Origin of the sequence: Gemmobacter sp. LW-1 (assembly GCF_001303875.1) — a bacterium.
Classification (GTDB): domain Bacteria; phylum Pseudomonadota; class Alphaproteobacteria; order Rhodobacterales; family Rhodobacteraceae; genus Gemmobacter; species Gemmobacter caeni.
Window position 1 is genome coordinate 55,677 of record NZ_LJSC01000060.1, and the last position, 54,260, is coordinate 109,936.

The 54,260-nt window shown below is 65.2% G+C and carries 54 protein-coding genes (1 of these 54 only partly in view); 21 read left to right on the plus strand and 33 right to left on the minus strand.

What is annotated here, in order from left to right; genetic code table 11:
* Positions 1–603, plus strand: partial view of a class II fructose-bisphosphate aldolase gene (gene fba, locus AO684_RS19035; protein WP_054304313.1) — the 3' portion only. Its footprint begins 432 nt before the window's first position; only the last 603 of its 1,035 coding nucleotides appear in the window; its start codon lies beyond the left edge, outside the window; the stop codon is at positions 601–603.
* Here fba and AO684_RS19040 read toward each other — a convergent pair.
* The 8 genes from AO684_RS19040 to AO684_RS19075 all read right to left on the minus strand — a co-directional run bounded on the left by AO684_RS19040 (position 597) and on the right by AO684_RS19075 (position 9,466).
* Complete coding sequence (locus AO684_RS19040) at positions 597–2,213, minus strand: AMP-binding protein (protein ID WP_054304314.1); 1,617 nt, start codon at positions 2,211–2,213, stop codon at positions 597–599. The two genes, fba and AO684_RS19040, sit on opposite strands and share 7 nt — an antisense overlap.
* Positions 2,210–3,301, minus strand: a complete 1,092-nt coding sequence (locus AO684_RS19045; protein WP_054304315.1) for an LLM class flavin-dependent oxidoreductase — start codon at positions 3,299–3,301, stop codon at positions 2,210–2,212. The genes AO684_RS19040 and AO684_RS19045 overlap by 4 nt, the downstream gene beginning before the upstream one ends.
* Positions 3,302–3,427: 126 nt before the next feature.
* Complete coding sequence (locus AO684_RS19050) at positions 3,428–4,216, minus strand: aspartate/glutamate racemase family protein (RefSeq protein ID WP_054304316.1); 789 nt, start codon at positions 4,214–4,216, stop codon at positions 3,428–3,430.
* On the minus strand, positions 4,217–4,996 hold the full coding sequence (locus tag AO684_RS19055; RefSeq protein ID WP_054304317.1) for a cyclase family protein: 780 nt from the start codon (positions 4,994–4,996) through the stop codon (positions 4,217–4,219).
* Between the two features lie 10 nt (positions 4,997–5,006).
* Entirely contained in the window at positions 5,007–6,242 is a 1,236-nt protein-coding gene (locus AO684_RS19060) for an SDR family NAD(P)-dependent oxidoreductase (RefSeq protein WP_054304318.1), read from the minus strand.
* Complete coding sequence (locus tag AO684_RS19065; protein ID WP_054304319.1) at positions 6,242–7,411, minus strand: thiolase family protein; 1,170 nt, start codon at positions 7,409–7,411, stop codon at positions 6,242–6,244. Before AO684_RS19065 ends, AO684_RS19060 begins: the two co-directional genes overlap by 1 nt.
* A gap of 4 nt (positions 7,412–7,415) precedes the next feature.
* The gene (locus AO684_RS19070) at positions 7,416–7,841 is read right to left on the minus strand and encodes an organic hydroperoxide resistance protein (RefSeq protein ID WP_054304320.1); all 426 of its coding nucleotides are present in this window, start codon (positions 7,839–7,841) and stop codon (positions 7,416–7,418) included.
* 17 nt (positions 7,842–7,858) lie between these two features.
* Entirely contained in the window at positions 7,859–9,466 is a 1,608-nt protein-coding gene (locus AO684_RS19075; protein WP_054304321.1) for an AMP-binding protein, read from the minus strand.
* 96 nt (positions 9,467–9,562) lie between these two features.
* On the opposite strand from AO684_RS19075, the gene AO684_RS19080 reads away from it, so the two are divergent.
* The 3 genes from AO684_RS19080 to AO684_RS19090 are packed head-to-tail and all read left to right on the plus strand — an operon-like array spanning position 9,563 to position 12,198.
* Complete coding sequence (locus AO684_RS19080; RefSeq protein WP_054304322.1) at positions 9,563–10,480, plus strand: LysR family transcriptional regulator; 918 nt, start codon at positions 9,563–9,565, stop codon at positions 10,478–10,480.
* Between the two features lie 33 nt (positions 10,481–10,513).
* Positions 10,514–11,272: an HpcH/HpaI aldolase/citrate lyase family protein gene (locus AO684_RS19085; protein ID WP_054304323.1), complete on the plus strand. Its 759-nt coding sequence runs from the start codon at positions 10,514–10,516 to the stop codon at positions 11,270–11,272.
* Positions 11,272–12,198, plus strand: coding sequence for an NADP-dependent oxidoreductase (locus AO684_RS19090; protein WP_054304324.1), 927 nt, complete (start codon positions 11,272–11,274; stop codon positions 12,196–12,198). Before AO684_RS19085 ends, AO684_RS19090 begins: the two co-directional genes overlap by 1 nt.
* A 3-nt stretch (positions 12,199–12,201) precedes the next feature.
* Here the strand turns inward: AO684_RS19090 and AO684_RS19095 are convergent, their stop codons facing one another.
* From AO684_RS19095 to AO684_RS19125, 7 genes are all read right to left on the minus strand, one after another.
* On the minus strand, positions 12,202–12,888 hold the full coding sequence (locus tag AO684_RS19095; protein WP_054304325.1) for a hypothetical protein: 687 nt from the start codon (positions 12,886–12,888) through the stop codon (positions 12,202–12,204).
* Positions 12,889–12,899: 11 nt separating this feature from the next.
* Complete coding sequence (locus tag AO684_RS19100; protein ID WP_054304326.1) at positions 12,900–14,210, minus strand: TRAP transporter large permease subunit; 1,311 nt, start codon at positions 14,208–14,210, stop codon at positions 12,900–12,902.
* Entirely contained in the window at positions 14,210–14,722 is a 513-nt protein-coding gene (locus tag AO684_RS19105) for a TRAP transporter small permease (RefSeq protein WP_054304327.1), read from the minus strand. The genes AO684_RS19100 and AO684_RS19105 overlap by 1 nt, the downstream gene beginning before the upstream one ends.
* A 142-nt stretch (positions 14,723–14,864) precedes the next feature.
* Complete coding sequence (dctP, locus tag AO684_RS19110; protein ID WP_082401123.1) at positions 14,865–15,839, minus strand: TRAP transporter substrate-binding protein DctP; 975 nt, start codon at positions 15,837–15,839, stop codon at positions 14,865–14,867.
* A gap of 322 nt (positions 15,840–16,161) precedes the next feature.
* The gene (locus AO684_RS19115) at positions 16,162–17,550 is read right to left on the minus strand and encodes an FAD-binding oxidoreductase (RefSeq protein WP_082401131.1); all 1,389 of its coding nucleotides are present in this window, start codon (positions 17,548–17,550) and stop codon (positions 16,162–16,164) included.
* 63 nt (positions 17,551–17,613) lie between these two features.
* A complete protein-coding gene (locus AO684_RS19120) occupies positions 17,614–18,249 on the minus strand; it encodes an NrsF family protein (RefSeq protein WP_054304330.1) in 636 nt (211 codons plus the stop codon).
* Complete coding sequence (locus AO684_RS19125) at positions 18,246–18,818, minus strand: sigma-70 family RNA polymerase sigma factor (RefSeq protein ID WP_200907837.1); 573 nt, start codon at positions 18,816–18,818, stop codon at positions 18,246–18,248. The genes AO684_RS19120 and AO684_RS19125 overlap by 4 nt, the downstream gene beginning before the upstream one ends.
* A 174-nt stretch (positions 18,819–18,992) precedes the next feature.
* Between AO684_RS19125 and AO684_RS19130 the strand changes: the two genes are divergently transcribed.
* The 4 genes from AO684_RS19130 to AO684_RS19145 all read left to right on the plus strand — a co-directional run bounded on the left by AO684_RS19130 (position 18,993) and on the right by AO684_RS19145 (position 21,420).
* Entirely contained in the window at positions 18,993–19,268 is a 276-nt protein-coding gene (locus AO684_RS19130; RefSeq protein ID WP_199750690.1) for a DUF2282 domain-containing protein, read from the plus strand.
* 85 nt (positions 19,269–19,353) lie between these two features.
* Entirely contained in the window at positions 19,354–20,211 is an 858-nt protein-coding gene (locus tag AO684_RS19135) for a DUF692 domain-containing protein (protein ID WP_054304332.1), read from the plus strand.
* On the plus strand, positions 20,195–20,968 hold the full coding sequence (locus tag AO684_RS19140) for a DUF2063 domain-containing protein (RefSeq protein ID WP_054304333.1): 774 nt from the start codon (positions 20,195–20,197) through the stop codon (positions 20,966–20,968). The genes AO684_RS19135 and AO684_RS19140 overlap by 17 nt, the downstream gene beginning before the upstream one ends.
* Entirely contained in the window at positions 20,965–21,420 is a 456-nt protein-coding gene (locus tag AO684_RS19145) for a DoxX family protein (protein ID WP_054304334.1), read from the plus strand. The genes AO684_RS19140 and AO684_RS19145 overlap by 4 nt, the downstream gene beginning before the upstream one ends.
* A 15-nt stretch (positions 21,421–21,435) precedes the next feature.
* On the opposite strand, the gene AO684_RS19150 is transcribed toward AO684_RS19145, so the two are convergent.
* From AO684_RS19150 to AO684_RS19190, 9 genes are all read right to left on the minus strand, one after another.
* Entirely contained in the window at positions 21,436–23,058 is a 1,623-nt protein-coding gene (locus tag AO684_RS19150) for an AMP-binding protein (RefSeq protein ID WP_200907838.1), read from the minus strand.
* Between the two features lie 70 nt (positions 23,059–23,128).
* The gene (locus tag AO684_RS19155; protein ID WP_054304336.1) at positions 23,129–23,530 is read right to left on the minus strand and encodes a RidA family protein; all 402 of its coding nucleotides are present in this window, start codon (positions 23,528–23,530) and stop codon (positions 23,129–23,131) included.
* A complete protein-coding gene (locus tag AO684_RS19160; RefSeq protein WP_054304337.1) occupies positions 23,527–23,937 on the minus strand; it encodes a thioesterase family protein in 411 nt (136 codons plus the stop codon). The genes AO684_RS19155 and AO684_RS19160 overlap by 4 nt, the downstream gene beginning before the upstream one ends.
* Positions 23,937–24,389 carry a cupin domain-containing protein gene (locus AO684_RS19165; protein WP_054304338.1) on the minus strand — a complete coding sequence of 151 codons (453 nt, stop codon included), beginning with the start codon at positions 24,387–24,389 and terminating at the stop codon, positions 23,937–23,939. The genes AO684_RS19160 and AO684_RS19165 overlap by 1 nt, the downstream gene beginning before the upstream one ends.
* A 14-nt stretch (positions 24,390–24,403) precedes the next feature.
* Positions 24,404–25,540 (minus strand): acyl-CoA dehydrogenase family protein, encoded by a 1,137-nt coding sequence (locus AO684_RS19170; protein ID WP_054304339.1) that lies wholly within the window; start codon positions 25,538–25,540, stop codon positions 24,404–24,406.
* Between the two features lie 56 nt (positions 25,541–25,596).
* The gene (locus tag AO684_RS19175) at positions 25,597–26,415 is read right to left on the minus strand and encodes an enoyl-CoA hydratase family protein (protein WP_054304340.1); all 819 of its coding nucleotides are present in this window, start codon (positions 26,413–26,415) and stop codon (positions 25,597–25,599) included.
* Positions 26,412–26,873, minus strand: a complete 462-nt coding sequence (locus AO684_RS19180) for a MarR family winged helix-turn-helix transcriptional regulator (protein ID WP_054304341.1) — start codon at positions 26,871–26,873, stop codon at positions 26,412–26,414. The genes AO684_RS19175 and AO684_RS19180 overlap by 4 nt, the downstream gene beginning before the upstream one ends.
* A complete protein-coding gene (locus AO684_RS19185; protein WP_054304342.1) occupies positions 26,870–27,607 on the minus strand; it encodes an SDR family NAD(P)-dependent oxidoreductase in 738 nt (245 codons plus the stop codon). Before AO684_RS19185 ends, AO684_RS19180 begins: the two co-directional genes overlap by 4 nt.
* 10 nt (positions 27,608–27,617) lie before the next feature.
* Entirely contained in the window at positions 27,618–29,903 is a 2,286-nt protein-coding gene (locus tag AO684_RS19190) for a bifunctional salicylyl-CoA 5-hydroxylase/oxidoreductase (protein WP_054304343.1), read from the minus strand.
* Positions 29,904–30,036: 133 nt separating this feature from the next.
* On the opposite strand from AO684_RS19190, the gene AO684_RS19195 reads away from it, so the two are divergent.
* The 9 genes from AO684_RS19195 (at position 30,037) to AO684_RS19235 (ending at position 40,638) form a co-directional block, all read left to right on the plus strand.
* Entirely contained in the window at positions 30,037–31,149 is a 1,113-nt protein-coding gene (locus AO684_RS19195; protein WP_054304344.1) for a 3-hydroxyacyl-CoA dehydrogenase NAD-binding domain-containing protein, read from the plus strand.
* Positions 31,146–32,321, plus strand: a complete 1,176-nt coding sequence (locus AO684_RS19200) for an acetyl-CoA C-acyltransferase (protein ID WP_054304345.1) — start codon at positions 31,146–31,148, stop codon at positions 32,319–32,321. Before AO684_RS19195 ends, AO684_RS19200 begins: the two co-directional genes overlap by 4 nt.
* An 88-nt stretch (positions 32,322–32,409) precedes the next feature.
* Positions 32,410–33,222: a flagellar motor protein MotB gene (locus tag AO684_RS19205; RefSeq protein WP_054304346.1), complete on the plus strand. Its 813-nt coding sequence runs from the start codon at positions 32,410–32,412 to the stop codon at positions 33,220–33,222.
* Positions 33,223–33,316: 94 nt separating this feature from the next.
* The gene (locus AO684_RS19210; protein ID WP_054304347.1) at positions 33,317–34,618 is read left to right on the plus strand and encodes a flagellar hook protein FlgE; all 1,302 of its coding nucleotides are present in this window, start codon (positions 33,317–33,319) and stop codon (positions 34,616–34,618) included.
* 6 nt (positions 34,619–34,624) lie between these two features.
* Positions 34,625–36,052 carry a flagellar hook-associated protein FlgK gene (flgK, locus tag AO684_RS19215; protein WP_054304348.1) on the plus strand — a complete coding sequence of 476 codons (1,428 nt, stop codon included), beginning with the start codon at positions 34,625–34,627 and terminating at the stop codon, positions 36,050–36,052.
* On the plus strand, positions 36,053–37,057 hold the full coding sequence (locus tag AO684_RS19220) for a flagellin (RefSeq protein ID WP_082401125.1): 1,005 nt from the start codon (positions 36,053–36,055) through the stop codon (positions 37,055–37,057). It begins immediately after the preceding gene.
* The gene (locus tag AO684_RS19225; RefSeq protein WP_082401127.1) at positions 37,054–38,148 is read left to right on the plus strand and encodes a flagellar basal body P-ring protein FlgI; all 1,095 of its coding nucleotides are present in this window, start codon (positions 37,054–37,056) and stop codon (positions 38,146–38,148) included. Before AO684_RS19220 ends, AO684_RS19225 begins: the two co-directional genes overlap by 4 nt.
* Before the next feature lie 128 nt (positions 38,149–38,276).
* Positions 38,277–40,229: an FAD-dependent oxidoreductase gene (locus AO684_RS19230; RefSeq protein ID WP_152968475.1), complete on the plus strand. Its 1,953-nt coding sequence runs from the start codon at positions 38,277–38,279 to the stop codon at positions 40,227–40,229.
* A 100-nt stretch (positions 40,230–40,329) separates the two neighbouring features.
* Positions 40,330–40,638, plus strand: coding sequence for an antibiotic ABC transporter (locus tag AO684_RS19235; RefSeq protein ID WP_152968476.1), 309 nt, complete (start codon positions 40,330–40,332; stop codon positions 40,636–40,638).
* Between the two features lie 3 nt (positions 40,639–40,641).
* Here the strand turns inward: AO684_RS19235 and msrA are convergent, their stop codons facing one another.
* A complete protein-coding gene (gene msrA, locus AO684_RS19240; RefSeq protein WP_082401129.1) occupies positions 40,642–41,283 on the minus strand; it encodes a peptide-methionine (S)-S-oxide reductase MsrA in 642 nt (213 codons plus the stop codon).
* Between the two features lie 131 nt (positions 41,284–41,414).
* Between msrA and AO684_RS19245 the strand changes: the two genes are divergently transcribed.
* Both AO684_RS19245 and AO684_RS19250 read left to right on the plus strand, forming a co-directional pair.
* Complete coding sequence (locus AO684_RS19245) at positions 41,415–42,314, plus strand: D-amino acid aminotransferase (RefSeq protein ID WP_054304352.1); 900 nt, start codon at positions 41,415–41,417, stop codon at positions 42,312–42,314.
* An 11-nt stretch (positions 42,315–42,325) separates the two neighbouring features.
* Positions 42,326–43,048, plus strand: coding sequence for an HAD family hydrolase (locus AO684_RS19250; RefSeq protein WP_235451322.1), 723 nt, complete (start codon positions 42,326–42,328; stop codon positions 43,046–43,048).
* Here AO684_RS19250 and urtE read toward each other — a convergent pair whose 3' ends face one another.
* The 5 genes from urtE to urtA form a co-directional block, all read right to left on the minus strand.
* On the minus strand, positions 43,049–43,744 hold the full coding sequence (gene urtE, locus AO684_RS19255) for an urea ABC transporter ATP-binding subunit UrtE (RefSeq protein WP_054304353.1): 696 nt from the start codon (positions 43,742–43,744) through the stop codon (positions 43,049–43,051).
* A 2-nt stretch (positions 43,745–43,746) separates the two neighbouring features.
* Positions 43,747–44,511, minus strand: a complete 765-nt coding sequence (gene urtD, locus AO684_RS19260; protein WP_054304354.1) for an urea ABC transporter ATP-binding protein UrtD — start codon at positions 44,509–44,511, stop codon at positions 43,747–43,749.
* Positions 44,508–45,731: an urea ABC transporter permease subunit UrtC gene (gene urtC / locus AO684_RS19265; protein WP_054304355.1), complete on the minus strand. Its 1,224-nt coding sequence runs from the start codon at positions 45,729–45,731 to the stop codon at positions 44,508–44,510. The genes urtD and urtC overlap by 4 nt, the downstream gene beginning before the upstream one ends.
* Before the next feature lie 102 nt (positions 45,732–45,833).
* Positions 45,834–47,771: an urea ABC transporter permease subunit UrtB gene (gene urtB, locus AO684_RS19270; RefSeq protein ID WP_054304356.1), complete on the minus strand. Its 1,938-nt coding sequence runs from the start codon at positions 47,769–47,771 to the stop codon at positions 45,834–45,836.
* A 52-nt stretch (positions 47,772–47,823) separates the two neighbouring features.
* Positions 47,824–49,122, minus strand: coding sequence for an urea ABC transporter substrate-binding protein (gene urtA / locus AO684_RS19275; RefSeq protein WP_054304369.1), 1,299 nt, complete (start codon positions 49,120–49,122; stop codon positions 47,824–47,826).
* A 408-nt stretch (positions 49,123–49,530) separates the two neighbouring features.
* Between urtA and AO684_RS19280 the strand changes: the two genes are divergently transcribed.
* Complete coding sequence (locus AO684_RS19280; RefSeq protein WP_054304357.1) at positions 49,531–49,965, plus strand: MarR family winged helix-turn-helix transcriptional regulator; 435 nt, start codon at positions 49,531–49,533, stop codon at positions 49,963–49,965.
* Positions 49,966–49,986: 21 nt separating this feature from the next.
* On the opposite strand, the gene AO684_RS19285 is transcribed toward AO684_RS19280, so the two are convergent.
* The 3 genes from AO684_RS19285 to hmgA are packed head-to-tail and all read right to left on the minus strand — an operon-like array spanning position 49,987 to position 53,537.
* Positions 49,987–50,937 (minus strand): MBL fold metallo-hydrolase, encoded by a 951-nt coding sequence (locus tag AO684_RS19285; RefSeq protein ID WP_054304358.1) that lies wholly within the window; start codon positions 50,935–50,937, stop codon positions 49,987–49,989.
* A 3-nt stretch (positions 50,938–50,940) separates the two neighbouring features.
* Positions 50,941–52,176 carry a fumarylacetoacetase gene (gene fahA / locus AO684_RS19290; protein ID WP_054301969.1) on the minus strand — a complete coding sequence of 412 codons (1,236 nt, stop codon included), beginning with the start codon at positions 52,174–52,176 and terminating at the stop codon, positions 50,941–50,943.
* Positions 52,173–53,537, minus strand: coding sequence for a homogentisate 1,2-dioxygenase (gene hmgA, locus AO684_RS19295; RefSeq protein WP_054301983.1), 1,365 nt, complete (start codon positions 53,535–53,537; stop codon positions 52,173–52,175). The genes fahA and hmgA overlap by 4 nt, the downstream gene beginning before the upstream one ends.
* Before the next feature lie 160 nt (positions 53,538–53,697).
* Between hmgA and maiA the strand changes: the two genes are divergently transcribed.
* Positions 53,698–54,260 (plus strand): maleylacetoacetate isomerase (gene maiA, locus AO684_RS19300; protein WP_054302023.1); only part of this gene is annotated, 563 nt, incomplete at its 3' end.

A 54,260-nucleotide genomic window follows, 5' to 3' on the forward strand; every position in this document is an offset into this window, starting at 1 on the left:
GTTCTGGGCAGCCTTGAAACCGGTATGGGCGATCAGGAAGACGGCCATGGCGCGACCGAGAAGCTGAGCCATGACCAGCTTCTGACCGACCCGGCGGAGGCCGAGAAATTCGTGGCGGAAACCGGCGTCGACGCGCTGGCCATCGCCATGGGCACCTCGCATGGCGCTTACAAGTTCACCCGCAAGCCCGATGGTGACATCCTCGCCATGCATGTCATCGAGGAAATCCACCGCCGCCTGCCGAACACCCATCTGGTGATGCACGGTTCCTCCTCGGTGCCTGAGGATCTGCAAAAGATCATCAACGCCTATGGCGGCGACATCAAGCCGACCTGGGGCGTGCCGGTCGAGGAAATCCAGCGCGGCATCAAGTCGGGCGTGCGCAAGATCAATATCGACACCGACAACCGCCTTGCCGCGACCGCCGCGATCCGCAAATCTTTTGCGGAAGATCCGGCAGAGTTCGACCCGCGCAAATACCTGAAAGCCGCGATGGGCATGATGACCGAAGTCTGCAAACAGCGGTTCGAGGCTTTCGGCACCGCTGGCAACGCCGACAAGATCCGCGTCATGCCGGTCGAGGCGATGGCGAAACGCTACTGATCAGACCGGGCGCGCAGGCCCTGCTTGCGCGCCCGCAGGTCATGACTGCGGGGCGCCGCCAAGGGCGCCTCGGCCAGCGCGCCCAGATCCGCGCGCCGCAGCTTCTGGGTCGAGGTCGTGGGCAGGCTGTCCACGAACACGACTACCCCCGGCACCTTGAAGTAGCTGAGTTGCGTCGCGCAACGGTCGAACACCGCCTGCGCCAGCGCGGCTTCGTCCTGCCCCGCCTTCGGCACGATGACGGCCAGAACCTCCTCGCCGCGCAGCGGTTCGGGCATGGCGACCACGGCAACCTGTGCGACACCGGCGCAGGAGGCCACCGCGCCTTCAACCTCGATGGCAGCGATATTCTCGCCCGAGCGGCGGATGATGTTCTTCTTGCGGTCGTTGAAGTAAAGCCGCCCCGCCGCGTCGCGGATTACCACATCGCCGGTATGGAACCAGCCGCCCGCCCAGGCCTCGGCCGTGGCTTCCGGGTTCTTCAGATAACCCGAGAACAGCCCCCGGCGCGGATCGTCCCCCGACGCCCGCACCCAAAGTTCGCCCGGCGTTCCGTCGGGCACATCGGCGCCCGTGTCATCGACCACGCGCGCCTCCATCGCCGGGCCGGGGCGCGCGGGGTTGCCGATGCAACGGCTGCCCAACACGCGTGGCTCCTCCCATGCGCACAGCACACAGGCACCGCCGGTTTCCGTCATGGCCCAGCCTTCCAGCAGCGGCACACCATAGCGCGCCTCGAACACCGCATGGTGATCAGGATGCACGCCACCGCCCAGACCGAACCGCATGCCATGCGCGCGATCCTCGGGGCCTTCCGGCAGTTCCAGCAAGATGGCGGGCATGACACCAAGATAATGGAAGCAGGTTGCCCCCGTCTCTGCCGCCTCGTGCCACCAGTTGCGGGGGTGGAAGCGATCCACAATGATCTGCGCCCCGCCAGTCGTCAGCATCCCCATGAAGGAATGGCCCGAGGCATTGACGTGAAACGCGGGCAGCGGCGTCATCAGCCGCTCAGCCCAGGGACGCAGCGAGATCGCGCTGCCCTGCGCGGCATACCAGCGCCCCCAGTTCAGGAAGTAGAGGTTCGACAGGATGCACCCCTTGGGCTTGCCCGTCGTGCCGGAAGTATAGACCAGCGCCGCCTCCGCCTCTTCGCCCGCAGCGCCACCCGGCGCGGGTGGGGCTGGCGGGGGGGCCTCACCCGGTCCGATGACCGGCAGGCCCAGCGAGGCAGCGGCACTGCGGACATGGGCCGCACGCGCTTCCAGCGCAATCGCCAGAACCGCGCCGCTATGGCCCAGCACATAGCCGAACTCCTCGGCGCTGCCATCTGGGTTCAGCGGCACCGCGCTGATGCCCAGGCTGTTCAATGCCAGCCAGTGCAGGAAATGCTCGGGCCGGTTCTCCAGCAGCAGCGCCACCCGGTGCCCCGGCCCATAGCCAGCCGCTGCGAAATCAGACGCCAGCCGCGCCACTTCGGCCTGAACCTCGCCATAGCTCCATTGCGCCTTCGCGCCCCACATCGCCTGAACCGAGGCAGGCAGCAGGAACAGCGGCGCATCGGGGCGTTCGGCAGCTTTATCCGCCAGCAGCGCGGCAATCGTCGTCATGTGCGCAGGCCCGCCTTTTGCAGAAGCGGCAGAACCCTGTCGCAGAAATAAGGAAGTTCATACAGGTAGTTGGCGAAAGACAGCGCGATCCCGGCATAACCCTGCTCGGAAATCGCCTTCATCTCTTCGACAATCTTTTCCGGTGTGCCGACCAGCGGATAGCTGCCCGCCCCACCGGCAAAACGCTTGCGATAACGGTCATAGGCATCGGCGTCATGGGAATGCGAGAATTCCTTCTTGCCCGCCATATGCTGATCGACGGCTTCTTTATCCGCCAGTGTCACGGCATAGCGTTCGTAATACTCTTCCGCCTCGGCCTGCGTTTCGCGGCAGACCACATGGCAGACGGTATAACAGCCGACATCGCGACCCACCTTTTCGGCGCGGCCACGAATATCCGCGACATGTTTGCCTGCCTCGGCAATCTCGGTGAATGTTGTGAACAGATATTCACAATGCGCCGCCGCGAAGTCACGGCCAGGGCCACCGAAAGCCGCGTTCATCGTCACCGGACGCGGGGTTTGCAGGCTGGCCGGGCGGCTGACCGCCTGTTTCAGCTGGTAGAAATCGCCGTTGAGATCAATCGGCCCCTCGGCGGCATAGACCTGCTCGATGATCCGCAGCCATTCCGACGCCTGATCATAGCCCTTTTCCACCAGCGGGATGTTGAACATCCCGAATTCCTTCGGGTTCCAGCCGCAGACGATGTTCAGCCCGGCCCGCCCGCCCGAAATATGATCCACCGTCGCCAGCGCCTTGGCCGCGTAAAGCGGATGCACGATCGGCACATGCACGGTCATGAACAACCCGATGCGCTGCGTCGCCGCCGCAAGCCCCGCCGCCCAGGTGAAGGTCTCGTAAGACCATTCGCGCACCTTGTTCTTGCCGCCGAACCCGGCCCAGCGGGCGATGGGCAGGAAAAAGTCGATCCCCGCGCGGTCGGCGATCTGCGCCGCCGACAAATTGTCGTTCCACAGCGCGCGCCAGCGTTCAGGCACATCGGTAATGGCCAGCCCACCGTCGGCATTTGCCGCAAAGATACCAAGCTTCAGCTTGTTCGGGCCTTTCAGGGGATGCAGTCGCGTCATCGGAGCCTCGTGAAAAAGGCGGCTGACCTGTGGTCAGTCGGTCAGGGGAAAGGAGGCGCGCGTCGGGATCAGACTAGAGGCTGCGGTCAATATTTCAAGCATGAAATACATGACCGCAGCGGATTCTCAGCCGCGCCGGAAGCCCTGTGTCGCAAGCTGGCGGAAATCGCCCATCGCCTGTTCCGGCGCGCGGCAGCAATGCGGCCCGCGGTTCGGCTCCAACCCGTTCAGCCGGTGCAGCCGCACCTGCATTTCCGCCTGCATCAGCGCGACGGCAGCGCAGTTCACCACCGGCGCAGCGCCGATCTTCAGCCCGTATTCGCCGCCGATCAGCAGCCCCGGCAATACACCCGCCGGCACGATGACATCGGCGCCGTCCGCGACCATCGGTTCGGCCACCTTGCGGAAGCCGTCAATCATCCGCACCTTCGCGGCCTCGTCCCCGGCAAAGGCCGCCGAGAAATCAGAAGGCAGAATGTTCAGCCCGGCGATATGGCTGATCCGGTGGCCAAGGCCGTAAAGATCGGCCTGTTCGCGGTGCATGTTGCGGTAAACGTCATCCAGCGAGATCAGCGCGATCATCCGCCCCAGTTGCGCCGCCAGATGCAGCGTCGCTTCGCCGGTGCCCACGACAGGGATGCCCACCGCCGATTTCAGCTCATAAAGCCCAGGGTCCTGAAAGTGCCCCATGACGATGGCGTCATAACCATCCGCCTCGGCCTGAATCCCCTGATCCACCGCCTGCACGGCACAACGGAATTCTGACAACCGGCCGAAACCGCGGTCGGGGGGCGAGATGCCATGCACCTCGACCGTGGTGCCGGGGCTGGCGATCTCGTTCAGATAGGACGAGAGCTTCGCCAGATAGGCCGCGCTGGCGGTCGCGTCGATGAAACTTTGCCAGTAGATGCGCATTCATCCCTCCTTCGGGATCAGGGCCAGCACCCGCAGCGGGCTGCCCGAGCCTTCATGAACCTTCAGCGGCGCGGCCAGGATCACCGCCCCGGTCGGCGGCAGGCGATCCAGCGCCGCAAGGCATTGCAGCCCGTAGCGCCCGGCACCATGCAGATAGTGGTGCGCAGGATAGGGCGGTGTCAGATGCCCGCCCTGCCCCGCATCGGTGCCGATGGTTTCGGTGCCAAAGCCAAGGATGCCCCGTTCGTCGACCAGCCAGCGCATCACAGCCGCATCAGGGCCGGGGGTATGGGCGCCATCGTCGCGCAGGTTGGCATAAGCCGCGCCTTGCCGTTTCGACCAGTCAGTTCGCATCAGCACCCAGGACCGCGCCGGGATGCGACCGTGTTTCGCCTCCCACGCCTCGACATGGGCGATGGTCAGCAGGAAATCCGGGTCGGCGCTTTCCGCCGAGCAGTCGATCACACAGGCCGGGGCGATCATATCCGCCACCGGCAGCGTATCGACCGTGTTCAGCGGCAGGTCGCGCCCGGTGAACCAATGCACCGGCGCGTCGAAATGCGTGCCGGTATGTTCGCCGAAACTGAGGTTGTTCCAATACCACGCCGGGCCATTGGCATCATATCGCGAGATGCGTTCGATCCGCACCGGGGCCGAGGCGCCAAATTCCGGCGGCAGCACGATGGTGGGGCTGTCCTCGCGCAGGGTCTGCGTCAGGTCCACCACCTCCACCGCCCCGGAGCCGAGTGCCGAAACAAGCAGGGTCAACGGGTTGGTCATGCGATGCTCCTCATCCCTGCCGCATTTCGCGTTCGACCGCCTTGGGGTTGGCGGCCAGCCGGGCCTGAATATCCTTGGCGACATCGCCCACGAACATTTCCTCCAGCCCGCGTTTCAGCCCGGATACCGCAGCGGTGGCGACGGCAGAGCCTCCAACCCTCGGCTGGGGCCAGGTCTGGAACCAGTCGCTGTCCGTCGGACCACAGAACAGGTTCAGAAGCTTCACACCCCCCTGCGCCAGGTCCGCCCGCAGGCTGTGCGACCAGGCCAGCGCCGCCGCCTGCGCCGCCGACCAACCGGCAAGCGCAGGCGAAGGCGCCAGCGCATGTACCGACAGCAGGTTGACCCAGGCCGCCGCGCCGGTCGGCCCGTCGGCACCGCGCCCGATCATCGCGGGGGCCAGCGCCTGAGCCAGTCGCATCGGGCCAAAGACCACCGCCTCCATCGCGTCGCGGGTGGCGGTTATACTGCCACCCAGCGCGCCACCGGGGCGCATGTGGTCGGCGGTATTGATCACGATTTCGGTTTTGCCACCGTAATCGCGCGCGTGATCGGCGACAGACCGTTCCGAGCCCAGATCCAGCGGCACCACGCTCACCCCCGGCAGGGCGGTCAGCTTCTCCGCCGCAAAGGGCTTCCACGCCTCTGGCAGGCCCAACCGCACCTCGCGCGCGCCCGCCTCCACCAGCGCCTTCACCAGCGCCGGAGCCACGAAGCTACGCGCATCGGTAATCAGAACCCGGCGATGCAGCGGATCGGCGGTCATCTCACGCCATTGCGGATCGGTCATCGGATCGGCCCCCTTCTGTTCCGGCCCCGCATAAAGCACCGCCTGCCCGGCGCGGTCCAGCATCAGCACAAGCCGCACCCGCGACCCGGCGATACCTTCGGGATGCAGATGCACCAGCGCGGTCGGCCCGGCATCCATCTTCACCAGCCCCACCCGCCACGGTGCGCGCTCGCGGAAGTAATTGTCGGCGGGCACTTCGGCGGTGGTCTGCGACAGGACGGTGGCACCCTCCGGCGCCTCGACCATCTCGATCCGCGCCGACAGGCAGTCGGGGCAGGCCTCGCGCACCGGGAAGTGGAAGGTGCCACAAGCGGCACAGCGCGGCAGGGCAAAGCGCCCCTCGGCGGCGGCAGCGGTCAGGTGATGCGCCGCGCGGCTGCGCTGGCCCGGCGGCAACAGCGGCAGCCGCGTGCGTTTCAGCGGATCTTTGCGACGCGGTGGTTGAAGCGGAGCCATCACGCGCCCTCCCCGCCAAGGATCACCGCGCCCGAGCCAAGCCCCCGGTCGAAGTTGATCATGCCAAAGCCCGAGGCCAGACCGCGTTTCGCGCCCGAAACCTGCGTCGGCCCGGCTTGCCCGGTGACCTGCCGCAGCACCTCGACAATGCCCATGTGCCCGCCACCGCAACCCGCCTGCCCGGCCGACAACTGCCCCCCACAGGTGTTATGCGGAAAGTCCCCGGCGATGGTGAAATCATGCGCCTGCACGAAATCGGACGCCTCGCCCTTCTTGCAGAAGCCCAGATCCTCGAACTGCATCATGCAGACAAAGGGGTAATCGTCATAAGTGTTCACGACGTCGATCCCTGCGGGCGTGGTGCCCGACATGGCGTAAAGCTCCGGCATGTCCTTCGCCCAGCCGCCGCGCATCTGCACCGGGTCTTCGGCAAAGGCATTGTGCCGTTCAATACTGCCCAGCAGATGCGCATAGGGCAGGCCCTGCGCCTTGGCAGTTTCCTCGCGCATCACCAGAAACGCCTCGGCCCCGGCGCAGGGCATGACGCAATCGAACAGGTGGATCGGCGGCGCGATGGCGCGGGCACCCAGATATTGCGCCAGCGTCAGCGGCTTCTTCATCAGCGCATTGGGGTTCTTCAACGCATTGTCGCGCATGGCGACGCAGAGCTTGCCGAAATCCTCGCGCGTTGCGCCGGTCTGGGCCATGTAGTTCTGGCAGATCAGCGCGAAAGACACATTCGGCCCGCCGGCCCCGTAAGGATAAACGGCATCCTGTGAAAAGCGGCTGAAATTCTCCAACCCGTAGCGGAAGGTATGCACGCCGTTGGTTTCGGCGGCGACGCAGGCCACCACATCGGCGTCGCCCATCTGCACCGCCCGCGCAGCGCGGCGGAGGCTGACGACCCCCGCCACCCCGCCCAGCGGCACGAAATCCAGAAAGCGCGGCGACAGGCCGAAATGCTGGGTCAGGCCGATGGCACTGTCCGGCGCGGCGGAAAAGCTGGCGAAGGAAAAGCCGTCGAAGTCCCGATGGCTCATCCCCGCGCCCGCCGCCAGCGCAGCCAGCGCCCGCCCGGCCCACCAGGCGGTGCTTTCGACCGAATAGCGCTGATAGGGCACCGTCACCGGCACCGTCAGCACGACATCCTCATACCCGCGCCGCGCCATCCGGTCAGACCAGCGTCAGCGTCACGTCGATATTGCCGCGCGTCGCATTGGAATAGGGGCAACGCTGATGTGCGCCCTCCACGATTTCCTGCGCCAGCGCCGGCTCGACACCCGGCAGGTGGATGATCAGTTCCACCGTCAGGCCATAGCCGGTGGGCACCGGCCCCATGCCGACCTTCGCGGTGACCTTCAGGTCATCCGGCAGGCTGACTTTCTTCTGCCGCCCCACCAGCTTCAGCGCGCCGATGAAACAGGCCGAATAGCCCGCCGCGAACAGCTCTTCGGGGTTGGTGCCTTCGCCGCCCGGACCGCCCAGTTCCTTCGGAATGGTCAGCGCCAGCGGGAAGCTGCCGTCAGGGCGGCTGGACGTGCCCTGACGTCCGGAGGTCGAGGTCATTTCAGCCGTATAGAGGATTTTCTCGGGGGTCATTCGCGTGTCCTTTCCTGTCATGCCTTCTTGCGCAGCGCGGTCTTTTCCGACCTCAGATCGAAGGCGCGGCCCGATGCCACCGCCTCGGCCGCATCAGATTTCAGCACGCCGCGCAAAAGCTTGTTGGTCGAGCTGACCGGCAGAGCCTTGGTATAGGCAAGCCAGCCGGGCAGCTTGTGGTAACTCAGCTTCGCCGCCAGACGTTCCAGCAGCGCATTTGCAGCGGCAGCGTCGGCGGCAGCTTCCGTCACCACGAAAGCAAACACCTCTTCGCCGCGCGTGTCATCGGTAACCGGCGTGACGGCGGCGGTTCTCACCGCCGGATCGGCGATCAGTGCCATCTCCACCTCCAGCGCCGAGATATTCTCACCCGACCGCCGCACGATGCTTTTCTTGCGATCAACAAAATAGAACCGGCCTTCGGCATCGACGCTCATCACATCGCCGGTATGGAACCAGCCGCCCTCCCAGGCTTCCGCTGTAGCCTTTTCATCGCCCAGATAGCCGGTGAAGAACCCCTTGCGCGGGTCGTCGCCCTTGGCGCGCACCCACAATTCGCCGGCGGTGCCGGGGGGCACATCGCGGCCCTCGTCATCCACAAGCCGCCAGTCCATTCCGCTGCGCGCCACACCAATGCAGCGCTGGCCGGGCGGACAATCGACGCCGAAGGTGCAGGTGACGCCGGTGCCGCCCGTCTCGGTCATCGCCCAGCCTTCAAGGGTCGGCAGGCCATAGCGCCGCTCGAATTCGATCTTGTGCGCGGCATCAACGCCGGGGCTGAAGGCAAAGCGCGCCTTGTGCGCAGTTTCAGCCGGGTGGGACGGCAGTTGCAGCAGGATCGCCGGAATGACGCCCAGCGCATGCACAATGGTCGCGCCGCTGTCGGCCACGGTCTGCCACCAGCGCGAGGCATGGAAGCGATCCAGCGCCACGATGCAGCCACCGACGACCATCATCCCCACAGCCGTGCAGCCCAGCGCATTCATGTGGAAGAACGGCAGCGGCGTCAGCGAAACTTCGCAATCCTCCGCCAACCCGCCCATGCCTTCGGTCGAAATATACCAGTCCGCGACATTCATGAAGTAGTAATTCGACAGGATGCAGGCTTTCGGCATCCCGGTGCTGCCCGAGGTGAACAGCAGCGCGCATTCGTCGCCCGGCTGGCCTTCGGCGGCGGGGCGGGGGGCCTTCGCGGGCGGGATCGCGTCGCCGGGGTGGCAGCGCGGCATATCCCCGGGGCAGCCCGCCGCCACCAGCGCATCGAATTCAGGCAGCGCCACCATCAACTCGGCCTGCGATTTCTCCATCTGATAGCGCAGCTCGTCGGGGCGCATATCGGCATTCACCGGCACGATGGAAGCGCCAAGCGCATTCAGCGCCAGCCAGTGAAACAGGAACTCCGGCCGGTTCTGCAAGATCAGCGCGACGCGCGACCCATGGCCGTAACCTGCCGCCGCATAGCCCACGCGCAGGGCGGCAATCTGTTCCGCCGCCGCACCGTAAGTGTAGCTGAATCCTTCCGGCGCATACGGCAGGCCCGCGCTGGCCGGAGCCATGACAAAGGGTAGATCTGGGCGGGTTTGCGCCTTGCGGTCGAAGGCATGGAAGGGCGTCGGCAGCAGCATGGGCACCTCTGTTCTTTCGGTCAGCTTAGGGGCCGCTGTCCCATCGTTCCAATTCAATTGCCTTGTCGGATTGATAGCAACTTACTATCAAAACACATGGAACTGAGACAGCTTCACTATTTTATTGCCATTGCCGAGACCGAACACTTCGGTCGCGCCTCGACCAGTCTGCGCATCGCGCAACCGGCGCTGAGCCGTCAGATGCAGCTTCTGGAGGCGGAACTGGGGATCGACCTGTTCGAGCGGTTGCCGCGCGGGGTGCGGCTGACCCCGGCAGGTCGGGTGTTTCTGGACCAGACGCGCGAGGTGAAGGCACAGCTTGCCCGCGCCGTGGCGGCGGCGCGTTCGGCAGCGGCTGGCACTGGCGGGCGGCTGCGACTGGGGCTGATCGAGGTGGCGGCCTGGCAGGGCCTGTTGCCCGAAACCATCCGCCGCTTCCGCGCCGAATTTCCGCAGGTCGAACTCGCGCTCAGCGCCATGTCCTCCCCCGCGCAGCTTGCAGCGATTCAGGGCGGCACGCTGGATGCCGGGTTCCTGTATAACCCGCCCGACGATCCGGCGCTGGGGCAGTTGGCGCTTGGCTTTCACCGGATGATCCTCGCCGTGCCCTCGGGCGCCCCCTTCGCGGCGCGGACCGGGGTGCGGCTGGCCGATCTGGAGGGACAAGACATGATCGGCTTTCGTCGCGGTGCCAGCCCACGCCTGTCGGATGATCTGACCGCCGCACTGCGCGGTGCCGGGGTTACCCCGCGCCGCATCGCCGAGACGGAAAGCGAGGCCGACATCCTCGCACTCGTGAATGCCGGGCTGGGCATGGCCTTCGTGAATGAGAACCAGCGGCACCGCCCCCCGCCCGGCGTGCGCTTCCTGCCAGTCACCGACATGGAGGTGCGGCTGCATCTGGCGCTGGTCTGGCATCGCGGCACGCCGTCGCCCGCGCGCGACCGGCTGGCGGAGCTCACGCAGGCCATGGCGCGCGAGGGGGCTTGCGGCGCGGACGGGGAAATACTTTAATCCTGAAATATCATTCCTGCGCGCGAGGCCCAGATGACCGATTTCCGCAGCCGCTGTATCGCCCCCGAGCCGCTGGCCGGGTTGTTCTGCGCCATCCCGCATCCGACGGCGGTGGAAATCTGCGCGGCCACCGCGCCGGATTTCCTGTGTCTTGACGGCGAACACGCCCCCATCGGCCGCGAGCGCGCGGAAGAGATGATCCGCGCCGCGCAACTGCATGGCGTGCCGGTCATCATGCGCGTGCCGGGGCATCTGCCCGACAGCATCGCGGGCGTGCTGGACAGCGGCGCCGACGGGGTGCTGGTGCCCCGCGTCTCCACCGCCGACGAGGCCCGCGCCGCCGTCGCCGCCACGCGCTATCCGCCGGTCGGAGTGCGCGGGGTCGGGCCAGGGCGCGCGGCGGGGTTCGGCTATCGCATCCCCGATTATCTGGCGACGGCGAACAGTCGCATCCTGCTGGCCATTCAGGCCGAAACCCCCGGCGCGCTGGAGAATATCGAGGACATCGCGGCCGTGGAGGGTGTGGATGTCATCTTCATCGGCCCCGGCGATCTGGGGGTGACGCTGGGCGCGCTGGGGCCGGAGGGGCGACCAAGGCTGATGGCGGCGATCAAGCGCATCACCAAGGTCTCGCGCGCGGCGGGCAAGGCGGTGGGCATGTTCTGCGCTTCGCCTGACGAGGTGCCGGGCTGGTGCGAACTGGGCATCACCTTCTTCCTGATCGGCAATGATGCGCGCCATCTGGCCGATGCTGCGGGCGCCGCCGTGGCGCGCGCGCGGGAGGGGTTCTGATGCGGGCTATCTTTTATCGCGGCTATGGCGGCCCGGAAGTGCTGGAACATGGCACCCTGCCCGACCCGGAGCCCGGCCCCGGTCAGGTTCTGGTCGCGCTGGAGGCCGCCAGCGTCGCGCCGCTGGACTGGAAACTGCGCGCCGGGATGCTGGCTGCGCATTTCACGCCCGAATTTCCCAAGATCCCCGGCCGGGATGGCACGGGCCGCGTGCTCGCCTGCGGGTCGGGCGTCGCCGGCTTTACGCCCGGACAGCGCGTCGCCGTCATGGCGCCGCCCGCGCGCGGAGCAGGGTGCTATGCCAGCATGATCGCCGCCGATGCGGCCCTGACCGTGCCGCTACCCGATGCGCTGGGAATGGAAGAAGGCGCCGCGCTGGTGAACTCCGGCCTTTCCGCGCTGATCGCCTGCCGCACGGCGGGAGTGACAGCGGGGCAGCGCGTGCTGGTGCATTCCGGCGCGGGTGCGGTGGGCGGGCTGCTGGTGCAGCTTTGCGCCCATCTGGGGGCCGAGGTCAGCGCCACCTGCCACAGCCGCAACGCCGATTATGTGGGCGGTCTGGGGGCCACGCGGATCATCGCTTATGACCGCGATGCCATGACCGAGCTGCCGCCGCAGGATGTGGTGTTCGACCTGATGGGCGGCGCGGTCCATGCTGCCAGCTATGCCGTTCTGAAACGCGGCGGACATCTGGTCTGGCTGACCGCCGCCCCGTTCGAGGATCGCGGCGCGGAACACGGCGTCCGCGTCACCCGCGCGATGATCACGGACGATGCCAGCGTGGTGGCCGAGGTGCTGAACCTTGCGGCGCAGGGCGTGCTGAAAGCGCAGATCGCGGACCGCCTGCCGCTGGACCAGGCGGCGGAGGCGCAGCGGCGGCTTGCGGCGGGCGAGATCAGCCGCGGACGGCTGATCCTGCTGCCATAAGGCTCAGACCACCTCGGTTGACATCGGGAAATGATAATTCCCACCCTCGAAGGGCGGGAAGGTATGGAAATCCGCCCGCATCTCGTGGCGCACCGGCGAATGCAGCGCGGCAGTCAGCGCCGCCGGGCTGTCGAACAGCACACGGTTGCGCTGCATGTGACCGGCACGGGCGAAAGGCAGCGCTGAAATCCAGTCGCAGCGCGTCAGGATCTCGATGCCACGAATGCCGGGAAAGCGGCGCATGATCGGCGGATGTCCGGCGATGTAATGCGTCATCCAGGCATTATAATCCTGTGCCGGGCCGGGATAGTGCACCACATAGGAACAGGGCATTTCGCCCGCGGGCGTCTGCATCTGCGCCTCATCCACCGGATAGCGGCGCAGGACGAACATCTGCTGATCCGCCTGAGCCCCCGCCAGTTCCGGCAGGAAATCTGGATCGGCCAGCGCCTGCAAGGCGCCGTCAGCGGCGCAAGCCGCCTCCAGCGCCTCAAGGCTCGGGGCCTCGATCTGCACACCCAGCGTGGGGCCCGCGCCATCGTCGGTGTAAAGATCGCTTGCCCTGGCGGGGGTGTAGAGGATCGACCGATCCACTCCCGCCAGCCCGCCCAGCAGGGCGCGCAGCCTGCCGCGCCCCGCCTCGGTCAGTGCCGCGCCACCCTGCCAGAACATCACCAGTGCAAAGGTCATCGGCCAGCTCCTCAGATCAGGCTTGGCAGGAACAGCGCCAGCTGCGGGAAGATCATGATGATCACGATCAGAAGCAGCGTCAGCAGCACATAGGGCAGCGCCGACATGGCGATGGTTTTCAGGGATGTCCCCGGTTCCGCCACGCCCAGTACGACGAACAGCAACATGCCGAACGGCGGCGTGGTGAAGCCCACCTCATAGGCCAGCAGCAGGATCAGCCCCAGCCAGACCGTATCAAACCCGTACTGGCTGGCGATCGGCATGAACAGCGGCAGGGTAATCAGCATCATCGAGACCTGATCCATGAACATGCCAAGGATCAGCACCGTCACCACCATCATCAGAACGATGCCATGCGGGCCAAGGTCGAAGCCGGTGATATACTGGATGAACCCGTTCGAGGCACCCGAGAAGGCGAAGATCTGCGAGAAGGTCATCGAAGCCGAGATGATGAGGAAGGTCATCGCCGTGACCTTCATTGCATCATCCAGCGACTTCCACAGCACCGCGAAGCTGAACTTGCGATAGACCATCAGCAACAGCACGACGCCCGCACAGCCCAGACCGGCAGATTCCGTCGGCGTGGCGATGCCAAGGATGATGGTGCCCACCACCATGAAGACCAGAAAGCCCATGGGGATAATGTTCACCAGCACGGCTTTCAGCTTTTCGCGGCCGGTGACCTGCGGCACAGGGTATTGCGGCGCGGCCTCGGGGTCGATGCGGGTCTGCACCCAGATCAGCACGGCATACATCGACACCAGCAACAGGCCCGGCAACACTCCGGCAATCAGCAGCGCCCCCACGTCGATCTGCGCCAGCGAACCCAGCAGCACCCCCAGCGCCGAGGGCGGGATGATGACGGCAAGGCTGCCCGCGCCAAGGATCGGGCCATAGGCCATATGCGGTTTATATTTCCGCTTCAGCATCTCGGGCGCCATCAGCGAGCCCATCATCCCCGCATTGGCAAGGCTCGACCCCGACAGCGCGGCGAAGATCGCCCCGGCGCTGAGCACGACATAGGACAGTCGCCCTCGCAGGTTGCCGATGGCAAGATCAAGCGCGTGGATGACCTTCTCGCCCAGACCGGACCGGAAATACAGGCTGCCCATAACAAGGAACATCGGCAGCGGCGCCAGTGCATAGGTCGCCACCGCATCGTTGAAATTCGCCACCATCTGCGTGATGCCCCGCGTACCGCCAAAGTACAGGAGCGCGCCAAGGATATTGGTGGCGAAGAAGGCAAAGGCCACCGGCAGGCCCAGCCCCATCAGCGTGATGATCGAGCCGATGAGCACGGCGAAAGGATAAAGCCAGTCCATCACATGCCCTCCATCTCGGTCGGGTTGATGTCGTACATCGACACCGGCGTCAGCAGGAAGCGCAGCCACTCCAGCGCGGACAGGCCAAAGCCCAGCATGATCGGCAGGAACACCGCCCATTTCGGCATGTCGAAGGTACGGGTTTCATAGGTGCCCTTTGCCACCGCCACCGACAGCGAGGTTGCCGCGATCCAGCCGAGGTAGAGGCACAGCACGATGCAGGCGATGTACATGAGCTTTTCCAGCAGCGCTCGTCCGGCAGGCGGCAAAAGCCCCCGCAAGAACACGACAAAGACATGCCCCTTGTTGCGCACGAGCCAGGGCATCGACAGGAAGGTCAGATACAGCAGGCTGTATTCGGAGGCCGAAATGGCCCAGGTCAGCGCGCGCATCCCGAGGTTCCGGGCAACGACATCCGACACCACGAACAGGATCAGCAGCCCGATCAGCAGTTTTGCCACAACGGCCAGCAGCCAGGAAACCCGGCCGACAATATCGAAGAAGGTGGTCATCCGCTCCATCCGCAAAGCAGCCCATCCGGGCCATGCGCCGGTTCACCCTGTCGGGAACTCTGGCACCAGTCGGGGGCGGAGCACGGGTCACGCACCCCCTCGCAAGGAAAAGGGCCGCACATCAGGTGCGGCCCGGCAGGTCTCAGGGGAACAACTTGCGCAGCTCTTCCACATGGGTCGGATCGCGGTCCTTCATGCGGTCCCAGCTTGCCTTGGCAGCTTCGGCGAGGAACTTGTCACGGCCTGCGCCGGTCATTTCCACCACCTTCATGCCCTCGGCTTCCATCGCAGCGCGCGATTCCTGGTCTTCCTTGGCAATCGCGTCATAGCTTTCGCGTTCGTATTCGATGGCAACCTCATTGAGAATCTTCTTCGATTCGTCCGAAAGCGAGTTCCACTTATCGAGGTTCATCGAGATCAGCACGTCGAGGTGAAAGAACCCCGGCTCGACCCGGTAGCGGGTGAACTTGTCCCAGCCGAAGGCCTTGTACCCGATGGAAGGATAGGCATTGGCGTTGATCACGCCGCGCTCCAGCGAGGTATACACATCCCCGGCCGGCTGCACGATCATCTGCGCGCCAAGGCTTTCGAAGAACTGTTTGTAAAGCGGCGAGGCGCGGATCACGAGCTTGCTGAAATCCAGCATGCCATCCTCGGTCAGCTTCGGCTCGTCCACGGTCCACAGCCAGAAACCGGCCCCGGCGTCGACATGGGCCAGCAGCTTGGCATTGCCCTTTTCCTGATAGATCTTGTCGATCGCATCCCAGCCACCGTTCTCACGCGCTTCCCAGGGCTTGATCCCCGAGGCCGAGAACACCTCGCCTTCCGGCACGATTTCCAGATACAGGCCCGCAGGCGCATTCATCATGTCGATCAGACCGCTTTGCTGAGCCGTGCCCAGCTGCGGGTTCGGCACAACCTCAGGGCCACCGCGCACGTTGATCTGCACGACACCCTTGCCGCGTTCGTTCACCCGGTCGACGAAGCGCAGGAAACTTTGGGCAAAGCCCACCTGGGTCGGCGTGAAGTGGACCGCTTCGATCACATCTTCCGCCACAGAAGCCGTGCCGAACGACCCCAGCAGGGCCGCGGCGGCAAAGGCCTTGAACATTCTCATAGCATAACCTCCGTTGGATGTCTTTTCTGTCAGGATCGCAAGACCGGCAGCGGCTCTGTCGTCCGCTTTTTCCGATCACCGGGAGCGGTGCGGGCAATGCCCGCCGGACCCCGGCCGAAACTCTTATGAAGCGGATTAAAACATGCATATGCAAATAAAACAAGTTCAAACCTGAAATATCCGAAAAGCGAAGTTCACCCTCCACCTTTTCACTATCAAGTCATTGAAAAAATGTGCAATATTTCAGATTCCGCCACAAGAAAGGGCGACCCTGCACTGACCGGGCCGCCCATAAGAAGGTTGCAGACACATGCTCTTTCAATCAGGGCGAAAGCACCTTGCCCGGATTGAGAATCCCCTTCGGATCCAGCGCGGCCTTGACCGCCCGCATGGTGGCGATTTCCTCGGGGCTGCGGCTGTAGGCAAGGTAATCGCGCTTGATCAGGCCGATGCCATGTTCGGCGGAAATCGTGCCCGCCATCTCGCGCACGATGCCGTAGACCAGCTTCTTGACCCCGGACTCCGGCTGGTTCTTGCCAGCCGAAGGGACCGAGACCACAAGATGCAGGTTGCTGTCACCGATATGGCCATAGCTGAGCGCCAGCGCACCGGGCCAGCGTTCGGCAATACCGCTTTCGCAGCGCCGCACGGCCTCGTCCATGCGCATCAGCGGCAGGCCGACATCAAAGGCGATGATCGGGCCGACCACGCGGGCAAATTCGGCCACGCTTTCGCGCACGGCCCATAGCCCGCGCTCCTCGCGGCTGTTGGCGGCGATCACCGCATCCTCGACTGTGCCCGCCTCCAGCGCAGCCTCAAGGCAGGTTTCCAGCGCGGCACGGGCGCCGCCTTCGGCAAAGCCGCTGGCCTCGATCACCACATAGACGCCATGGCGCCCAGTCAGCGGGCTGCCGATGCCCGTGCCTTCGGACATATGGTGAAAGAAGCTCGGCCACATTACCTCGAATGAGGTGAGTTGCGGGCCAAGTGCCGCGCGGGCGCGGGCCAGCATGTCGATCACCGCCGCCGTATCGGCAAGGCCAAGGAAGGCGGTGGCGGTGTGGGGCGGGCGCGGTTGCAAACGCATCACGGCGCGGGTGACCACGCCCAACAGCCCCTCGGTGCCAATGAACATCTGTTTCAGGTCCAGCCCGGCGTTGTTCTTCAGCATCTTGTTCAGCGCGGTGATCACCGTGCCATCGGCCAGAACGACCTCCAGCCCCAGCACATGCTCGCGCGCCATGCCGTAGCGGATCACCTGATTGCCGCCCGCATTGGTGGAGATAACGCCGCCCACGGTGCACGACCCCCGCGCGCCCAGATCGACGGCCAGCATCAGCCCTGCCTCCGCCGCTGCCTGCTGCGCCTTTTCCAGCACCACACCCGCGCCACAGGTCAGCGTGGCCATCTGCGGATCGACCTCCTCGATCTGATTCAGCCGGTCGAGCGACAGCACAACCGCCCCCGCCACCGGCATGGCGCCGCCGGAAATGCCGCTGCGCCCGCCCTGCGGCACGACGCCCACGCCATGTTCGTTGCAGAACCGCAGCGCCGCTGACACCCCCGCCGTATCGCGGGGCCGCAACAGCGCCAGCGGCTCCACCGGGGTCAGGCCAGACCAGTCATGGCGATAGGCTTCGGGCACATCACCCGCACGGGTGACCACCTCGGGGCCCAGAAGTTCCTCCAGCCCCGTCACGATATCCTGCATCGCCATATCTCCGCTGTCGCTGATGCTTCAAGGTTAAAACGATAACACCCGAAGCGGCAAGCCTTACCAGCGCAGCAAACGCCACCCCAGAAGCGCGCCGATGCCACCTGCGCCAAGAATCGCGGCACCATACCATGTGACGTAGAACAGCGGATTATCCTCGGTGCAGTGCAGCGCATAGCCTGCCGCCGCCATTCCACCGCAGGCAAGCCCCAGCACAGCCCCTGACAGCGCGGGCGCAGAACTCGCCCCGCGCCGCAGCATCAGCAGCCCTACCGCCAGCGGCGGCAGGGACATCAGGGTAATGGTCGTCAGGCATTTCACCTGGGTAGAGCCACGGATTGCCGCACCCAGCGCCTGCGTTGGCGTCTGCACCCAGAAGCCCAGCCACAGCCCCAGCGCCGCCAGCCCGACCAGCGCAGCCGGAACCAGCCGACGCCCCACCCGTGCCTCGGGCCGCGCGAGATGCAGCGCCAGCGCGAAACTCGTGGCGCCCAGCACGAAGGGAAGCAGCGATTTCGCCGCCGTCACCGGCGCGAGCAGCGCCGCCTCCAGATCCGGCCGCATCCCCATGCTGCCCAGAAACCACCCCAGCGGCAGCGCCAGTGCGACCAGCATGGCCAGCGCCATCGCCGCCGCGCGAAGCGGCGGGCGTGGCGGCTCCGCCACCAGTCGGGAAATGAGATCTTCGGTTCTCATTCGTCACGTCCCCGGCCCGGTCTATCGCCGCCGCTCCCGGCGCCCAGACGGGCCAATTTCTTCATCGCCCGGTGCAGCGCCACGCGCACCGCACCCTCGGTCATCGACAGCCGCGCGCCCACGGCGCCGGTTTCCTCGCCTTCAATCGCCACCGCCCGCACGATTGCAGCGGAACGGTCGTCGATCCCGGCCAGCAGCCGGTCGGTATCGCGCCGCGCCAGCGGGTCGGGGCCGGGCTCGCTTTCGAGGAATTCGGTGAAATCCTCGATGGGCAGATGCACCGATGCGCCCCGGCGACGAAAGGCATCCACCACCTTGTGCCGCGTCACGGCATAGAGCCACGGCTTCAGCGGACTGTCGGGACGCCAGGTGTGCCGCTTCTCGTGAATCGCCAGCAGCACATCCTGCACGATGTCCTCGTGCCGGTCCGACGGCAGCGTCCGCCCGCGCGACCGCACGATCCCGCGCAGCACCGGCGTGATCTCGGTCAGCAGGCGTGCATAGGCACGCCCGTCACCGCCGATCGCAGCCCGCATCAGCACCGACCATTCGCTTTCGCTGTCTCTCATACTGTCCTGCATTACGCCGTCAGCCTGACCTTGTTACAGCCGCTCACGACATTTCTGCAATGGATCACGGATGAACACACAAGCGTGATGCCAGTAACGCCCCCGGCCCGTCCGGCGAAATGCACTGCGAGGGCCGGACGCGCCCTTGCTTCAGATCCAACGGAGGATGACCCGATGACCATGATGACCAAGACCCTGTCGCTGACCGCCACGCTGGCCACCGCGCTGACGCTGGCCGCCGCACAGGCGCAGGCCGAGGGCGATATGGAAAAGTGCTATGGCGTCGCCATGGCGGGGCAGAACGACTGCGCGGCAGGCCCCGGCACCACCTGCGCCGGCACTGCGACGAAAGACTATCAGGGCAACGCCTGGAAATACGTTCCCGCCGGCACCTGCGCCAGCATCGAGACCCCGCATGGCATGGGTTCGCTGGAGCCGGTCAAGATGTGATCGCCGCCGGGGCCTCGCATGGCCCCGGCAAAGCGACCGGCCGGGGCGTCCCCAGCCCCGGCCACCCTACCCCGAGGAGGACAAGATGCAGCCCGCCCTTCCCGCCGCCGCCGGACTTGGCTTCAAGCCCGAACATTTTCCTGCCATCCGTGATACCCGCCCTGCATTGGGGTTTTTCGAGGTCCATGCCGAGAATTACATGGGCGCAGGCGGCCCGCCGCACCGGATGCTGACCGCCTTGCGGCAGGATTATGCGCTGTCGCTGCATGGGGTGGGCCTGTCCATCGGCGGCGCCGGGCGGCTGAACGCCGGTCATCTGGCCCGGTTGCGTGCGCTGGTGGACCGCTATCAACCCGAGAGTTTTTCCGAACATCTGGCCTGGTCCAGCCATGGCACCGATTACCTGAACGACCTGCTGCCCCTGCCCTATACGCCGGAAACCCTGAACGTCGTCTGCGACCATATCGACGAAGTGCAGACCGCGCTGGGGCGGCGGATGCTGCTGGAAAACCCGTCGACCTATGTGATCTTCGAACAGTCGGAAATCCCCGAGACCGCGTTTCTGACCGAAATCGCGCGCCGCACCGGCTGCGGCCTGTTGCTGGATGTGAACAACGTCTTTGTGTCCTGCACCAATCACCGGATGGACCCGCGCGCCTGGCTGGCCGATTTCCCGCTGCATCTGGTGGGCGAGATTCATCTGGGCGGCCATGCCGAGGAGGAACTGCCCTCTGGTCCGCTGCTGATCGACGCGCATGGCAGCCCGGTCGCCGATCCGGTCTGGGCGCTGTTTGCCGAAACCGTGATGCGCAGCGGTCCCCTGCCGACGCTGATCGAATGGGACAATGACGTGCCGATCTTTGCCGAGCTGATGGCGGAGGCCGACCGCGCCAGCGTCATCCTGACCCTTGCGCAAGAGGCCCGGCGTGCGCTCGCATCCTGAGTTCATTGCCGCCTTCGGACAGGCCATCGCAGCGGGGGGCCTGCCCCCTGGTGTGACCGCAACAGCGCCGGATGAGGCGGAGCGCCGTTTCGCCGTCTATCGCAACAATGTGGCGCATTCGCTGACCGAGGCCCTGAAAGCCCGGTTCCCGGTGGTGGAGCGGCTGGTGGGGGCGGAGTTCTTCGCCGCCATGGCCGGAGTCTACTGGAAGGACAGCCCGCCCCCCTCGCCTGTGTTGTTCCAATGGGGCGAGACCTTCCCCGATTTCCTCGCAGCCTTTCCGCCGCTGGCCGGGCTACCCTACCTGCCCGATGTCGCGCGGCTGGAACTGGCGCGCGGCCGCGCCTATCACGCAGCCGATGCAGCACCTGCCCCACCCGAGGCTGTGGCGGCTGCGGCTGCCGGGGCGGATCGCGCGCGTCTGATCCTGCATCCGTCAGTGCAGCGGCTTGCGGCGCCCTGGGCCTTTGTCACCATCTGGCAGGCCAACCAGCCCGGCAGCGCCGCGCCCGGCAAGATCGAGGCTGCCCGCGCCGAGGCCGCACTGGTGTTGCGGGATCGTCAGGACGCCGTGCAGGTCGAGACGCTTGGTCCCAGCGACAATGCCTTTCTCGCCAGGTTGATGGCGGGCCATTCGCTGCTCGCCGCAGCCGAGGCCGCAACCGCAGCCGAACCCCGCCACGATGCAGGCCCGTTCCTGATGCGCCTGATCCGCCACGGCGCCATCACCCAGATCACCTTCGGAGAAACCCCATGACCGCGCTTCTCTCCCCCCGCCTGCAAACTCGCCTTGAAACAGCCGAAGCCCGCTTTGCTCCCCTGCTGTGGGACATCGCAGGGCTTGCGCTGCGCGTCTTTCCGGCGGCGGTGTTCTTTACCTCGGGCCGGACGAAGGTCGAGGGGCTGTTCAGCATCAGGGACAGCACATGGTTCCTGTTCAAAAATGAATATGCGCTGCCGCTGATCCCGTCAGACCTTGCTGCCGTGCTGGCCACGGTATCGGAACATCTGTTCCCGATCCTGCTGGTGCTGGGCCTGGCGACGCGCCTGTCGGCACTGGCGCTGCTGGGCATGACGCTAGCCATCCAGATCTTCGTCTACCCCGAGGCATGGCAGGTGCATGGCACCTGGGCGGCCTGTTTCCTTGCGCTGATCGCGCGGGGGCCGGGGCGGTGGTCGCTGGATGCGCTGCTCTGGCGCCGCGACTGACCGCCCCGCCGGGCCTTACATCCCGTCGCGCAGCTTGAAGCGCTGGATCTTGCCGCTTTCAGTCTTGGGCAGCGCCTCGCGGAACACGATGGAGCGGGGGTATTTGAAGGGCGCAATGGTCGCTTTCACATGATCCTGCAACATCTTGATCGTGGCGCGGTCGGCCAGCACGCCCGCCGCCAGCACCACATGCGCCTCGACGATCTGGCCGCGTTCCGCATCCGGTGCCCCGATCACCGCACATTCGGCCACATCCGGGTGCGCCAGCAGCGCCGCCTCCACCTCTGGCCCCGCGATATTGTAGCCCGAGGAGACGATGATGCCGTCGGTCCGCGCGGCGAAGTGGAAATAGCCCGCCTCATCCTGCCAGAAGCTGTCGCCCGTCAGGTTCCAGCCATTCTTCACATAGGCGCGCTGCTTGTCCGGCGCGCTCATGTAGCGGCAGCCGACCGGGCCTTTCACCGCAAGACGCCCCATCTCGCCACGCGGCATTTCGGAGCCATCGGGCGCCATGATCATGGCCTTGTAGCCGGTCACGGGCCGCCCGGTGCAGGCGGGGAAGCTGTCGCCGAAACGGTTGGTGATGAAGATATGCAGCATCTCGGTCGAGCCGATGCCATCCAGCATCGGCTTGCCGGTTTTGGCGATCCAGTCTTCATAGACCGGGCCGGGCAGGGTTTCCCCCGCCGAAACCGCGGCGCGCAGGCTGGACAGATCGGCGCCTTCCTCCATCGCGCGCAGCATCACGCGATAGGCGGTCGGCGCAGTGAAACAGACCGTCGCCCGGTATTTCTGGATGATCTCGATCATGTTCGGCGGCGAGGCATTTTCCAGAAGTGCGGCCGAAGCGCCAAAGCGCAGCGGAAATACCGCAAGCCCACCCAGACCGAAGGTGAAGGCCAAGGGAGGCGAGCCGACAAACACATCCTCGGGCTGCACGTTCAGCACTTCGCGCGCATAGGCATCCGCGATGATCAGGATGTCGCGGTGGAAATGCATCGTCGCTTTCGGCTCGCCCGTGGTGCCGCTGGTGAAACCCAGCAGCGCCACGTCGTCGCGGCCCGTCTTCACCGCCTCGAACTTCACCGGCTTCGACAGCGCCATCCGGTCCAGCTCGGCGTCATGGTTGGCGGTGCCGTCAAAGCCCACCACCGTTTTCAGGAAACGGTTGTTCTTGGCCGCCACGACCAGCTCTTCCATCAGCCGGGTATCGCACAGCGCATGGGTGATCTCGGCCTTGTCGATGATCTGGTTCAGCTCGCCATGGCGCAGCATCGGCATGGTGTTCACCACAACCGCCCCCGCCTTGGTCGCGGCCAGCCAGCAGGCCACCATCGCCGGATTGTTGGCGGACCGGATCAGCACGCGGTTGCCCGGCTTCACCCCGTAATCCTCGACCAGCGCATGCGCGATGCGGTTGGTCCAGTCCGTCAGTTCCTTGTAGGTCCGCATCCGGCCATTGCCGATCAGCGCGACATTGTCGCCAAAGCCCTTGGCGACCATAGCATCGGTCAGTTCCACCGCCGCATTCAGCCAGTCGGGATAACGGTAGGGACCGAGCTCGATCTCGGGCCACAGATCGAAGGGCGGCAGGTTGTCGCGTGTGAACGTGTCGATATGGCCAGTGGGCCCGAGGATCGGTTCCGGCATGTCAGTCTCCCATGTGATAATGGCAGGGCGCGTCTTCTGCGCGCCTCTGCCGGATGTGTCAGCCCTGCGGAATGACCGCCGTGGCCTCGATTTCGACTTTTGCGCGGTCCTCGACCAGCGCCACCACCTGCACCAGCGCCATCGCCGGATAGTGCCGCCCGATCACCGCCTTGTAGACGCGACCCAGATCCTTGAGACTGTCGAGGTATTCGCTTTTCGACGTCACATACCAGGTCAGCCGCACCAGATGTTCGGGCTTCGCCCCGGCCTCTGCCAGAACGGCCACGATGCCTTTCAGCGCAGCTTCGACCTGTCCCACGAAATCGTCGGTCTCGAATTCCTGCTGGTCGTTCCAGCCGATCATGCCGCCGGTGAACACCATCCGCCCGGTTGCCGCCATCCCGTTGGAATAGCCCGGTGTCGCCTTCCACCCCTTCGGGTGCAGTGCCTCGATCGTCATGCCTTTGCCTCCATGAATTCCACCATGCGCCTGCGCATGTCTTCGGGCCAGGGGGCGGCTTTCAGCCCTTCCACCCAGACCAGCGTGATCTCCGCCACCATCCGCACCTCGTCGCCCAGCCGGGCGGTGATCGTCAGGTTGACGCTGCTGCCGCCGACGCGGTGCAGTTCCAGCCCGAAGGTTACCTTCTCGCCCAGCCGCGAGGGGGCGCGGAAATTCGCCTCCAGCCGCGCGGTCGGCACCCCCGCCCCGCCTTGCAGATGCATCTGCGCGAAACTGCGGCCCACCACATCGGCGAAGAAATTCTCGACCACCGAATTGGTCATCTCGAAATAACGGGGATAGAACACGATCCCCGCCGGATCGCAGTGATTGAACTCGATCTGGATGAGCCGCTCGTAGATCATCAGTCGTTGGCCTCCGGTGGCAGGAAATCCACATCGTGTTCGGCAGAGGCTTTCACCACCGCATCGACATCGGTCATGTCATGCAGCACCTCGAACAGGTCGCGCAGCTTGCCGGCGGGCGAGACCCAGAACAGCGCCCGCGCGGGCTTGTCGGATTTGTTGAAATAGCCATGCGGCACGCCGCGCGGCATCCGCACCAGATCGCCCGCCTTCGCCACCGACCATACGCCGTCAAGCTTCAGATGCAGCTCCCCCTCCTGCACGAGGATGAACTCGTCCTGAGTCGGGTGGATATGCACGGGCACGAACTGGCCCGGCTCGCTGTTAGTTTCAAACGCAAAGGCCGCATCGCAATCGGCCTTCGGGAAATACCGCTGACCGAGGATGTTCCATTCGAGACCTTCGATCCCCGTGCCGTTGCGGGTGATGCCGCCGTCCAGTGCCTTGCTCATGCCGTCCTCCCTGATCAGCCAAGAACCGAGCGCGCGATGACCACTTTCTGCACGTCTGTCGCGCCTTCATAGATGCGCAGCGCCCGGATCTCGCGGTAAAGGCTTTCCACCGCGAACCCGTGTCGCACGCCATCGCCGCCATGCAGTTGCAGGGCGGTGTCGATGACCCGCTGCGCCGCCTCGGTGGCGTAAAGCTTGGCCATGGCCGCCTCGCGGCTGACCCGTGCGGCACCGCTGTCCTTGGTCCAGGCCGCGCGATAGATCAGCAGCGCCGCGGCATCGACCTCCAGCGCCATATCGGCGATATGGCCCTGCACCATCTGGTAATCGGCCAGCGTCCCGCCACTGACGCGCGGCACCTGCACCCGCGCCAGCGCCTCATCCAGCGCACGGCGGGCAAAGCCCAGCGCCGCCGCCCCGACGGTGGAGCGGAACACATCCAGCACCGACATGGCGATCTTGAAGCCCGATCCGGCTTGCCCGATCAGCGCGCTGTCGGGCAGGAACACCTCGTTCAGCCGCAGATGCGCCAGCGGATGCGGCGCGATCACGTCGATCCGGTCAAGGATTTCCAGCCCTGCGACATCGGCCGGCATCAGAAAGGCCGACAACCCGCGCGCGCCCGGCGCCTCGCCCGTGCGGGCGAAGATCACATAGACATCGGCGATCCCGCCGTTGGAGATATAGGTCTTCTCGCCACTCAGCCGGAACCCGCCCGGCACACGCTCTGCCGTCGTCGCGGTATGCGCCACGTCCGACCCGGAACCCGGCTCGGTCAGCGCGAAGGCCGAAATCGCCTTGCCCGCCCGCGTCCGGTCCAGCCAGGCCCGCTGTTCAGGGCTGCCAAACAGACTGACGGCGCCCATGCCCAGCCCCTGCATCGCAAAGGCGAAATCCGCCAGACCATCATGCCGTGCCAGCGTCTCGCGGATCAGGCAAAGCGAGCGGACATCCAGCACCTCGCCCTCGGCCGCGCCGCTATGGCGCAGGAACCCCGCCGCGCCCAGACTGGCCACCAGACCGCGACAGGCCGCATCGGCATCGCCATGATCCACCGGCAGATGCGCCCCCGCCCATGCGTCAACCGCTTCCGCCAGCTCGCGGTGACGGTCTTCAAAGAAGGGCCAGGAAAGGAAAGTCCGGTCTGCCATTTTCTGTCCTCAAATATCCCAAGGGGGTCCGGGGGTGTGAAACCCCCGGTCCGCACTCAATCGCCCTGAAACACCGGCTTTTCCTTCGCGACGAAGGCGTGATAGGCGCGCTCGAAATCGCGGGTCTGCATACAGATCGCCTGCGCCTGCGCCTCGGCCTCGATGGCCTGCTCCAGCCCCATGTTCCATTCCTGGTTCAGCTGGGTCTTGGTGATGCCATGGGCAAAGGTCGGCCCGGCGGCGATGCGGGTGGCGAGCTTCTGCGCCTCGGCCTCCAGCGACTCGGCGCCATGCAGGGCGTTCCAGAAGCCCCAGGCGGCGCCTTCCTCGGCATTCATCACCCGGCCGGTATACAGCAGTTCTGCCGCGCGACCCTGCCCGATGATACGGGGCAGCATGGCGCAGGCGCCCATATCGCAGCCCGCCAGACCGACTCGGGTGAACAGGAAAGCACACTTCGCCTCGGCCGTGGCGATCCGAAGATCCGAGGCCATGGCGATGATCGCGCCAGCCCCCACGCAGATGCCATCTACCGCCGAAATGATCGGCTTGCCGCAGCCGATCATCGCCTTGACCAGATCGCCGGTCATGCGGGTGAAGGCCAGCAACTGCTTCATGTCCATGCCGACCAGCGGGCCGATGATATCATGCACATCGCCGCCGGAACAGAAATTGCCGCCGTTCGAGGCAAAGACCACCACATCCACATCGGTCGCATAAACCAGCTTGCGGAACGTATCGCGCAGCTCTGCGTAGCTGTCGAAGGTCAGCGGGTTCTTGCGGTCAGGGCGGTTCAGCCGAACCGTCGCAATGCGGTCCTTTACCTCCCACAGAAAATGTTCGGGCTTCAGCCCCGCCAGTTCCAGCTCGGTCATGCCGTCTCTCCCCTCTGCCCCGCGCGCTTCAGGATTTCTGTCAGCGCATCGAGGTCGTCTTCGGTGAGGCTGGCGAACAGCTTGTTCACCTCGCCCTCGTGATCTGTTGCCAGTTGCTCGAACTGGCGCAGGCCCTCTTCGGTGAGGGCCACATAAACGGTGCGCCGGTCGGTGGCGCTTTGCGTGCGTTTCGCCAGCCCGTCCTTTTCCAGCCGGTCCACCACCGCCGTTGCATTGCCGTTCGACACCAGCAGCATGCGGCTCAACTCGCTCATGGTGACACCCTCGCGGCGGCGCCAGAGTGCAGCCATCACGTCAAAGCGTGGCAGCGTGGTGTCATGATTTACCCGCAGAAATTCGCGCAGGTGGTTTTCGGCGGCCCTTGTCACACCCAGGAGGCGGATCCAGCTTTTCAGACGGCGTTTCGACAGGGGATCGGGCTTCGCAGGGTCGGTCATGTCTCTCCTCCGGCAATCGCAATTGCCTGACCGTTTATCCCCTCGGAACCGTTTGCACAGAGCCAAAGTGCCGCGGCGGTCACTTCGGCGGGCTGAATCAGCCGTTTTTGCGGGTTTGTCGCCTCCAGCGAGGAACGCGCCGCCGCCGCATCCATCCCGGTCTTGTCCATGATATTGGCGACCGAGCGCTCGGTCATCTCGGTATCCAGAAAACCGGGGCAAAGCGCGTTCACCGTCACCGGCTTCCTTGCCACTTCCAGCGCGAGGCTGCGGGTCAGGCCGACCACCCCGTGCTTCGCCGCCGCATAAGGCGCGACATAGGCGTACCCCTTCAGCCCGGCGGTCGAGGCGACGGCGATCAGCCGCCCCCAGCCTTTCATCTGACCAAGGCCCGCACGGAAGGTCAGGAACACGCCGGTCAGGTTGACCGCCATCATGGCATTCCATTGCGCCAGCGTCGTGCGCCCCAGGGGCGCGCTTTCGGCGGCGCCCGCATTGGCGATGACAATGTCGCAGGGACCGGCAGCGGCAAACATCGCCGCAACCGACTCCTCATCCGTCACATCGGCCGTCACCGCGCGGGCACCGACCCGCGCGGCCACATCTTCCAGCGGGGCAAGGCGGCGCCCGGCGATCACCACTTCGGCGCCCGCCGCCGCGAAGCCGCGCGCAAGGTCGGCCCCCACGCCAGTGCCGCCGCCGGTGATCAGAACGCGCTTGCCCTCGATGCTCATACCCGTCTCCTCAGACCCGGATGGTTTCCTGCTGGCGCTCGCGCAGGCGATACAGCAGATCGCGCCCGCCCTTGTAGGGCGCCGGCCATTCGGCGGCGGTATCGCCCTGCTCGACCGCAGCATGCAGCGTCCAGTAGGGGTTCGCCAGATGCATCCGCGCCAGACAGACCAGATCGGCCCGACCCGCCATGAGGATGCCGTTCACCTGATCCCAGTCCGAGATATTGCCGACGGTCATGGTGGGCATGCCCGCCTCGTTGCGGATGCGGTCCGAGAACGGGGTCTGGAACATCCGGCCATAGACCGGCTTTTCCGCCGGGTCGGTCTGACCCGAGGAGACGTCGATGATGTCGGCCCCCGCCGCACGGAACATGCGGGCGATTTCCAGCGCCTCGGTCGGTGTCACGCCGCCGTCGATCCAGTCATGAGCACTGATCCGCACCGACATCGGCTTGCCGGCAGGCCAGACCGCGCGCATCGCCTCGAACACTTCCAGCGGATAGCGCATGCGGTTTTCAAGGCTGCCGCCGTAGTCATCCTCGCGCTTGTTGGTCACAGGGCTGATGAAGGTGGCCAGAAGATAGCCATGCGCCGCGTGCATCTCGATCATGTCGACGCCTGCGCGGTCGGCCATCTGAGCCGAGGCCACGAACTGCGCCTTCACCTCGTCCATATCGGCACGGGTCATGGCGCGGGGGGTCTGGTTCTCGGGGCGGTAGGGGATGGCCGAGGCGGCGATGATCTCCCAGTTGCCCGAGGGCAGCGGCTTGTCGATCCCGCCATCCCACGGCACGCAGGTCGAAGCCTTGCGCCCGGCATGGCCGATCTGGATGCACAGCTTCGCCGTGGTTTCGGCATGGATGAAATCGGCCAGTCGCTTCCACGCCGCCTCGTGTTCCGGCTTGTAAAGACCGGGGCAGCCAGGGGTGATGCGGCCCGAGGCCGAGACGCAGGTCATCTCGGTATAGATCAGCGCAGCACCACCCTTGGCGCGTTCGGCGTAATGGGTGAAGTGCCAGTCGGTCGGGCAGCCATCCACAGCTTTGTATTGCGCCATGGGCGACATCACGATGCGGTTCTTCAGCGTCATGTTCCGCAACGTGAAGGGCGCGAACATCGGGCGGCGGCCTTTTTCGCCCCCCGCCTGCTCCTGGAACCAGTCTTCAGCCGAGGCCAGCCATTTCGGATCGCGCAGGCGCAGATTTTCGTGGCTGATGCGCTGACTGCGGGTCAGCAGCGAATAGGCGAACTGGGTCGGGTGCATGTCGAGGTAACGCTCGACCTCCTCGAACCATTCAAGGCTGTTGCGCGCCGCCGATTGCAGGCGCAGTACCTCGACGCGGCGTTCGTCCTGATAGCGGGCAAAGGCGCGTTCCAGCGTCGGTTCGCTGTGCAGGTATTCGGCCAGCGCAATCGCACTGTCGAAGGCCAGACGCGAGCCGGAGCCGATCGAGAAATGCCCGGTCGCCGCCGCATCGCCCATCAGCACGACGTTTTCGTGATACCACTTTTCGCAGATCACGCGCGGGAACTGCATCCACACCGCCGAGCCGCGCAGGTGATTGGCGTTCGACATCAATTCGTGTCCGCCCAGATGGGCGGCAAAGATCTGGCGGCAGGTCTCGATGATCTCTTCCTTGCTCATCGTCTCGAAACCCCATTTATCCCAGGTCTCGGGCAGGGTTTCGACGATGAAGGTCGCGGTCTTGTCGTCAAACTGGTAGACATGCGCCCAGACCCAGCCATGCTTCGTCTTCTCGAAGATGAAGGTGAAAGCGTCGTCAAATTTCTGATGCGTGCCCAGCCAGATGAACTTGCATTTGCGCACGTCGATATCAGGCTTGAACTCGGCCTGATATTCCCGCCGCACAACGGAATTGATGCCGTCGCAGCCGACGACGATGTCATATTCCTTGCGATATTCCTCGGCTGCCTTGAACTCGGTCTCGAACTGCATGTCCACGCCCAGCTCGCGCGCCCGTTCCTGCAACAGAACCAGCATCGCCTTGCGGCCGATCCCGGCGAACCCGTGCCCGCCCGAGACGGTGCGCACGCCGTTATGGATCGTGGCGATATCATCCCAATAGGCAAAGTTCGACCGGATCGCCTCGGTCGATTTGGGGTCGTTCTTCTGCATCCGGCCCAGCGCGTCATCCGACAGCACAACACCCCAGCCGAAGGTATCGTTGGCCTTGTTGCGTTCAAGCACCGTCACCTGATGCGACGGGTCGCGCAGCTTCATCGAGATGGCGAAATAGAGACCGGCCGGGCCGCCCCCAAGGCAGAGCACTTTCATCGTAAACCTCCCGCGGTTTTCGCGTTCCTTGCAATCATGCTGCCACCGTCGCGCCGTTATTTCAAGCTTGAAATTTCTGACTTGAAATCTTTTTGCCAAAGGCTCAGCATGGGATCAAAGCAGGAGGGCGAGAATGGCAGTGATCGGAGTTGTCGGTCTGGGCGTCATGGGGCTTGGTATCGCGCAGGTTTACGCCACGACGGGCCACGAAGTGCGCGTGACAGATGCCTGGGCGCCCGCGCGCGAAAGCGCCATGCAGCGCCTGCGCGACGGACTGGCGCCGCGCGTCGCCTCGGGCAAGATGCCCGCGGCAGAGATGGAGGCGCTGCTGGACCGGATCACGGTCTGCGATATGGCCGACCTCGCCCCCTGTGCGCTGATCATCGAGGCGATTGCCGAAAAGATTGACGCCAAGCAGACGCTTTTCGCAGAAGTTGAACGGATTTCCGACGCGGTCCTGGCTACCAACACCTCGTCGCTGTCCGTGGGGGCGATTGCGGTTGGCCTGACCGATCCGGGCCGTCTGGTCGGGCTGCATTTCTTCAACCCCGCGCCGGTGATGAAGCTGGTGGAGTTCATCACCCTGCCCGGCACCACGCCCGGCGCAGCCGAAACCGCCCGCCGGTTGACCGAAGCGACCGGCAAGACCGTTATCCCCTGCGCTGACACGCCCGGCTTCATCGTCAACCGCTGCGCCCGGCCCTATTACGGCGAGGCGCTGGCCCTGCTGGACGAAGGTCGCAGCGCAGGCGAGATTGACGCGGCCATGGTCGCGGCAGGCTATCGGCTGGGGCCGTTCCAGCTGATCGACCTTGTAGGGGCCGACATCAATCTTGCCGCCACCGAAAGCTTGCTGGCCGCGATGGGGGAAAGCCCGCGTTATCAAGTGTTCCCCGCGCTGCGTGCGCAGGTGGAAAGCGGCCATCTTGGCCGCAAGACGGGTCGGGGATTCCTCCACCCCGACCCGCTCCCGCCTGCCCCTGCCGATGCGGCGGCGATTGTCCTGCGGATTGAGGCGATGCTGGCCAACGAGGCCGCGACACTGCTGGCCGAAGGCGGCACCGATATGGCGGGCATCGACACTGCGCTGAAACTGGGGCTGAACTTCCCGCGCGGCCCGTTTGAAAGCGCGCGTGTCCATGGCCTGTCCGCGATCCGGGCCGAACTCGCCCGCCTGCGCGCCGCCGCGCCCGACGCGCTGAAACCCCGCTATGACGCATCCCCCGCGCTGGAGGCCCTTGCATGACCGCCGTTTATCTCTGCTCCGGCAAACGCACACCCATCGGCCGCTACGCTGGCAGCCTGTCGGCGGTGCGGCCCGACGATCTGGCGGCCCATGCCATCACCGCCGCGCTGGCGGGGCGTGACCTGCCGGTGGACGAGGTGATCCTCGGCTGCGCCAATCAGGCGGGCGAGGACAATCGCAACGTCGCGCGTATGGCTGTCCTGCTGTCCGGCCTGCCCGAAAGCGTGCCGGGCGTCACTGTGAACAGGTTGTGCGCCTCGGGGCTGGATGCTGTCATCCTCGGCGCCCGTTCCATCGCCACCGGCGCCGCTGATCTGGTGATCGCGGGCGGCGTCGAAAGCATGAGCCGCGCGCCCTTCGTCATGCCCAAGGCGGACAGCGCGTTTTCGCGCTCGAATGCGGTTTATGACACGACGATCGGCTGGCGCTTTATCCACAAGCGCATGGCGGCGGAATTCGGCGTCGAGTCGATGCCCGAGACCGCAGAGAATGTGGCCGCCGATTTCGGTGTGTCCCGCGACGATCAGGACGCTTTCGCCCTGCGCAGCCAAAGCCGCTACGATGCCGCATGGCATGCAGGCGACATCGCGCCGGTCACCATTCCGGGCCGCAAGGGCGATACGGTGGTCGCCGGGGATGAACACCCCCGTGCGACGACGCTGGAGAAGCTCGCCGCCTTGCCCACGCCCTTCCGCCAGGGGGGCAGCGTGACGGCAGGTAATGCCTCGGGCGTGAATGACGGCGCCTGTGCGCTGCTGCTGGCCTCGGAAGCGGCGGTGAAAGCGCATGGCCTGACCCCGCTGGCCCGAATCGGTGCCGCCGCCAGCGCAGGCGTCGCGCCGCGTATCATGGGCATCGGCCCGGTTGCAGCCGTTGAACGCATCACCGCCCGCACCGGCCTGCGCCCCTCCGATTGCGACGTGATCGAGCTGAACGAGGCCTTCGCCGCGCAGGCGCTCGCCTGCCTGCGGCAATGGGGTCTGCCCGACGATGCGCCGCAGGTGAACCGCTACGGCGGGGCCATCGCCATGGGGCATCCCCTTGGCATGTCCGGCGCACGCATTGCCCTTTCCGCCGCACGGCAACTGGCGGAAACCGGCGGTAAGACCGCGCTGGCCACGCTCTGCGTCGGTGTCGGTCAGGGCGTGGCACTGGTGCTGCACGGGGTCTGAGCCGGAATATCCCGCGCCTTTTATCCTTTAACCGCCGGTTCACCCCGCCGGGCTAGTCTGGGCATGGGTGTAAAAGGATGGGTGTGTGATGGCCGGCAAGAATTCTGCCGCGCCAGTCATCATCAAACGGAAAAAGATCGTCGGGGGCGATGGTCACCACGGGGGGGCGTGGAAAGTCGCCTATGCCGATTTCGTGACCGCCATGATGGCGTTTTTCCTGCTGATGTGGCTGCTGGGCGCGACGACTGAAGAACAGCGCAAGGGTGTGGCGGATTACTTCGCCCCGACCGCCTCAATCTCGCCTTCAGGGGGTGGGGTCGACGTATTGGGGGGAGATTCTCCCTTTTCGCAAAACGCGCGTGCGCGCTCTGGCACCGGATTGGCGGGCGGACGCTCGCCTTCGGAAACCGGCGAGGGCGGGGCGGGTGAACTGCATGAAATCAAGACCGAGATCGACAAGCATCTGACCGCGTTCAGCGGCGAAAGCATGACGATGCAGCGCGCCTTGCGCCATGTCGTCACCCGCGTCACCGACGAAGGTCTGGTGATCGAGATTTTCGATCTGGACCACGCCGCCCTTTTCGCCCCCGATTCTGCCAGGCCAGAGCCGGTTCTGCGCGAGATTGCGACGATGCTGGCAGAGGTTCTGGACATCACCAGCAACGAACTCGCGGTGAATGGCCATGTCCGCTCTTATCCCATGGCTTTGGCACGCAATCCGATGTGGGAGCTTTCGGCCGCCCGCGCCGATGCCCTGCGCGGATTGCTGCAATCCGCCGGTGTGCCCGCCTCGCGATTGCGGCGCATCACCGGCCACGCCGACCGCAAGCCGGTGACCGCCGATCCCATGGCAAACCGGAACAACCGGGTTGAGGTGGTTCTGTTGCGGCGGGACAGATAGCAAAGTCGCCTGTGCCGCATTAGGGCAATGTTAAGCGCGAGAGCGCAGGGTCTTTCTGCAAGTGGAATCGACACGCAGAAAGGTGCCCTCTCCGATGACCATTTCCTCTGCCCTGAATGCCGGGGTGGCCGGGCTGAACGCGAATGCCAGCCGCCTGGCCTCCATTTCCGACAACATCGCCAATTCCGGCACCTATGGCTATAAACGCGCTTGGACGGAGTTTGAGTCGCTCGTGCTCAGCGGGGCGCAAAACGCGGGCAGCTATTCTGCCGGTGGCGTTCGGGCGAATGCCTCGCGACTGATCGACGAACGCGGGTCGCTGGTTTCTACCGCAAGCGCGCTGGATCTCGCGGTATCCGGGCGGGGGATGCTGCCCGTAATGCGGTCCGTGAACATGGGCGGCAGTCAGGGCGAGCTGCTGATGACGACAACGGGCGCATTCCGCCCCGATGAAAACGGTGTGCTACGCACCGCCTCGGGCCTCGTGCTGCTGGGCTGGCCCGCCAATGCCGACGGCACAATTCCGGTGATGCCACGCGATGCCATGTCGGGCCTCTCTCCGGTGGTGGTCAACACCAACCAGCAGGCGGGCGACCCGACGACCGCCGTGCGACTTGGCGTGAACCTGCCCGCCACAGCAACTGACGAAAGCGCCCCGGGCGATCCGCTGCCGCTTTCGGTGGAATATTTCGGCAATCTCGGCACCTCGGAATCGCTGGACATCACCTTCACCCCGACGCCGGGCACCGGCGGGCGCTCCAACCAATGGACCATGACGATCACCGATTCCGCGCAAGACGGCGCGGTGATCGGGGAATATACGCTCACCTTCGACGACAGCCGCGCCAATGGCGGCACACTGGCCTCGGTCAGCGCTGTTTCGGGTGGCGCATATGACCCCGCGACCGGCGCAATCAATCTGACGGTCGCGGGCGGGCCGCTGGAACTGAGCATCGGCAAGCTCGGGGATGCGACGGGGCTGACCCAGCTTTCCGACAATTTCGCGCCGACCTCCATCGTCAAGAACGGCTCGCCCGTCGGCAATTTGATGGAGGTGGAGGTCGATCAGAACGGCATGCTGCGGGCCACCTATGACACGGGCTTTACCCGCACGCTGTACCAGATCCCGCTGGTTGACGTGCCCAATCTGAACGGCCTGACCTCCTACAACGACCAGACCTACGGCATTTCGCCCGATTCCGGGTCGTTCTTCCTCTGGGATGCAGGGGACGGGCCGACCGGCTCGGTCGCGGGCTACGCGCGGGAAGGGTCGACCACCGATGTCGCCGGGGAATTGACCAACCTGATCCAGACCCAGCGCGCCTATTCGTCCAATGCCAAGGTGATTCAGACCGTGGACGAAATGTTGCAGGAAACCACCAATATCAAACGGTAACCCGCCATGAGCCTTTCCTCCGCCATGAATGCGACCCTTTCGGGTCTGACCGTCAGCGCCCGGATGGCCGAGCTGGTTTCCTCCAATGTCGCCAACGCAATGACCCCCGGCTACGTTCGCCGTACGGCAGAACTTGCAGCGCGCGAAACCGGGGGCCAGGGGGTACGGCTTGTCGCCATCCTGCGCACCGCAGACATGCATCTTCTGAGCGAACGCCGCATGGCACAAGCGGGGGAAGCAGGGGCAGCTGCGCGAGCAGCCTTTCTGGCCGTGGCCGAACACGCCGTGGGAACCGCCGATACGTCAAGCTCACTGTCGGCCCGCGTCAATGCGCTCGACAGCGCCCTGCTGGCCGCGGCGGGCAGGCCGGATTCTGATGTGCGGCTTGGCGCAGTTGTCGATGCCGCCGCAGCCTTGACCAACCATCTCGGGGCCGCCAGCGCCACAATCCAGACAGCCCGCGCCACCGCTGATTCACGCATTGCATCCCAGGTCGGGAGGCTGAACGATGCCCTGGCGCAAATCGCCGATCTGAACACGCGCATCCAGATCGGCAGCATTGCCGGGCAGGACACGTCCGCATTGCTGGACCTGCGCCAGCAGCAGATCGATTCCGTTGCAGAAATCCTGCCCATCCGCGAAGTGGCGCGCGCCGATGGCGCAGTTGCGCTGTTCACACCGGGCGGGGCATCCTTGCTGGAAGGATCCCCCTCCGTTTTCGGCTTCACGCCGCATCCGGTGGTGACCGCCGACATGACGCAGGAAAATGGCGCACTTTCCGGGCTGACGCTGAACGGACGGGCCATCGCGACGGGTCCCGGCAGTTTCATTGATGGCGGCGGTCTGGCGGCGCAATTCGCCATCCGCGATGAAAGCGCCCCCGCCGCGCAGGCAAGCCTTGACGGGCTGGCCCGCGACCTGATCGAGCGGTTTTCGGGGCTGGATGACAGTCTGCCCCCCGACGCCCCTGGCCTGTTCACCGATGCGCAGGCCGGTTTCTCCGGGGAGGAGACAGGGTTGGCAACGCGCCTGGCGGTGAATGCAGCGCTGGACGGGGCAACGTGGCGGCTGCGCGATGGGCTCGGCGCACCCTCCCCGGGTCCGGCCGGCGATGCCACGAGGCTCAACGCACTTCATGCTGCGATGACGGCCGCGCTCCCGGCCAGTTCGCCCGCGCTGCCATCGGGCGCCCGCAGTCTTGCAACCCGCGTGTCGGACCTGACATCCGACGCTGCGGCGGCGCGCCTGTCCGCCGACTCTGCGCAAAGCTTCGCAGCCGCCCGCGCCAGCGCCCTGCAAGAGCAGGAACTGGCTGGCGGTGTGGACACCGATCAGGAAATGCAATCGCTTCTGACCATCGAAAACACCTGGTCGGCCAATGCGCGCGTCCTTCAGGTGCTGGATGATCTTCTGGCCCGGCTGATGGAGATATAGATGAGCCTCGTATCCTTGGGCGACATGGCACAAAGCTTCATGTTGCGGCGTCACATGGGGCAGGTGAAGGCGGATCTGGCCCTGCACACGCAGGAAATGACCACCGGCCTTACCACCGATATTGCCAGGCGAACCGACGGCGATCTGGGGCCATTGAACGCGATCTCGGCCTCCCTTGCCCGGCTGGAGACCCTCGCCTCGGTGACATCCGAGATGCAGCTCTGGTCCGGCGCCATGCAATCGGCGCTGGAGGCCATCGACAACCGGGCCATCGAACTGGGGCCACAGCTGTTGTCCGCCGCCTCTGCCCGGCAACCTGCGACATTCGCAGCGGTGAGCGGGGAGGGAGAGGCAGCCTTCCTTGCGGCGGTCGGGTATCTGAACACCTCGCTCGACGGACGGGCGTTGTTCGGCGGCGTGGCGACGGATCATTCGCCCCTGCCCGATAGCGCCAGCCTGCTGAATCAGGTTGCAGAAGTCGCGCAAGGTGCCACGTCGGTGGCTGACCTGCGTGACCGGCTCGACACCTGGTTCGGCCCCGGCGGCGGCTTTGAAACCGCAGCCTGGCGTGGCGGTGCCGCGCTGGAGCCTGTGACCATCGCACAGGGAGAAACGGCCCGGCTGACACCGACCGCCTTGTCCGACGGGATACGGGACACGCTGAAGGGGCTGGCACTTGCCGCACTCGCAGGTCGCGATCTGCCAGGACCGGGTATAGAAGACAAGGCCGCCATGCTGGCCGCCGCAGGTGACACGCTGATTGGCAGCAGCGGGGCACGGGCTGCGCTGTCCGCCGACCTCGGCATCACCGAGCAGCGGATTGCCGATGCGCAAACCCGGAATGCGGCGGAAATGACGGCCCTGAAATTCGCGGAAAGCCAGATCAGGGCAGCCGATCCCTTCGAGGCTGCAAGCCGCGTGCAGGAGGCCGAAACGCAGCTCCAGCTCATCTATACACTCACGGCCCGCCTTTCCGGCCTCAGCCTTGCGGATTACCTTGGATGATACGGCTCCTGCTATTGCTGATCCTGCTAGCCTCGCCACTTCATGCCGCACCGATCCGCATCAAGGATCTGGTCGAGTTTGACGGGGTGCGCGGCAACGATCTGGTGGGCTATGGCCTTGTCGTCGGGCTGAACGGCACCGGCGACGGCATCCGAAATGCCCCCTTTACCGAAGAAATCATGGCCAATCTTCTGGAGCGGCTGGGCGTCAACGTTACGGGCGAGGAGTTTCGCCCCAAGAATGTTGCCGCCGTTTTCGTGACAGCCTCCCTGCCACCCTTCGCGCGTTCGGGCGGGCGCATTGACGTGACCGTTTCGGCCATCGGGGATGCCAAAAGCCTGCTGGGCGGCACATTGATCATGACGCCGCTGAATGGGGCCGACGGCGAGATCTACGCCGTGGCGCAGGGCACGATCATCGCCGGGGGTGTTGCTGCCGAGGGGCAGGCGGCGCGGGTCGTGCAGGGCGTGCCGACCGCCGGGGTCATCCCCTCGGGCGCAAGGGTCGAACGCGAGGTAGAATTCGATTTCACCTCGATCAGTGCGATCCGGCTGGCCCTGCGGCAGCCGGATTTCACCACGGCGGCGCGGATTGAAAGCGTCATCAACCGCGAATTCGGCCGGACCGTCGCCGTGATGACAGATGCGGGTACGGTCGCACTTGATCTGGAGCGCACGCGCATGGACTCGCCCGCGCATGTGATCGGCAGGCTGGAGAACCTGCTGGTGCAACCCGAAACCCGCGCCCGGGTAATCGTCGATCAGCGATCGGGCACCATTGTCATGGGGGCGGATGTGCGCATCAGCAGCGTCGCGGTGGCGCAGGGCAACCTGACCCTGACGGTCGAGGAGGCGCCGGTTGTGGTGCAGCCCAACCCTTTCAGCCAGGGGGAAACCGTGGTGGTGCCCCGAAGCCAGGCATCCGTGACCAAGGCGCCGGGCACGGGCCTTGCCGAACTGACCGAGGGCACCAGCCTGTCATCCGTCGTTTCGGGACTGAACGCTTTGGGCGTGGCGCCGCATGACATGATCGACATTCTGAAAAGCATCAACGCGGCCGGGGCCCTCCATGCCGAGTTCATCGTACAGTAACCGGGCTGTCCCTGACTCAACTTGCAGAAGAGACGAGCGCCCCGCAAATCTTTTCCCTGATGTCGGGGGCGGACTTGCCCGGCGACGAACGCTCGCCGATGCTGACCCCGACACAGCCGGAGTCCGCCATGTTCGCCAAACTCTTCTCCCCCGTTCGCATCGGCACCATTGAGCTGGCAAACCGGATCGTTTCCACCGGGCACGATACGGTGATGGCCGAAGAGGGTCATGTCACCGAACGCCTGATCGCCTATCATCAGGCGCGGGCCGAAGGCGGGGCGGGGTTGATCGTGGTGCAGGTTTCGGGCGTGCATGAGACCGCGCGATACACCTCGCATATGCTGATGGCGACATCGGATGACGCGATTCCGGGATATACCCGGCTGGCGCAGGCGGTGCAGGCGCATGGCACGCGAATTTTCGGGCAGTTGTTCCACCCCGGCCGCGAGATCATGGAAACCGATGATGGCACCGCCGCGATCGCCTATGCCCCTTCGGCCGTGCCCAATTCGCGCTTTCGGGTTATGCCGATCCCCCTGAGCCTCAGCCTGATTTCCGAGATCGTGCAGGGTTATGCCGACAGCGCGGCAAGATTGCAGCGCGCGGGGTTCGACGGGTGTGAAATCGTCGCCTCGCACGGGTATCTTCCGGCGCAGTTCCTTAACCCCGCGGTCAATCTGCGGGACGATGACTACGGCGGTCCGCTGGCGAACCGGATGCGGTTTCTGGTCGAGATCGCCGCGGCGATCCGCCACGCCACCGGGCCGGATTTCGCGATCAGCCTGCGGCTGAGTGGCGACGAGCGCGATGTCGAGGCGCTTGATCAGTCCGAAACCGTCGCGGTCTGTCGGCGCCTTGATACGGCGGGCCTGGTCGATTGCTTCCATGTTACGGCGGGCAATTCGGCCTCGCTGTCGGGGGCCATCCACATCGTGCCGCCGATGTTCTATGCGGCGGGCTATACCGCGCCGCTGGCGGCGCAGGTGAAGGCAGCCGTCGGGCGCCCGGTGATCGTGACGGGTCGCATCAACCAGCCGCAGGAGGCCGAGGCCATCCTTGCCGCAGGTCACGCCGATCTGTGCGGCATGACCCGCGCGATGATCTGCGACCCGGAGATGCCTGCCAAGGCACGGGCAGGCGCGCCGGATCGCATCCGGGCATGCATCGGCTGCAATCAGGCCTGCATCGGGCATTTCCACCGGGGCTATCCGATCTCCTGTATCCAGTTCCCGGAAAGCGGGCGGGAAACCACGCTGGCCCCCCGCAAGACCCGGACCGCGACGCCCCGGCGCATCCTGATCGCAGGTGCCGGTCCTGCCGGGCTCAAGGCTGCGGCCGTGCTGGCGGCGCGCGGCCATGCGGTCACACTCTGCGAGGCCGGGCCGCAGGCGGGTGGGCAGGCCCTTCTGGCGCAGCTTCTGCCGGGCCGGGCAGAGTTTGGCGGCATTGTCACCAATCTTCTGCGAGAGGTACGCGAGGCAGGCGTGACCCTGCGGCTGAATACCCCCGTCACGGCAGAACTGGTGGCAGCGGAGGCGCCCGACCGGGTGATCCTCGCCACCGGCGCCCGCCCGCGCGCGCCTGCCATCGAGACCGAGGGCGCGCATGTGCTTGACGCCTGGGCCGTGCTCCGTGGCGAGGGCAATCCGGGTAGCCGCGTGGCGATCGCGGACTGGCGCGGCGACTGGATCGGGATGGGGCTGGCGGAAAAGCTCGCCCGGGACGGCAGTTCGGTACGTCTGTTTGTTGAAGGCATCGCGCCCGGCGAAACCCTGCCCTTCTATGTGCGCGATGAAATGGCCGCGCGTCTGCATCGCCTGCGGGTTGAAATCCGGCCCTATGCCCGCCTGTTCGGGGCGGATTCGGACAGTGTTTATTTCACGCATTCCGCCAGCGGCGATGCCATCGTGGCAGAGGCGGTGGACACGCTGGTGCTGGCGCAGGGCCATGACAGCAACCGTGATCTGGCCGCGGCGCTCGCCGGTTGGCCGGGCCGGGTCGAGATCATCGGTGACGCGCTGACCCCGCGCAGCGCCGAGGATGCGGTGCTGGAGGGGCTGAAATGCGGTATCCAGGATTAAGACTTTCGTGCAATTAACCTAGCGTAATGCTTGCACCCGGATCGCATGCAGTCATTCTGATGTGACGGCTTGCGGAAAGCCGCGCAACCGGAGGCCGATGATGTTCTTTACCCCGGAAGAGGCGACGCTGCTGTCGATGGAAACCGGCCTCATGCTGGCCGAGGCGCAGATGGTTGTTGCCATGCGGTTTTGGGGAATGGCTGGCCTGTGGAATGTGACCTCGGACGAGCCCGTGCGCATGGTGCAGGAAAAGGCCGAAGCGGCGCTGCAATCGCTGGCCGCCGCCGGGCAGGCGCTGATGGGCGGGCAAGGCGCCGGTCAGGTGGCCATGGCTGCGCTTGCGCCAGTGCGCGACCGGACCCGCGACAACGTGCAACGGCTGGGCACTCAGGGCCTGCGCACCGTCTGACCCTCAGGGCCGGAAGGCCATCTGGCCCCACAACGCCTTCACCCGCTCATCACGGCCACAGGCCTTGCGATAGAATTTGTAGGCATTTTTCTTCTGCTTCGGTCCGGCGCGCGTCAGCACGATGTCGGACGAGCGATAGTAATCCTGATGATATTCCTCGGCTGGCCAGAACTTCCCGGCTTTGAGGACCGGCGTCACGATCTCCTGCCCAAGCGCGGCCTGAGCCTCGGCCACCGCCTGCTCCGCCGCCGCCTTCTGCGCCGCGCCCCGCGCGAAAATCGCTGTGCGATAGCTGTCGCCCCGGTCGCAGAACTGCCCGCCCGCGTCGGTGACATCAACCGACCGCAGGAACAGCGCAATCAGGTCGTGATAGCTGATGACGCTGTTGTCAAAGGTGATCTCGGCCGCCTCGTAATGGCCGGTACCCCCGGCAGAGACCTGCTTGTAACTCGGGTTCTGCACCTTGCCGCCGCTATAACCCGACACCACGGATTTCACGCCTTTGACGCCTTCGAAATCGGCTTCGACGCACCAGAAACAGCCCCCGGCGACCAGCGCCTTTTCCTCCGCCGCGCGGGCCACTCCCACCGCCGCACCGCCGGTCAGGGCCACGGCCAGCACCAGAATTGCATAGATCCGCCGCATCGCACCCTCCTGTTGCATCCCGCAACAGGCTCGCCCCAACCACACCCCGGCACAACACAAGCCTGCGTGAGCGTCGCATCTTGAACCCCGCCCGGTGCGGCCCTAGCGTGGGCCGCGAACAGGAGGGCGCCATGACCGAACACGTTTCCACCCACCAGGCGGAAGAGGACGCCCGCAACGAAAACCTGATGCTGTTCCTGAATGGCCGGATCGTGCCCAAGGCCGAAGCACTGGTTTCAGTGTACGATTCCGGCTTCATGATGGGCGACGGCGTATGGGAAGGGATGCGGCTTTACGAGGGCCGCTGGGCCTTTCTGGACGAGCACCTTGACCGGCTGTTCGAGGCGGCGAAGGCTATCGACCTTGATATCAGGATGACCGCAGCCGAACTGGAACAGGCGCTGCGCGACACCCAGGCAGCGAATGGCATGACCACCGACGCTCATGCGCGGCTGATGGTGACGCGCGGGGTGAAGACCCGCCCCTTCCAGCATCCGCAGCTGTCGCAGCAGGGGCCGACCGTCACCATCATCATGGAGCACTCGCGCCCGAAAATCCCGCGCCCGATCACGCTGGCCACCGTGCCGCATCTGCGCGGGCTGCCGATGACGCAGGATCCGAAGCTGAACTCGCATTCCAAGCTGAACTGCATTCTTGCCTGTATCGCGGCGCAGAAGGCCGGCGCGGACGAGGCGCTGATGCTGGACGTGCATGGCTTTGTGAACACGACCAATGCCTGCAACTTCTTCATCGTGAAGAAGGGCGAGGTTTGGACCTCAACAGGTGATTACTGCATGAACGGCATCACCCGCCGCAAGGTGATCGACCTGTGCCGCGCCAATGGCATCCCGGTGTTCGAGCGGAATTTCAGCCTCGTCGACACCTATTCGGCGGATGAGGCCTTCCTGACCGGCACTTTCGGCGCGCAAACCCCGGTCGGCAGCATCGACGGGCGGCAGATCGGCAGCGGCAAGATGGGGCCGATGACGGAACGCCTGCGCGGCCTTTACAAGCAACTCGTGCTGGCATGACGGTCAGCACCATGAAAATCGCGATGTGGAGCGGCCCGCGCAATCTGTCGACCGCCATGATGTATGCCTTCGCCGCGCGTGGTGATTGCGCGGTGTGGGATGAACCCTTCTATGCCGCCTATCTGGCCGCGACCGGCATAGACCATCCGATGTCGGCCGAGGTGATCGCGGCGGGCGAGGCCGATCCGGCAAAGGTCGCCGCTGCCTGTCCGGGGCCAAACCCTGACGGAAAGCCGCTGTGGTATCAGAAGCATATGACGCTTCATATGATCCCCGGCTTTGATCGGGGCTTTCTGCGCGGGCTGACCAATGTGTTCCTGATCCGGCATCCGGCGCGGGTGGTGGCAAGCTATTCCAGGAAGCGCGAAAGCCCGACGCTGGCCGACATCGGCTTTGTCCAGCAAGGGGAACTGTTTGATCAGGTGGCTGACTTGACCGGCGCGGCGCCGGTGGTGGTGGACAGCGAGGATATCCGCGCCAACCCGGCTGTCAGCCTGCATGCCCTTTGTGCGGCCCTGGACATTCCGTTCACCGAAAGCATGCTGCGCTGGCCTGCGGGGCCGAAGCCCTTTGACGGGGCATGGGCGCCGCATTGGTATAATGCAGTCCATGCCTCCACCGGCTTTGATGCCCCGGAAGGCCCGCTGCCCGACCTTGCGCCCGAATATGCGGGGCTGGTCGAGGCCGCGCTGCCACATTACGACCGGCTGCGCCAATACGCGCTGGGGGCGTAATCAGATGCTCAGCGCGGCTTGCAGCGCCTCGCGCGTCAGGCCCTCTTTCGGATGCGACAGGTTCACCGCGCCGCGTTTGAGCACATAGAACTGGTCGCCCAGATCGAAGGCAAAATCGAAATACTGTTCGACCAGAATGATGGCCATATTGCCCTTGGCCTTCAGATATTCGATCACGCGGCCGATCTGCTGGATGATATTGGGCTGGATGCCCTCGGTCGGTTCGTCCAGCAACAGCACCTTGGGACGCATGATCATCGCCCGCGCGATGGCAAGCTGTTGCTGCTGCCCGCCCGACAGATCGCCGCCGCGCCTGTGGCCCATATCCTTCAGCACCGGGAACAGGTCATAGATTTCGTCGGGCACCTTGTGATCGGCCTTCGGCAGCAGCGAAAAGCCGGTTTCGAGGTTCTCGCGCACAGTCAGCAGCGGAAAGATCATCCGCCCCTGCGGAACCACCGCCAGTCCGCGCCGCGCCATATGTTGCGCGGGCAGGACCGGCAGCACCTCGCCATCCAGCGTAAGCCTGCCACCGGAGCGCGGATGCGTTCCGGCCAGCGCCTTCAGAAGCGAGGTCTTGCCTACGCCATTGGTGCCCATGACGCAGGTCACCACACCAGCCTTCGCCTCAAGGTCGATGCCGTTCAGGATCTGGCTGCCGCCGTAATGCAGGGTCAGCCCTTCGGTTGTCAGCATGTTCAGCGCCCCAGATAGACTTCGATGACTTGCGGATTCTTGGTGACGTGATCTAGGCTGCCCTCGGCCAAAACCGAGCCTTCGTGCAGCACCGTGACCTTGCAGTTCAGCCGCCGGATGAACTCCATGTCATGCTCCACCACGACGACGGCGCGGGTTTTCGCCAGTTCGACCAGCAGCGCGGTGGTCTGCTCGCGCTCCAGAAAGCTCATCCCCGCCGCAGGTTCATCGACCAGCAGCAGGCGTGGTTCCTGTGCCAGCAGCATGGCGATTTCCAGCCATTGCTTCTGGCCATGGGACAGCTCGCCCGCCTTGCGGGACAGGTGATCGGCAAGGCCCACCTGTGCTGCAAGCTCCGCCACGCGGACACGGTCTTTCGCCGTTTCGCGCCAGAACAGCACCCGCCAGGGCGTGCGCGCCGCCTTCAGCGCCAACATCAGGTTTTCGGAAACGCTCTGATCCTCGAACACCGTGGGGCGCTGGAACTTGCGGCCGACGCCTGCGCACGCGATCTGCGCCTCGGACATCCGCAGCAATGAGCGGGGCACCTCCCCGAAGACAACCGTGCCTTCGTCCGGCCGGGTCTTGCCGGTCACGATGTCCATGAAGGTGGTCTTGCCCGCGCCATTCGGGCCGATCACTGCGCGCAGTTCCTGCGGGCCGATGGCGAAGGACAGATTGTTGATGGCGCGGAAGCCGTCGAAGGTGACCGAGACGCCGGAAACCTCCAGCAGCGAGGTCGTGCGGGCGGGGGCAATGGTGGTCATGCGTCGGCCTCCTTCTCGCGCAGCGCGCCGTCATCGGGGCCAAGCTGGGCGCCATGGCGGCGCGGGCTGGGCAGCCGGTCGAACAGCCCACCGATCCCGCGTGGCGCGAACAGCGTCACCAGCACGAAGGCCAGGCCGAGAAGCACCGTCCACCAGTCCACCCAGTTGATTGTGTAGAACCCGAGCGGAATGGCGGGCGCCATGCCCCCGGTGAACCACGAGGACAACAACGAGACGAAGGCCGCCCCGATCACCGCCCCATAAAGCCGTCCGCGCCCGCCAATGGCGACCCAGACGGCGAGGTAGATCGAGGCGATGGGCGCAAGCTCGGCCGGGTTGATAATGCCCGCCTGCGGGTAATAGAAAGCACCCGCCACGGCGGCGACCATGGCGGTCAGGGTAAAGACAAACAGCTTGTACCCCTCGACCGGGTAGCCAAGGAAACGCAGCCGCTGTTCATCGTCGCGGATCGCGCGCAGGGCACTGCCGAACTTGCCCGAGGTGACCCAGGCCAGCAACAGATACCCTGCCGCCAGCAACAGGGCCGAGGCGAGGAAGAACAGGATCGACAGCGTGGATTGTGGCACATCGGCGAGGCCAGGCAGATTTTGCAGCCCTGAAAGCCCGTTATTGCCGCGCAGCCCGCTGTCGTTCTGGAACAGGTAAAGCGCCAGCGCCAGCGTCATGGCCTGCGTCAGGATCGACAGGTACACCCCGTTCACCCGCGCCCGGAACGCCAGCCAGCCGAAGATCAGCGCCAGAACGCCCGGCACGATCAATACCAATGGCAATTGCAGGAAGGCGCTGTGGGCGAAGCTCCAGACCACGGGCAGGTCAGAGCCGCCGACCACGCCGAAGATCTGTGTGGCAACCCCCTGCGCCACCTCTTCGGGCGTGGGCGGGATGGGCGATCCGGCCAGCGCCTGCACCACGATCTCCTCGGTGCGGGCATACATCAGCCACATGCCGGTCATGTAGCCGCCAAGGGCGAAGAAGGCCATGTGGCCCAGCGACAGGATGCCGGTGTATCCCCAGATCAGATCCATCGCCAGGGCGACGAGGCAGAGACATAAGGTCTTGCCCAGCACCTTGACGAAGGCGGTGGGGATGAGGCCGATGCCAAAGCCCTCGACCAGAACGGTGACGCCAAGGGTGAACAGCGCCAGCACCAGCAGGAACCACAGGGTCGAGGGGTTGCGGGCAAGGAATGTCCGGGTCATTGCGGGGCCTCCGGCGTTGCGGCGGGGGTTTCACACCCCCGCGCCCCCGTGGGATATTTGGGCCAAGATGAAGGGAAGGACAGCGGCGGTCTGAACATCGGCTCAATCTCCTGCCGCGCGGCCCTTGAGGGCGATGATGCCGCGAGGGCGGAACTGGATGAACAGGATGATGAACAGGATCATGTAGGTCTGCGCCGCCAGCGTGTTCGAGGGGTTCAGCCACTCGATCACCTTCTGGAAGCCGCCGATCATGGCGGCGCCCGCCAGCGCCCCCCAGATATTGCCGACCCCACCCACCACGACTGTCATGAAGCTTTGCACGATATAATCCGAGCCAAGCTCCGAGGTGACCTTGGCGAAAAGCCCGATGGCGACGCCCGCGATCCCGGCGATGCCCGAGCCGATCCCGAAGGTCAGCATGTTGATGCGGTCGGGGTCGATGCCCATGCTGGCGGCCATGGCCGGGTTCTGCGTCACGGCGCGCACCTCCAGCCCCAGCCGGGTGCGTTTCATCAGCCAGAGGAAGAAGCCGAGGAACAGCAGCGCCAGCAGGAAGATGGCGACCCGGATATAGCTGATCGAGATGATGTCGTTGAAGCTGAGCGCACCGTCCAGCCAGGCAGGCGCGGTCAGCGGCCGGGCCTGAGTGCCGAAGATGTTCTTGGCGATCTGTTGCAGCGCGATGGAGATGCCGAAGGTCGCAAGCAGCGTCTCCAGCGGACGTTTGTAGAGGTGACGGATCACCAGCCGTTCCATCGCCACGCCCGCCGCGAAGGTCACCGCGAAGGCCAGCGGAAGCGCGACAAGGATCGAGACGGTGTAATTCGGGATCATCTGTTGCACGACATAGCCGGTATAGGCGCCCATCATGATGAACTCGCCATGGGCCATGTTGATCACCCGCATCACACCGAAGGTGATGGCAAGACCGATGGCGGCAAGGAAGTAGATCGAGGCAAGCGAGAGGGCATCAAGCCCCAGATCGGCGGCCGTCATCAAGCCCACGCGGGTTTCGATACTGGCAAGAGTCCGTCGGGCCGCATCGGTGACGGCCGGGTCGGGTTCTGCATATTGATCGTAGAACACATGCGCCTCCAGCGCGGCAGCGACCTCGGCATCAGTAGCGGCGGCAGGCACCTGGCCCGATTGCTCCAGCGCCTCATAGGCCGCGTCACGACGCTGCTGGCTGGCCAGTTCGGCCAGCGGCACGCCACCGACAGCCCCGTTTTCCACATGGGCGGCCAGCGCGGCCTTCTGATCGGCCAGCGTAAGGCGCGCGGGGGCGAAGCCAGCGCCGACCAGCAGGTCATAGGCGGCCTCGCGCGGGATGTCCTTGCCCGGTGTCAGGGTAGCCGCGATGTTCACGCCCTGCGGTAGCGCCACGGCGACCTTGCGGCTGGTGACCAGCAGCGGGTTCAGCGCGGCGCGCACGTCCAGTGCGGTATCGCCTGCAAGGCTTTCGATGGCGACGACGCGGGTCGCACTGTCGTCTCCGAATTGCAGGGTCAGGAAAGTGGCGAGGTGTTCCTTCCGGGCTTTCAGCCCCGGGTCGGCCTCATCCTCGATCGAAGCACGCAAGGGCGCGAGCTGCGCCTTGGCAGGCGAGCGGGCGATGGCGTCCAGCGCACGGGTGCGCTGCGCCGGATCGGGGTCGGTCAGGGTGAACTGCACCAGCGCCGCACCGATCAGTTCGCGCACACCGGCATTGGGTTTGAGGTCGGTAATGTCCGATGTCGGCGCGGTTCCGGCGGCAGTTCCGTCCAGTCCGGTCAGCGCCCAGCCCTCCGGCGCCTTTTCCAGCAGGAAGAACGCGCCATCGGCCTTGCGCACCCCCAACTTGCGGTCGGCCCAGGCCTGCAACAGCGCCGCCGCCGCCGGATCGCCGGTCGAGGCGATGGCGTCGATCACCGGACCGATGGTCTGGCGCGAGGGTTTCTCGATCTGGGCGCGCGATGCCTCCACCACTTCGGGCAGGGTCTGCGCAAGGGCAGGCAAGGCAAGACAGACCGCCATGGCAAGCGGCAGCAGGAAACGGAACATTCCAACCCCTTCGATAGGGCGAGGGGCGCCATGGCCCCCCTCGCGGATCAGATCAATAGTTGGAGGTCAGCTGCACGCAGGTCTTGGTCTCGGTGTTATACATGCCGCATTTCAGGTCTTTCCAATCCGATTCCAGCACCGCCGATTCCGGGAGGAAATCGGTCCAGGCGTCGCCGGGCACCGGCTCGGTCTGGCTGATGATGTCGAACTGGCCATCAGCGCGGATTTCGCCGATCAGCACGGGTTTGGTCAGGTGGTGGTTCGGCAGCATCTCGGCCATGCCGCCGGTCAGGTTGGGGAATTTCTGCCCGACCATGGCGTCGATCACCGGATCGACCGCCGTGGTGCCCGCCGCTGTCACGGCATTCACCCACATGTTGAAGCCGATGTAATGCGCTTCCATCGGGTCGTTGGTGACACGCTTGTCGTCCTTGATGAACTTGTGCCACGCCTCAATGAACGATTTGTTCTCGGGCGTATCGGCCGACATGAAATAGTTCCATGCTGCCAGATGGCCGACGAGGTTGGTGGTATCCAGCCCCGAAAGCTCTTCCTCGCCGACCGAGAAGGCCACGACCGGGATCTTGTCGGCGGTGACGCCCGCTGCGGCCAGTTCCTTGTAGAAACCGATATTGGCGTCACCGTTGATGGTGGAAACCACGCCGACCTTCTTGCCATCGGCCCCCAGCGCCACCACGTCAGCCACGATCTTCGACCAGTCGCTGTGGCCGAACGGGGTATAGTTGACGAAGATATCCTCGGCCGCGATGCCCTTCGCCTTCAGATAGCTTTCGAGGATGTTGTTCGTGGTGCGCGGGTAGACATAATCGGTACCCAGCAGCGCGAATTTCTCGATCCCCAGCTCGTTGAGGAAGTAATCCACCGCCGGAATCGCCTGCTGGTTCGGCGCCGCGCCGGTGTAGAACACGTTCTTCGAGGATTCCTCGCCCTCGTATTGCACCGGGTAGAACAGCAGGCCGTTCAGTTCCTCGATGACCGGCAGCACCGATTTGCGGCTGACGGAGGTCCAGCAGCCGAACATCACATCGACCTTCGAAACCGTCAGCAACTCACGGGCCTTCTCCGCGAACAGCGGCCAGTCCGAGGCCGGGTCGACCACCACCGCCTCAAGCTGTCGGCCCAGCACGCCGCCCTTGGCGTTCTGTTCCTCGATCAGCATCAGCATCGTGTCTTTCAGCGTGGTTTCCGAAATCGCCATGGTTCCCGACAGCGAATGCAGGACGCCTATCCTGATCGGGCCTTCCTGCGCAAAGGCAAAACGCGGCGCGGTCAGCGGCGCGGCAAGAGCGGCGGCGGCTGTGGCCAGAAGCGAGCGACGTGTCAGATTCATATCCATTCCCCGTTGCATGCCGGGATCGGGCCGCGCCTGACAGCAGGCGCGACAAAACCGTTCCGACGTTTTTTTCTTTTCCTTTTGCGGAGGCAGTGCGCGGTCGTTCCCGCCTGCGCTGTGCTGCCGCAGAACGAATAAGCCGCAGCCGTGTCAGAGCACGCAAGACAGATGCCGCGCCGCAGAAAACCGTCGCTGCGCTGCTGCTGCATTCCGGTCAAAAAAACAGCGCCACAGTTTCGGTCGCTGACGATTTGCGCAGAACCGAAACGGGTATGGCGGTTTAAAGCGGAAATACTTCGAATTTGAACGATTCCGCTGCCGGTTTTCGCTGCGGCAAGGATGCACGCACCGTTTGATCCGGTTCATTACATATGCAATGAAGGCACATCAGCAGTATGGCGGCCTATGCAACTGGAATCCTTCTTTCCCTATCGTCTGGCGGTCGTCGCCGAAGCGTTTTCGCGTCAACTGGTCGAGGTCTATGGCCATGACCATGGTCTCACACGGGAGGAATGGCGGCTTCTGTTCCTGATCGAGGGCGCGGAAGAGATCAATTCGCTGGAACTGGCCCGGCGCACTACCCTGGACAAGGTGCAGGTCAGCCGCGCGACCCAGCGGCTTGAGGACAAGGGGCTGATCCTGCGCTCCATCCCGGCTGAGGACCGGCGGCTGCGGCTCTACACCATCACGCCGCTGGGCCGCAGCACCTTCGCCCGCGCCTTTTCACAGGTCGAAGCACGGGCGAATGCCATTCTTGGCGCCATGACAGAGGCCGAGCGCGCAGCGCTGGATCAGGGTCTTGCAGCGCTTCATCGCGCCGTAGCCAATCCGGCGATCTGAACACCGTCCCGCGTTATATTTTCACGCCTGGAGATCATTCCACATTTGTTGATCTCGGGTTGCGGTCCAGATTTTGGGAGTGTCGATGCCTTTTGCTTCGTCGTATGCGCGGGCGACGTTGAAGGGGAGGCAGTGTTCGTAGATGGCGTAGTTTGCGAATTTGGGGTCGCAGGCGGCGCGGACGGCGTCCCATGCTTCTTTGAGGGAGCCGCCGCGGGCGACGACGCGTTCGACGGGTTTGTAGGTGGAGCGGATGAAGTCTGCGGTATTGGCGATGGCTTTGGCGACCATCTCCTCGCCCACCAGCGCGTCGCCGCGGCCGGGCGCGATGGCGCGGGGCTCAAAGGCCGCGATATTGGCGAGCGTTTCGGGCCAGTCCGTGAAGTGGCCGTCGCCGCAATAGCAGGCGGAATGGTATTCGACGATATCGCCGGTGAACATCACCTCCTGATCGGGCACCCAGATCACCGCGTCACCGGCGGTATGGGCGCGGCCGAGCTTCATGATGTCCACCCGGCGGCGGCCGAGCCAGACCGTCATGCTGTCGGAGAAGGTGGTGGTCGGGCGGGTCAGGCCGGGGATTTCCTCGTGCCCCTGGAACAGACGCGGGAAGCGGCCGAACTCGCTGTCCCAGTCCTCCTGCCCGCGCTCCTCGACCATGGCGGCGGCCACGTCGGACATGATGATTTCCCGCGCGCCATAGGCGCTGGCGCCCAGCACCCGCACCGCGTGGTAATGCGTCAGCACGACATGGCTGATCGGCTTGTCGGTGACCGAGCGCACGCAGTCGATGACCTTGCGCGCCAGACGCGGCGTCGCCTGCGCCTCGACGATCATCACGGACTCATCGCCGATGATCACGCCGGTATTGGGGTCACCCTCGGCGGTGAAGGCGTAAAGCCCCTCGCCGATTTCGGTGAAGCTGATCTTCTTTTCAGACAGGTCGCCCTGCGAGGCAAAGGCCTTGGCCATGGTTCACTCCTTCGCCCAGCCGGGCAGTTCGATGGCGGGCAGCACCTGCCCCGCGCAATCGCCAAATCCGATGCGGTAGCCCGCGCCCTGCGCCGCGCCGCGCAAGACCAGCGTATCGCCGTCCTGAAGGAAGCTGCGCGTTTCGCCGGTCTCCAGCGTCAGCGGTTCCTTCCCGCCCCAGCTCAGCTCCAGCAGCGAGCCGCGCGCGTCCTTCGCGGTGCCCGAGATGGTGCCCGACCCCAGCAGATCGCCCACCCGCATCGCACAGCCCGAGGTCGTGTGATGCGCCAGCTGCTGCGCCGCCGAATAATACATCTCGCGGTAATTGGTGCGCGCGATCACGGTCTCGGCCTTGCCCCCGGGGGCGAGGCTGACCGTCAGTCCGATGTCGTAAAGCATCGGCCCCGGCTCGCGCAGATAGGGCAGCAGCGGGCGTTCGCGCGCGGGCGTCGCCACGCGGAACGGCTCCAGCGCCGCTTTCATCACGATCCAGGGGCTGATCGTCGTCGCCGTCGCCTTGGCCTGGAACGGCCCGAGCGGCTGGTATTCCCAGGCCTGGATATCACGCGCCGACCAGTCGTTCAGCAGCACATAGCCGAAGATCATCTCGTCGGCCTCGGCCACCGAGACCATGCCCTGCGACGGCTGGCCGACGATGGCGCCCATCTCCAGTTCCAGATCGAACCGCGCCGAGGGCGCAAGGCGCGGCAGCGCCTCGTCCGGCCCCTTCACCTGCCCCCAGGGCCGGGTGACCGGCGTGCCCGAGACCACCACCGACGAGGCCCGGCCGTTATAGCCGATCGGGATCGACAGCCAGTTCGGCGGCAGCGCATTCTCGGCGCCGCGGAACATGGTGCCCACATTCACCGCATGGTTCTTGCCGGCGTAGAAATCGGTATATTCCGCCACCGCGAAGGGCATCAGCAGCCGCGCGCCCGCCTGCGGCACCAGATGCGGCGCCACCATGGCACGATGCGCCGGGTCCGACAAAAGGTCGGTCAGCCGTGCCCGCAGCGCCGCCCAGACCGCAGGCCCCGCCGCCATCACCGCATTCCAGGCGGGGGCCGCGAACAGCGCCGGGTCCAGCCCGTGATCCACCGCGCCCACATCGAGGATCATATCCCCGATGGCCACCCCCATCCGCGCGCCCCGGCCATCGTCGAAGACGCCACAGGGCAGGTTCTGGATCGGGAAGTCGGTGTCGCCCTGCGCCGAGGCCAGCCAGCTTTGCTGCGTCATGCCTTGATCCCCGGCGTGCCGTCGAATTTCTTTTCAAGGCTGTCCCAGCAATCGACGTAATCGTCCTGCAGCGGCGCCTCTTTCGCGGCAAATTCCGTCAGATGCTGCGGGAAGCGGGTCTCGAACATGAACTGCATGGTCTCGGCCTGGTAATGCGGCACCATCGGCTCGTTCGACCCATGTTCGAAGGCGTTGCGATCCGGCCCGTGCGGCAGCATCATGTTGTGCAGCGAGATGCCCCCCGGCACAAAACCCTGCGGTTTCGCATCATAGATGCCATAGATGTTGCCCATCAGCTCGGACATGATGTTCTTGTGATACCATGGCGGGCGGAAGCTGTGCTCGGCCACCATCCAGCGGTCGCGGAACAGCACGAAGTCGATGTTCGCCGTCCCCTCCTGCCCCGAGGGCGCGGTCAGAACCGTGAAGATCGACGGATCGGGATGGTCGAACAGGATGGCGCCCACCGGGCTGTAGGTGCGCAGGTCGTATTTGTAGGCGCAGTAATTGCCGTGCCAGGCCACCACATCCAGCGGGCTGTGGTCGATGAAGGTCTCGTGGAACTGGCCGCACCATTTGATCACCACGCGGCTGCGGGCCGCGCGGTCCTCGAAGGCCGCCACCGGGCATTTGAAGTCGCGCGGATTGGCAAGGCAGTTCGCCCCGATCGGGCCGCGGCCCGGCAGGTCGAACTTCTGGCCGTAATTCTCGCACACGAAGCCCCGCGCCGGGCCGTCCGGCAGTTCCACCCGGTAGACCAGACCGCGCGGGATGATGGCAATCTCCTTCGGCTCCAGGTCAATGATGCCCAGTTCCGTGCAGAAGCGCAGCCTGCCCTCCTGCGGCACCACCAGCAATTCGCTGTCGGCCGAGAAGAAATACTCGTCCTCCATCGACTGCGTCACCAGATAGACATGGCTCGCCATGCCCACCTGCGTGTTCACATCCCCCGCCGTCGTCATCGTACGCATCCCCGTGATCCAGGTCAGCGCCCCGTCCCCCACCGGCACAGGGTCCCAGCGGTACTGCCCCAGCGAGATCACATCCGGGTCGATATGCGGCGCCGATTTCCAGTAAGGCACCGCGATCTTCGTGAACCGGCCCACATGTTTCACCGAAGGCCGGATCCGGTAGCACCAGGTCCGTTCGTTCTGCCCCCGCGGCGCCGTGAAGGCCGTGCCCGAAAGCTGCTCGGCATAAAGACCGTATTCACACTTCTGCGGGCTGTTCTGCCCCTGCGGCAGCGCCCCCGGCAGCGCCTCGGTCTCGAAGTCATTGCCAAAGCCCGGCATGTAACCCGCATGCGGGCCGGTCACGGCAGTCGAGCGGATCATCCCGCCCGGCAGGGTCTGGTTCGTCATGGCGCGGCCTCCGTTCATGCTGCCCTCCGGCAGGATGTGCGGATAATTAGTTGCATATGCAACAAAGTCAAGCTATTTATTGCAAATGCAACGAACAGACCCGACCCCCCGGACCCTGACCCGCAGCCCGCAGGACAGAACACCGCCAGGAGCGCCGCCCATGATCCGCCTCTTCGACTACTGGCGCTCCTCCGCCAGCTACCGCCTGCGCATCGCCCTCGGCCTCGCCGGCCTCTCCTGGCACAGCCTCCCCGTCGACCTGACCACAGGCCAGCAGTGCGACCCGGAGCACCTGGCCCGAAACCCGCAGGGCCTCGTCCCCGTCCTCGAAATCGACGACCTCACCCTCACCCAATCCCTCGCCATCATCGAATATCTCGACGAGACCCGCGGCCTCGGCCTCCTCCCGGGACCCGCCGCCAACCGCGCCCGCATCCGCGCCGTCGCACATGCCATCGCCATGGATATCCACCCCGTCTGCAACCTCCGCGTCGCCCGCTACGCAGTCGCGCAGTCAAACGGCGGCATCACTATGGAAACCTGGATGCGTGACATGATCACTCCGGGCCTCATCGCCCTCGAAAACATGGTCGACACCGGAAACCACTGCATCGGACAAACCCTCACGCTCGCCGACATCTGCCTCGTCCCACAAATCTACAACGCACGCAGATGGAACATCGATCTCAAAAATCTCCCAAACCTCAACCGCATCACAACATT

Coding starts and splice junctions, on each gene's coding strand:
- AO684_RS19040 (WP_054304314.1), bottom strand. CDS start 2,213: ATGACGACGATTGCCGCGCTGCTGGCGGATAAAGCTGCCGAACGCCCC.
- AO684_RS19045 (WP_054304315.1), bottom strand. CDS start 3,301: ATGACGCGACTGCATCCCCTGAAAGGCCCGAACAAGCTGAAGCTTGGT.
- AO684_RS19050 (WP_054304316.1), bottom strand. CDS start 4,216: ATGCGCATCTACTGGCAAAGTTTCATCGACGCGACCGCCAGCGCGGCC.
- AO684_RS19055 (WP_054304317.1), bottom strand. CDS start 4,996: ATGACCAACCCGTTGACCCTGCTTGTTTCGGCACTCGGCTCCGGGGCG.
- AO684_RS19060 (WP_054304318.1), bottom strand. CDS start 6,242: ATGGCTCCGCTTCAACCACCGCGTCGCAAAGATCCGCTGAAACGCACG.
- AO684_RS19065 (WP_054304319.1), bottom strand. CDS start 7,411: ATGGCGCGGCGCGGGTATGAGGATGTCGTGCTGACGGTGCCGGTGACG.
- AO684_RS19070 (WP_054304320.1), bottom strand. CDS start 7,841: ATGACCCCCGAGAAAATCCTCTATACGGCTGAAATGACCTCGACCTCC.
- AO684_RS19075 (WP_054304321.1), bottom strand. CDS start 9,466: ATGCTGCTGCCGACGCCCTTCCATGCCTTCGACCGCAAGGCGCAAACC.
- AO684_RS19080 (WP_054304322.1), top strand. CDS start 9,563: ATGGAACTGAGACAGCTTCACTATTTTATTGCCATTGCCGAGACCGAA.
- AO684_RS19085 (WP_054304323.1), top strand. CDS start 10,514: ATGACCGATTTCCGCAGCCGCTGTATCGCCCCCGAGCCGCTGGCCGGG.
- AO684_RS19090 (WP_054304324.1), top strand. CDS start 11,272: ATGCGGGCTATCTTTTATCGCGGCTATGGCGGCCCGGAAGTGCTGGAA.
- AO684_RS19095 (WP_054304325.1), bottom strand. CDS start 12,888: ATGACCTTTGCACTGGTGATGTTCTGGCAGGGTGGCGCGGCACTGACC.
- AO684_RS19100 (WP_054304326.1), bottom strand. CDS start 14,210: ATGGACTGGCTTTATCCTTTCGCCGTGCTCATCGGCTCGATCATCACG.
- AO684_RS19105 (WP_054304327.1), bottom strand. CDS start 14,722: ATGACCACCTTCTTCGATATTGTCGGCCGGGTTTCCTGGCTGCTGGCC.
- dctP (WP_082401123.1), bottom strand. CDS start 15,839: ATGAGAATGTTCAAGGCCTTTGCCGCCGCGGCCCTGCTGGGGTCGTTC.
- AO684_RS19115 (WP_082401131.1), bottom strand. CDS start 17,550: ATGCAGGATATCGTGACGGGGCTGGAGGAACTTCTGGGCCCCGAGGTG.
- AO684_RS19120 (WP_054304330.1), bottom strand. CDS start 18,249: ATGAGAACCGAAGATCTCATTTCCCGACTGGTGGCGGAGCCGCCACGC.
- AO684_RS19125 (WP_200907837.1), bottom strand. CDS start 18,818: ATGAGAGACAGCGAAAGCGAATGGTCGGTGCTGATGCGGGCTGCGATC.
- AO684_RS19130 (WP_199750690.1), top strand. CDS start 18,993: ATGACCATGATGACCAAGACCCTGTCGCTGACCGCCACGCTGGCCACC.
- AO684_RS19135 (WP_054304332.1), top strand. CDS start 19,354: ATGCAGCCCGCCCTTCCCGCCGCCGCCGGACTTGGCTTCAAGCCCGAA.
- AO684_RS19145 (WP_054304334.1), top strand. CDS start 20,965: ATGACCGCGCTTCTCTCCCCCCGCCTGCAAACTCGCCTTGAAACAGCC.
- AO684_RS19155 (WP_054304336.1), bottom strand. CDS start 23,530: ATGACGATCGAGGCACTGCACCCGAAGGGGTGGAAGGCGACACCGGGC.
- AO684_RS19160 (WP_054304337.1), bottom strand. CDS start 23,937: ATGATCTACGAGCGGCTCATCCAGATCGAGTTCAATCACTGCGATCCG.
- AO684_RS19165 (WP_054304338.1), bottom strand. CDS start 24,389: ATGAGCAAGGCACTGGACGGCGGCATCACCCGCAACGGCACGGGGATC.
- AO684_RS19170 (WP_054304339.1), bottom strand. CDS start 25,540: ATGGCAGACCGGACTTTCCTTTCCTGGCCCTTCTTTGAAGACCGTCAC.
- AO684_RS19175 (WP_054304340.1), bottom strand. CDS start 26,415: ATGACCGAGCTGGAACTGGCGGGGCTGAAGCCCGAACATTTTCTGTGG.
- AO684_RS19180 (WP_054304341.1), bottom strand. CDS start 26,873: ATGACCGACCCTGCGAAGCCCGATCCCCTGTCGAAACGCCGTCTGAAA.
- AO684_RS19185 (WP_054304342.1), bottom strand. CDS start 27,607: ATGAGCATCGAGGGCAAGCGCGTTCTGATCACCGGCGGCGGCACTGGC.
- AO684_RS19190 (WP_054304343.1), bottom strand. CDS start 29,903: ATGAAAGTGCTCTGCCTTGGGGGCGGCCCGGCCGGTCTCTATTTCGCC.
- AO684_RS19195 (WP_054304344.1), top strand. CDS start 30,037: ATGGCAGTGATCGGAGTTGTCGGTCTGGGCGTCATGGGGCTTGGTATC.
- AO684_RS19200 (WP_054304345.1), top strand. CDS start 31,146: ATGACCGCCGTTTATCTCTGCTCCGGCAAACGCACACCCATCGGCCGC.
- AO684_RS19205 (WP_054304346.1), top strand. CDS start 32,410: ATGGCCGGCAAGAATTCTGCCGCGCCAGTCATCATCAAACGGAAAAAG.
- AO684_RS19210 (WP_054304347.1), top strand. CDS start 33,317: ATGACCATTTCCTCTGCCCTGAATGCCGGGGTGGCCGGGCTGAACGCG.
- flgK (WP_054304348.1), top strand. CDS start 34,625: ATGAGCCTTTCCTCCGCCATGAATGCGACCCTTTCGGGTCTGACCGTC.
- AO684_RS19220 (WP_082401125.1), top strand. CDS start 36,053: ATGAGCCTCGTATCCTTGGGCGACATGGCACAAAGCTTCATGTTGCGG.
- AO684_RS19225 (WP_082401127.1), top strand. CDS start 37,054: ATGATACGGCTCCTGCTATTGCTGATCCTGCTAGCCTCGCCACTTCAT.
- AO684_RS19230 (WP_152968475.1), top strand. CDS start 38,277: ATGTTCGCCAAACTCTTCTCCCCCGTTCGCATCGGCACCATTGAGCTG.
- AO684_RS19235 (WP_152968476.1), top strand. CDS start 40,330: ATGTTCTTTACCCCGGAAGAGGCGACGCTGCTGTCGATGGAAACCGGC.
- msrA (WP_082401129.1), bottom strand. CDS start 41,283: ATGCGGCGGATCTATGCAATTCTGGTGCTGGCCGTGGCCCTGACCGGC.
- AO684_RS19245 (WP_054304352.1), top strand. CDS start 41,415: ATGACCGAACACGTTTCCACCCACCAGGCGGAAGAGGACGCCCGCAAC.
- AO684_RS19250 (WP_235451322.1), top strand. CDS start 42,326: ATGAAAATCGCGATGTGGAGCGGCCCGCGCAATCTGTCGACCGCCATG.
- urtE (WP_054304353.1), bottom strand. CDS start 43,744: ATGCTGACAACCGAAGGGCTGACCCTGCATTACGGCGGCAGCCAGATC.
- urtD (WP_054304354.1), bottom strand. CDS start 44,511: ATGACCACCATTGCCCCCGCCCGCACGACCTCGCTGCTGGAGGTTTCC.
- urtC (WP_054304355.1), bottom strand. CDS start 45,731: ATGACCCGGACATTCCTTGCCCGCAACCCCTCGACCCTGTGGTTCCTG.
- urtB (WP_054304356.1), bottom strand. CDS start 47,771: ATGTTCCGTTTCCTGCTGCCGCTTGCCATGGCGGTCTGTCTTGCCTTG.
- urtA (WP_054304369.1), bottom strand. CDS start 49,122: ATGAATCTGACACGTCGCTCGCTTCTGGCCACAGCCGCCGCCGCTCTT.
- AO684_RS19280 (WP_054304357.1), top strand. CDS start 49,531: ATGCAACTGGAATCCTTCTTTCCCTATCGTCTGGCGGTCGTCGCCGAA.
- AO684_RS19285 (WP_054304358.1), bottom strand. CDS start 50,937: ATGGCCAAGGCCTTTGCCTCGCAGGGCGACCTGTCTGAAAAGAAGATC.
- fahA (WP_054301969.1), bottom strand. CDS start 52,176: ATGACGCAGCAAAGCTGGCTGGCCTCGGCGCAGGGCGACACCGACTTC.
- hmgA (WP_054301983.1), bottom strand. CDS start 53,537: ATGACGAACCAGACCCTGCCGGGCGGGATGATCCGCTCGACTGCCGTG.